45 protein-coding genes, 5 tRNA genes and 1 riboswitch (1 of these 51 cut by a window edge) are annotated in these 51,657 nt (G+C 43.4%); of the genes, 11 read left to right on the top strand and 39 right to left on the bottom strand.

The window, feature by feature from the left end; all coding sequences use genetic code 11:
* Positions 1–1,553, top strand: a 1,553-nt coding sequence (locus F946_RS02750; protein ID WP_004978680.1) for a hypothetical protein, incomplete at its 5' end; no start/stop codon positions are given.
* Between the two features lie 77 nt (positions 1,554–1,630).
* Positions 1,631–2,782: a hypothetical protein gene (locus F946_RS02745; RefSeq protein WP_004978678.1), complete on the top strand. Its 1,152-nt coding sequence runs from the start codon at positions 1,631–1,633 to the stop codon at positions 2,780–2,782.
* Between the two features lie 181 nt (positions 2,783–2,963).
* On the opposite strand, the gene htpG is transcribed toward F946_RS02745, so the two are convergent.
* The 5 genes from htpG to F946_RS02720 all read right to left on the bottom strand — a co-directional run bounded on the left by htpG (position 2,964) and on the right by F946_RS02720 (position 8,761).
* Entirely contained in the window at positions 2,964–4,883 is a 1,920-nt protein-coding gene (gene htpG / locus F946_RS02740; RefSeq protein WP_004978675.1) for a molecular chaperone HtpG, read from the bottom strand.
* A 98-nt stretch (positions 4,884–4,981) separates the two neighbouring features.
* Positions 4,982–5,326, bottom strand: a complete 345-nt coding sequence (locus tag F946_RS02735; protein WP_004978671.1) for a lysozyme inhibitor LprI family protein — start codon at positions 5,324–5,326, stop codon at positions 4,982–4,984.
* A 160-nt stretch (positions 5,327–5,486) separates the two neighbouring features.
* Positions 5,487–6,089: an OmpW/AlkL family protein gene (locus F946_RS02730; protein WP_004978667.1), complete on the bottom strand. Its 603-nt coding sequence runs from the start codon at positions 6,087–6,089 to the stop codon at positions 5,487–5,489.
* Between the two features lie 315 nt (positions 6,090–6,404).
* Complete coding sequence (locus F946_RS02725; protein ID WP_004978663.1) at positions 6,405–7,775, bottom strand: Na+/H+ antiporter family protein; 1,371 nt, start codon at positions 7,773–7,775, stop codon at positions 6,405–6,407.
* A gap of 101 nt (positions 7,776–7,876) precedes the next feature.
* Positions 7,877–8,761: an alpha/beta fold hydrolase gene (locus tag F946_RS02720; protein ID WP_004978661.1), complete on the bottom strand. Its 885-nt coding sequence runs from the start codon at positions 8,759–8,761 to the stop codon at positions 7,877–7,879.
* Positions 8,762–8,877: 116 nt separating this feature from the next.
* Here F946_RS02720 and F946_RS02715 point away from each other — a divergent pair, with 116 nt between their 5' ends.
* Positions 8,878–9,363, top strand: coding sequence for a DUF4442 domain-containing protein (locus F946_RS02715; protein ID WP_004978660.1), 486 nt, complete (start codon positions 8,878–8,880; stop codon positions 9,361–9,363).
* Between the two features lie 48 nt (positions 9,364–9,411).
* On the opposite strand, the gene F946_RS02710 is transcribed toward F946_RS02715, so the two are convergent.
* The 30 genes from F946_RS02710 to F946_RS02565 all read right to left on the bottom strand — a co-directional run bounded on the left by F946_RS02710 (position 9,412) and on the right by F946_RS02565 (position 38,925).
* Entirely contained in the window at positions 9,412–9,768 is a 357-nt protein-coding gene (locus tag F946_RS02710; RefSeq protein WP_004978656.1) for a hypothetical protein, read from the bottom strand.
* Positions 9,769–9,917: 149 nt separating this feature from the next.
* Entirely contained in the window at positions 9,918–10,457 is a 540-nt protein-coding gene (locus F946_RS02705; RefSeq protein ID WP_004978654.1) for a hypothetical protein, read from the bottom strand.
* A 168-nt stretch (positions 10,458–10,625) separates the two neighbouring features.
* A complete protein-coding gene (gene rpoC, locus F946_RS02700) occupies positions 10,626–14,825 on the bottom strand; it encodes a DNA-directed RNA polymerase subunit beta' (RefSeq protein WP_004978652.1) in 4,200 nt (1,399 codons plus the stop codon).
* A 154-nt stretch (positions 14,826–14,979) separates the two neighbouring features.
* A complete protein-coding gene (gene rpoB / locus F946_RS02695) occupies positions 14,980–19,068 on the bottom strand; it encodes a DNA-directed RNA polymerase subunit beta (protein WP_004978649.1) in 4,089 nt (1,362 codons plus the stop codon).
* A 301-nt stretch (positions 19,069–19,369) separates the two neighbouring features.
* Positions 19,370–19,735, bottom strand: coding sequence for a 50S ribosomal protein L7/L12 (rplL, locus tag F946_RS02690; protein ID WP_004692767.1), 366 nt, complete (start codon positions 19,733–19,735; stop codon positions 19,370–19,372).
* Between the two features lie 48 nt (positions 19,736–19,783).
* Positions 19,784–20,290 (bottom strand): 50S ribosomal protein L10, encoded by a 507-nt coding sequence (gene rplJ / locus F946_RS02685; RefSeq protein ID WP_004692769.1) that lies wholly within the window; start codon positions 20,288–20,290, stop codon positions 19,784–19,786.
* A 301-nt stretch (positions 20,291–20,591) separates the two neighbouring features.
* Positions 20,592–21,287, bottom strand: a complete 696-nt coding sequence (gene rplA / locus F946_RS02680) for a 50S ribosomal protein L1 (protein ID WP_004978645.1) — start codon at positions 21,285–21,287, stop codon at positions 20,592–20,594.
* Positions 21,288–21,290: 3 nt separating this feature from the next.
* Positions 21,291–21,719, bottom strand: a complete 429-nt coding sequence (gene rplK / locus F946_RS02675; protein WP_004668262.1) for a 50S ribosomal protein L11 — start codon at positions 21,717–21,719, stop codon at positions 21,291–21,293.
* A 118-nt stretch (positions 21,720–21,837) separates the two neighbouring features.
* Positions 21,838–22,371 carry a transcription termination/antitermination protein NusG gene (nusG, locus tag F946_RS02670; RefSeq protein ID WP_004692772.1) on the bottom strand — a complete coding sequence of 178 codons (534 nt, stop codon included), beginning with the start codon at positions 22,369–22,371 and terminating at the stop codon, positions 21,838–21,840.
* A gap of 7 nt (positions 22,372–22,378) precedes the next feature.
* Positions 22,379–22,819, bottom strand: coding sequence for a preprotein translocase subunit SecE (secE, locus tag F946_RS02665; protein WP_004692774.1), 441 nt, complete (start codon positions 22,817–22,819; stop codon positions 22,379–22,381).
* A gap of 76 nt (positions 22,820–22,895) precedes the next feature.
* Positions 22,896–22,971, bottom strand: a tRNA-Trp gene (locus F946_RS02660).
* A gap of 48 nt (positions 22,972–23,019) precedes the next feature.
* On the bottom strand, positions 23,020–24,210 hold the full coding sequence (gene tuf / locus F946_RS02655) for an elongation factor Tu (RefSeq protein ID WP_004692776.1): 1,191 nt from the start codon (positions 24,208–24,210) through the stop codon (positions 23,020–23,022).
* A gap of 146 nt (positions 24,211–24,356) precedes the next feature.
* Positions 24,357–24,431 (bottom strand) — tRNA-Thr (locus F946_RS02650).
* 17 nt (positions 24,432–24,448) lie between these two features.
* Positions 24,449–24,524 (bottom strand) — tRNA-Gly (locus F946_RS02645).
* 41 nt (positions 24,525–24,565) lie between these two features.
* Positions 24,566–24,649 (bottom strand) — tRNA-Tyr (locus F946_RS02640).
* Positions 24,650–24,702: 53 nt separating this feature from the next.
* Positions 24,703–24,778 (bottom strand) — tRNA-Thr (locus F946_RS02635).
* 98 nt (positions 24,779–24,876) lie between these two features.
* Positions 24,877–26,370 (bottom strand): anthranilate synthase component I, encoded by a 1,494-nt coding sequence (gene trpE / locus F946_RS02630; protein ID WP_004978642.1) that lies wholly within the window; start codon positions 26,368–26,370, stop codon positions 24,877–24,879.
* 112 nt (positions 26,371–26,482) lie between these two features.
* Entirely contained in the window at positions 26,483–27,151 is a 669-nt protein-coding gene (gene gph / locus F946_RS02625; RefSeq protein ID WP_004978637.1) for a phosphoglycolate phosphatase, read from the bottom strand.
* Between the two features lie 85 nt (positions 27,152–27,236).
* Positions 27,237–27,980 carry an FHA domain-containing protein gene (locus tag F946_RS02620; protein WP_004978636.1) on the bottom strand — a complete coding sequence of 248 codons (744 nt, stop codon included), beginning with the start codon at positions 27,978–27,980 and terminating at the stop codon, positions 27,237–27,239.
* 93 nt (positions 27,981–28,073) lie between these two features.
* Complete coding sequence (gene gspD / locus F946_RS02615; protein ID WP_004978633.1) at positions 28,074–30,428, bottom strand: type II secretion system secretin GspD; 2,355 nt, start codon at positions 30,426–30,428, stop codon at positions 28,074–28,076.
* 39 nt (positions 30,429–30,467) lie between these two features.
* A complete protein-coding gene (locus F946_RS02610) occupies positions 30,468–31,292 on the bottom strand; it encodes a type II secretion system protein N (protein WP_004978632.1) in 825 nt (274 codons plus the stop codon).
* Positions 31,292–32,002, bottom strand: coding sequence for a type II secretion system protein N (gene gspN / locus F946_RS02605; RefSeq protein WP_035326358.1), 711 nt, complete (start codon positions 32,000–32,002; stop codon positions 31,292–31,294). The genes F946_RS02610 and gspN overlap by 1 nt, the downstream gene beginning before the upstream one ends.
* A gap of 197 nt (positions 32,003–32,199) precedes the next feature.
* Complete coding sequence (locus tag F946_RS02600) at positions 32,200–32,523, bottom strand: H-NS histone family protein (RefSeq protein WP_004692786.1); 324 nt, start codon at positions 32,521–32,523, stop codon at positions 32,200–32,202.
* A gap of 151 nt (positions 32,524–32,674) precedes the next feature.
* A complete protein-coding gene (locus tag F946_RS02595; protein ID WP_004978627.1) occupies positions 32,675–33,103 on the bottom strand; it encodes an acyl-CoA thioesterase in 429 nt (142 codons plus the stop codon).
* Positions 33,104–33,110: 7 nt separating this feature from the next.
* The gene (locus F946_RS02590) at positions 33,111–34,304 is read right to left on the bottom strand and encodes a hypothetical protein (protein ID WP_004978625.1); all 1,194 of its coding nucleotides are present in this window, start codon (positions 34,302–34,304) and stop codon (positions 33,111–33,113) included.
* A 4-nt stretch (positions 34,305–34,308) separates the two neighbouring features.
* Positions 34,309–35,151, bottom strand: coding sequence for a hypothetical protein (locus F946_RS02585; RefSeq protein WP_004978622.1), 843 nt, complete (start codon positions 35,149–35,151; stop codon positions 34,309–34,311).
* The gene (locus tag F946_RS02580) at positions 35,148–35,927 is read right to left on the bottom strand and encodes a uroporphyrinogen-III synthase (RefSeq protein ID WP_004978619.1); all 780 of its coding nucleotides are present in this window, start codon (positions 35,925–35,927) and stop codon (positions 35,148–35,150) included. Before F946_RS02580 ends, F946_RS02585 begins: the two co-directional genes overlap by 4 nt.
* Before the next feature lie 12 nt (positions 35,928–35,939).
* Positions 35,940–36,860, bottom strand: coding sequence for a hydroxymethylbilane synthase (gene hemC / locus F946_RS02575; protein WP_004978617.1), 921 nt, complete (start codon positions 36,858–36,860; stop codon positions 35,940–35,942).
* A gap of 118 nt (positions 36,861–36,978) precedes the next feature.
* A complete protein-coding gene (locus tag F946_RS02570) occupies positions 36,979–37,719 on the bottom strand; it encodes a LytR/AlgR family response regulator transcription factor (RefSeq protein WP_004978616.1) in 741 nt (246 codons plus the stop codon).
* A 51-nt stretch (positions 37,720–37,770) separates the two neighbouring features.
* Positions 37,771–38,925 carry a sensor histidine kinase gene (locus F946_RS02565; RefSeq protein WP_035326354.1) on the bottom strand — a complete coding sequence of 385 codons (1,155 nt, stop codon included), beginning with the start codon at positions 38,923–38,925 and terminating at the stop codon, positions 37,771–37,773.
* Between F946_RS02565 and argH the strand changes: the two genes are divergently transcribed.
* Together argH and F946_RS02555 are read left to right on the top strand one after the other, a co-directional pair.
* Positions 38,916–40,349, top strand: a complete 1,434-nt coding sequence (argH, locus tag F946_RS02560; protein ID WP_004978613.1) for an argininosuccinate lyase — start codon at positions 38,916–38,918, stop codon at positions 40,347–40,349. The two genes, F946_RS02565 and argH, sit on opposite strands and share 10 nt — an antisense overlap.
* Positions 40,350–40,361: 12 nt before the next feature.
* Positions 40,362–40,634: an oxidative damage protection protein gene (locus F946_RS02555; RefSeq protein WP_004978611.1), complete on the top strand. Its 273-nt coding sequence runs from the start codon at positions 40,362–40,364 to the stop codon at positions 40,632–40,634.
* Positions 40,635–41,037: 403 nt separating this feature from the next.
* Here F946_RS02555 and phoU read toward each other — a convergent pair whose 3' ends face one another.
* Both phoU and abuO read right to left on the bottom strand, forming a co-directional pair.
* A complete protein-coding gene (gene phoU / locus F946_RS02550) occupies positions 41,038–41,754 on the bottom strand; it encodes a phosphate signaling complex protein PhoU (RefSeq protein WP_004692799.1) in 717 nt (238 codons plus the stop codon).
* Positions 41,755–41,843: 89 nt separating this feature from the next.
* Entirely contained in the window at positions 41,844–43,172 is a 1,329-nt protein-coding gene (abuO, locus tag F946_RS02545; protein WP_004978609.1) for a multidrug efflux outer membrane protein AbuO, read from the bottom strand.
* A 279-nt stretch (positions 43,173–43,451) separates the two neighbouring features.
* Here abuO and F946_RS02540 point away from each other — a divergent pair, with 279 nt between their 5' ends.
* The 6 genes from F946_RS02540 to gluQRS all read left to right on the top strand — a co-directional run bounded on the left by F946_RS02540 (position 43,452) and on the right by gluQRS (position 49,899).
* Positions 43,452–44,504, top strand: coding sequence for a hypothetical protein (locus tag F946_RS02540; protein ID WP_035326351.1), 1,053 nt, complete (start codon positions 43,452–43,454; stop codon positions 44,502–44,504).
* Positions 44,505–44,573: 69 nt separating this feature from the next.
* A riboswitch (TPP riboswitch) is annotated at positions 44,574–44,701 on the top strand.
* Between the two features lie 144 nt (positions 44,702–44,845).
* The gene (gene thiC, locus F946_RS02535; protein ID WP_004978606.1) at positions 44,846–46,738 is read left to right on the top strand and encodes a phosphomethylpyrimidine synthase ThiC; all 1,893 of its coding nucleotides are present in this window, start codon (positions 44,846–44,848) and stop codon (positions 46,736–46,738) included.
* Positions 46,739–46,813: 75 nt separating this feature from the next.
* Complete coding sequence (locus F946_RS02530) at positions 46,814–47,434, top strand: NUDIX domain-containing protein (protein WP_004978604.1); 621 nt, start codon at positions 46,814–46,816, stop codon at positions 47,432–47,434.
* Positions 47,435–47,444: 10 nt separating this feature from the next.
* Positions 47,445–48,242 carry a 3',5'-cyclic-AMP phosphodiesterase gene (gene cpdA / locus F946_RS02525; RefSeq protein WP_004978603.1) on the top strand — a complete coding sequence of 266 codons (798 nt, stop codon included), beginning with the start codon at positions 47,445–47,447 and terminating at the stop codon, positions 48,240–48,242.
* Between the two features lie 209 nt (positions 48,243–48,451).
* Positions 48,452–48,979: an RNA polymerase-binding protein DksA gene (gene dksA / locus F946_RS02520; protein ID WP_004692816.1), complete on the top strand. Its 528-nt coding sequence runs from the start codon at positions 48,452–48,454 to the stop codon at positions 48,977–48,979.
* 2 nt (positions 48,980–48,981) lie between these two features.
* Positions 48,982–49,899: a tRNA glutamyl-Q(34) synthetase GluQRS gene (gene gluQRS / locus F946_RS02515; protein WP_051064945.1), complete on the top strand. Its 918-nt coding sequence runs from the start codon at positions 48,982–48,984 to the stop codon at positions 49,897–49,899.
* A 216-nt stretch (positions 49,900–50,115) separates the two neighbouring features.
* On the opposite strand, the gene ftsW is transcribed toward gluQRS, so the two are convergent.
* Both ftsW and murD read right to left on the bottom strand, forming a co-directional pair.
* On the bottom strand, positions 50,116–51,312 hold the full coding sequence (gene ftsW, locus F946_RS02510; protein ID WP_004978601.1) for a putative lipid II flippase FtsW: 1,197 nt from the start codon (positions 51,310–51,312) through the stop codon (positions 50,116–50,118).
* Between the two features lie 19 nt (positions 51,313–51,331).
* A protein-coding gene (gene murD, locus F946_RS02505; RefSeq protein WP_004978600.1) for a UDP-N-acetylmuramoyl-L-alanine--D-glutamate ligase crosses the window boundary here: on the bottom strand, positions 51,332–51,657 show its end. It continues 1,021 nt past the right edge of the window; the window shows 326 of its 1,347 coding nt (coding positions 1,022–1,347); its start codon lies off the right edge, out of view; it ends in the stop codon at positions 51,332–51,334.

Raw genomic sequence — 51,657 nt, 5'->3', positions numbered from 1 at the left:
CAGAAGTTGCAGAAGTTGCAGAAGTTGCAGAAGTTGCAGAAGTTGCAGAAGTTGCAGAAGTTGCAGAAGTTGCAGAAGTTGCAGAAGTTGCACGAGACCAGTTTAACGTCCCTGTTGCAACAACGTTCAATAAGAAAAAGGATATAGCGCATGCGCAAAACAATGTAGTTACCGATGCTTTTGTTTTCACGGGTATTGAGCTTTTAAGCATTACTACAGACGATACATCGGCTGAGCAGCCCCAAGATTCTGAGTCATTGCTCCCCAAAGTCAGACCATATTCTAGTCTAGTTTTATCTAAGGCCGAAGCAGAGCTTCATTTCAATACCGAAATACAACCTACATTCGACAGCAACCCAAATGCAACTCAAATTGAAGAAGCTGAACTCAGCTCTTTTAAACAAAACACTGTAGAAGATGTCGTCTCCATCAATGCTATTGAGCTAAGTATCAAACAAGATAAGGAACCTGAAAATCAGTTCGATATCGTACAAACAGATTTAGAGCTTCAATCTGATGAAGTATTCGCAGAAAATCATTTGATTCTCAGCAATCAGCCTCTTTTAAGTGATGGGCTATGTCCGCCTCAGGAAGAATTTATCATTGAGGCCGCTGCACCCATTCGATTTGACCTCAAGCCAAGTGCGTCTATTTCAACGCTTGCCATTCAGGATTTTATCCAAAGGCGATCGATCTTGGCTGAACCACCAGATACAGACATTTCATCTGAATTTCAACAGCAAGATCCACTTGAAAGCGAGGTGACAGCACCATGCCCTGTTTTGCAGGATAGCCATACAGAAAATTCAGAAGCATCAGCTACTGCTGCGCAACCCCTACTGCCCACACAGATTCATTTGGGGCAATATCAAGCGAAATTGTGCACGCTGCATCAACCAAATTTAGATCCTAAGCTCTATGGCCTCGACATTTCAGGGCACACCGAGATCGGTCAAAATATCGATTTTCTGATCCACAGCGACCAACTCGATCACTGGTTGGACTATCCCATCTATTTGGCAGAACAGACCCAGCAGCACGGAGAGTTTATTAAGTATTTGGCTCTATTCGGTGCTGACAGTCCCACGGAAGCCATTCGCCTGAGCCAACAATTTGCCCAGAGTGGTCAGCATCAAGTCGCAGCCATCCGCGAAATTGTATGGGACCAGCTACAAAGTCATATGCATGATGCATTTTCGATTTTTCAGCTGTATACCCAACAGGCCAAACTGGTATGGCATATTGAAGACTATCATCCATTTATTCTGGCCGATCTACTCAATAGCCGTAAATTCATCCAGTTTGAAGAAAGCTCCGCGGACGCAAATACGCCCATTTTAGTGTTAAAAGAACGACAAAAAATTCGAGTAATTCATGGTCAGAAGCGGGTTGAACTCTCACGTACCGAGATCGCGTATCCGTGCTTGGTCTTAGACCGACAGCACGGCATCAGTTGGCAACTGATTCAAAATACGATTTCTACTTTGCCTGAACCTATCACTGTGTTTCAATTATTTGATTCTATTCAAAAACAACTTGGCAGCGAGTTGTAGAGTTTTGTATTTTCTACTTGTGTTCTTATGTGAAATTTACAACACTAAAACATCGAAGAACAATAAAGTACGAAAGCATGCTAAGAACTCAACATGTGGGATCCATCTCTTTATTTTTCTGCCTAAGTTTAGGTACATACGTCAACGTGGCTTGGGCGGAAAGCAATACCAACATCACACAACATTTTGTGCCACCTCACGACGTGGCTGAAATTGACAAAATCGCATCGCCCCCCAAAGGTAGTGGACTTTTATATCAAATTCCACAGTGGATTGACTCACTTCCAACCGTTCTACCTGAAGAGTCGGACGAGCTGATTGTGCCCACGACTGACCTCACTGAAGAACGCACATGGGTTGACCGCCAGCAAAAAGAAGTTCGAAACTGGGCAGACCGAACAGCCACTAAAATGGACAATTGGTTTGGTGAAACTGATCCTAAAAAACCGGCCACAGCCACCTTACGGGTCTTGGTCGATAACCGTTGGAATAAACATGATGAATATGATGTAAAACCGCGGATTAGGGGGCGGGTTAAACTTCCAACTTTAGAACATAAACTCAGTGTCGTATTTGGGGATGACTCATTAGATAATGAACTACAAAACAATGTTGCAATTACCAATGAAAATCCACCCAGTGCGAATAACGATAAAACATTTGACCGCAGCCAAACCCGTGATGCCAATAGCTCACTGGCTTTAAGATGGTCGCAATTATCAGATCGTCTGCCTTTTGAAACCGATTTCGACTTAGGGGTGCGTTCAGGGGATGATATCTATGCGCGGATCGAGTTATCGAAAGAATGGAAACTCGACAATGATTTTCGTGCGTATGCTGAACAGATTTACCGTTATGGTATCGACAGTGAAAATTACTTACGTACCAACCTAGAGCTGACGCATGCGCGACCCAATCAACCCTTTTTATCCAATCAGTTCAGTCTGACCTATGCAGACGAGCAAGATGATGATCTTCTCTGGGATAACTATAGCTTTAGACAACACCAATTCTTTCATGGCAATCGTTTTAACTACGGCATTTACACTGGCGGTTTCTACAACAACGACGACCTGCGTTTGAACCGTTGGGGGCCTTTTGTCTCGTGGCGTCAACCATTCTTAAGAGAGTGGTTTTATATCCAAGGCGATTTAAATTATTTTAACGATCACCGTGAAGACCGTAGTCATTACGCCAGTGCCTTGGTGCGTTTTGAAGCTTTATTTTAAGGCCGTGGTGAATCTTTAGGCTGAACTGTGGATAAGTTCTCACTTATCCACGGATATTCACATCAGGTTCTTTTCCACCGATCTAATCAATACGTTCAAAAGACATTAAGGTTCTTCATCCAATTGGATGACATAAAAAAAGCCTATCTTAGAGATAGGCTTTTTTTAAAAATATCATGGTTTATTGAAGCAATAAGCTGTTAATCCGTTTGATATATTCGGCAGGATCATCAGGTAAGCCACCTTCAGCAATCACCGCTTGGTCAAAAATCACATTGGCCAAGTCATCAAACTGTGCCGAATTTTCTAATTTTTTCACCAATGGATGCTCTGGGTTAATTTCCAAAATTGGCTTGCTTTCAGGTACAGCCTGACCCGCTTGTTGCAACATACGAATCAGTTGTGGTGAAAGCTCTCCCTCACCTGTCACCAAGCATGCAGGTGAATCCACCAAACGTGTAGTCACACGTACTTCTTTGGTCTTGGCTTTCAATGAGTCAGACAATTTTTCAACCACAGGTTTAAACTGCTCTGCGGCTGCCTCAAGTGCTTTCTTCTCTTCGGCATCTTGTAAATCACCTAAGTCGACTGCACCTTTCGCCACGTTCTGCATTGGTGTGCCATCAAACTCATGCACAAATTCCATTGCCCATTCATCGACACGGTCTGCCATGAGTAAGACTTCAATACCTTTTTTCTTAAATAACTCAAGTTGTGGCGAGTTCTTCGCAGCATTGAGACTGTCTGCAGTCACATAGTAAATCGCTTTTTGCCCCTCAGGCATACGCGCTTTATAGTCCTGCAAAGAAGTGCTCACCGCATCATTGTTTGAAGTTGAGAAGCGTAAAAGTTTTAAAATACGCTCACGGTTACCCAAGTCTTCGCCCAAACCTTCTTTCAATACTGAACCAAATTCACGGTAGAAGGTTTTGAACTTCTCTTGATCTTTTTCATCTTCCGATTTAGCTAAAGCATCCAACATGGTCAATACACGGCGTGCATTCCCTTCACGAATGGTTTTCACATCACGGCTTTCTTGTAACAACTCACGACTAACGTTCAGTGGTAAATCGGCACTATCAACCACCCCTTGAACAAAGCGTAAATAGTTTGGAATCAAGTTATCCGCATCATCCATAATGAAGACACGTTTCACATAGAGCTTAATCCCCGCTTTGGCTTCACGGGTAAAGATATTCGCCGCAGCTTTACTCGGTACATACAACAACTGCGTATATTCGGTACTGCCCTCGACGCGATTATGCGCCCATGCCAGTGGGGCTTCAAAGTCATGGCTGAGATTCTTATAGAACTCGACGTACTGCTCTTCAGTCACTTCATTTTTATTACGTGTCCACAGGGCGCTGGCTGAGTTAATCGCCTCCCACTCACCCGTTTTCACATACTGACCCGGTTTTGGTTCTTCACCTTCGACCGCTTCTTCTTGCTGCCAAACCTCTTTTTGCATCTCAATCGGCAGGCTAATGTGATCCGAGTATTTATTGATAATTTGCTTCACTTTATGCGACTGTAAATAGTCCAACGCATCTTCACGCAAATGTAAAATAATATCGGTACCGCGACTGTCTTTGTGGATCTGCTCGACTTCGAACTCACCCGTGCCCGCACTGACCCAACGTACCGCCTGATCAGCATGCACACCTGCATGGCGTGATTCTACGGTAATTTTGTCAGCTACAATAAAGCCCGAGTAGAAACCGACACCAAACTGACCAATCAGTTGTGCATCTGATTTTTGGTCACCTGTGAGCTTAGACATAAAGTCCTTGGTTCCAGACTTAGCAATCGTACCTAAGTGGTCAATCGCTTCTTGTTCAGTTAAACCAATCCCATTATCTGAAATGGTCAGTGTTTGATTAGCTTCATCAAAGCTGACGCGCACATGTAGGTCTGGGTCATTTTCATAATATTCAGGATGATTAATGCCTTCAAAACGCAATTTATCGCAGGCATCGGATGCATTTGAGATCAATTCACGTAGGAAAATGTCAGGATTTGAATACAGTGAATGCGTCACTAAATGTAATAGCTGAGCCACTTCAGCTTGGAAACTATGTTTATGTACGTTTTGCTCGCTCATCAATCGCTCCTTAATGTATTAAGTCTTATAGAGAATGCTTAATGAATTGGAGTGAGCGATACGTTTTTCAATAGCAATCGCAAGTTTTTTTGCTTTTTTTAAAATGGGCCCTGACGGTAAATACGATCTAGCTGTAGTTCTAACTGCTGCTGGCGCATTTTATACACGTCCATGAGGCAACGTTGTGAAGCACCACAACGGTCACGGAGACTCAACCACTTCACTTGCTCATCCTGAATCAAGCCACGTGTCCCCATCGGAACAAGACGTTTTAAGATGGTATAGGTGGTGGTCATTTTCACATCGGCGTCATTGATTTGGCGATACTCACAAATCGCATGTTCTGTCGTCGTTTTTGCTTTATCACAATTAAAACTTGCTGCTTGAGCATGCATGCTCCAAGCCAAAGCACAAACTAAACCAATTCCGAGCATAGATTTCATTTTTATCACTCTCTTATTTTGTTTCTATCCATTCTATAGACGATTTTCTTTTAATACTGAATCATCGTGATTTATTTCAGCTTTGACCACTATTCAACTTTAGTCTTTGCATAAAAAAACCCCATCATTGATGAGGTTCTTAAAAAGCTACTTTTGATTATTAAAATTTGTAGCTATAACCGAGTGTATAAATCACTGGATCGATATCTAATTTGAAGTTTTCAACCACAGTTTCAACTTTTGGGTTTAAGTCCGCATAACGAACATCAACAAACACACCCCAGTTTTTTGCATCAGCAGGTTGGTAATTAAAACCAAGTTGAGCAGCATAGCCGTAGTCATCTTTGACTTTAACTTTAGTTCCTGAGAGTACACCTGAAGTTTCTTCATCCCAAGCAATAAATGCTGTTGCACCGACACCAATATAAGGCGTGAAACCTGTTGAATTTTTAAAGTTATATTTTGCAGTCACTGTTGGCGGCAAATGCTTCAGTTTTACAGCATTGCTACCATTTACTGTCACGTCATGGCTAATTGGTGTCGCCAATAGCAGCTCTGCAGAAATATTGTCATTAAAGAAATATTCAACCGATGGCGTAAACGCGAGTTCGCTATCTGCTTCAACCGTTAATGTACCATTCGCAATTTTCGTGTCCTGCGTTGGCGCAATTGCAGATCCACCGACTTTGACTTGCCATTGACCTGCCATTGCAGCAGATGCAGAAAGACCCATTAATGTAATTAGAGCAATTTGCTTCAACATTTCAAACAACCTCTGTTTGTAAAATAATTAATATAAAAATTAACATTAACTCATCATAAACAAGAGTGTAATTAATATGCAATTATAATAATAATGTATTTTAAATGCTGTTTTTAAGTGATTGTTTTTAATTTACTTAAATATTAAATATACTGTTTTGGTTGGTTTTAAATTAATAATGAAAAATCAAAATAAATATATTTTAATTCCAACCTTTTTAATCCGAATTAACATTATAAACCCGATTATTTTAATCTGAATAAATAATAAAAAAGGCGATTTAAAATCGCCTTTTTATAATAATTGGAGGGTAAATTACAAAACCATGGCCGCAATCCAACCAAAAATCATGAGTGGAATATTAAAGTGAATAAAGGTCGGGATCACACTGTCTTTCATGTGATCATGCTGACCATCCATATTCAAACCCGAAGTCGGTCCCAAAGTGGAGTCAGAAGCTGGAGAACCCGCATCACCGAGTGCCGCAGCCGTACCAATAATCGCAATAGTTGCCGCTGGACTGAAACCAAACTGGATACACAAAGGCACATAAATAATTGCTAAAATTGGAATGGTAGAGAACGATGAACCAATTCCTAAAGTAATCAGTAAGCCAATCAATAGCATCCAAAATGCAGCGAGTCCTTGACTAGAACCAATCCATTGCACTGATGCTTCTACCAATGCTGGCACTTGATTGGTCGCAGAAATAACAGATGCAAAACCTTGTGCTGCAATCATAATGAAACCAACTAATGCCATCATTCGCATACCGCTAATAATCACATCATCTGCTTCTTTCCATTTAAAAATGCCCGCACAGCTCAAAATCGCAACACCAACCAGACCAGCTAAAATCATGGAATCTGATGCGATTTGTACCCAAAGCGTTGCAACAACAGCAATGAGAGCCATAGATAACGTAAACTTTGAAATTTCGGGCTTAGACTTCTCACCCGTGATATCAAGTTCAGAAGAAATACTTTGCTGCACTGGTTCCACATGTACTTCTTCGTATACACGTTTCTTACGGTAACTAAAGAATACAGCAACCAATAAACCAACAAACATGCCAAAAACAGGAATGGCCATTGCTGAAGGGATATCGGCATAATTGATTTTAAAGCCGTAGGGTTGCCCGAAAGTATTAATATTTTGACCTAAGATGTCATTCAGGAAAATCGCACCAAATCCAAATGGTACCAGCATATAAGTGGCAACCAAGCCAAAGGTTAGAACACAAGCAATTAGTCGACGATCTAACTGAAGATGGTTAAACACACTTAATAAAGGAGGAATCAGGACTGGAATAAACGCGATATGCACAGGAATGACGTTTTGTGAACAAATGGCTGCTAACGCGACGGTTATAAAAATCAGATATTTAACCCGATTTTGCGCCTTTTCATTGCTCGACCCTTTCAATGTTTTAATAAGCTTATAAGCCAACAAGTCAGGTAAACCTGAGCGTGCCAAAGCCAAAGCAAATGCACCTAAAACCCCGTAAGCCAACGCAATTTTTGCGCCGCCCCCAAGTCCATTGTTAAATGCTTCGAGGGTACCGTGTAGCCCTAAACCAGCCAATAAACCACCTGTGACAGCACCAATAATTAATGCAAATACTACAGGCACACGAGCTAATGAAAGTCCAAACATGACCCCAATAGCGGCAAGAATTGCGAACATAGTGAAAAGAGTGACTTGGAAGAAAGGCGCATTTTATCAGAAAATAACCAAAAAATTCTGCCCTTACAGGTCGCTAGCGCCTTTCTCTTTCACAGATCATTTCAGCTGGCTTCAACACAACGCCAGTTTTGAACAAACCTTTTGATTTCTTTAGCAATTACCTCAGGCTGGCTCAAGATTGCCCAGTGGTTGGCATTTACATTCACCCGTTGAAAATCCTCGACCCACTTCGGCATTTCATCGATTAACGCTGGACTCACAAACTGATCTTGCTCCAATACAATCGCTAGTACGGGACAAATTGCAAAGCGTTCCCGAGGTTTCGTCAGGCGTGGGATAAAGTTCGCGCGGTAGAGCGCAACCCCGTGCTTACCATCGGCAGCAATGTGATGATTCAGCGGTAAGTCTGAGCGTCCTTCTAAACGCGATAAAACTTTGCCCCAATGCTCGGGACTAAAAAACTGCCATACGGTTGGTGCTAAAAAAGGCAACTGAAAGGCCGCAATATACCAAGACTTCGTTAACTGCTTAAAAAATTGAGGCTTATGTTGTTTGAACTGTTCACGCATCCAAAATGCGGCATGGTCTAAACATGGGCCTGAAATGGTGGTAAATGACAGCATACGCTCTCTAAATTTTGGCTCAGTCGCGGACTCCCATGACTGAATCGCCCCCCAGTCATGCGCAACCAGATGAAAACTACGCTGCGGAATCACACTATTCACCACACTTTCCAAATCAAGCGATAGCTGAGGCAAGGCATAGGCCCGTGTACGACGCGGCACACTCGACATACCTGCACCGCGAACGTCATAGGTTACAATATAATAATCTTGCACCAAATGCCCAATGACAGGCTCCCAGACCTCTTGATTATCTGGATAGCCATGCACCAAGACCAGCACAGGATTGTTCGCATTGCCCCATGTTTTCACATAAAGTCTTTGCTGATCTGTAGTTTGTACCCAGTAACTTTGCTGCTCCATATTCAGCTCCTTATTGTTATTGACTGTTTTTTATACTTTACTGGCAAAACGATCAATGCCAATTGATTTGATCTTCTCTAGTATGGATAGAAGTTCATCAGATACCATTGACCGAAATGAGCATTTTAAAAAAACTTGTGACACAGCCAATTGTCGCGAAATACTTTCTCAATCATTTTGCTCCCTTTAAAGGTGCAGGGATTCAAATTGAAAAATTTGACCTTAAACACTACCACATTCGCGTCAAAATGCCCCTGACTCGACAAAACCGAAACATTGTCGGCGTACATTTTGGCGGGAGCTTATATGCAATGGTCGATCCTTTTTATATGACCCTGCTGATGCATCACTTAGGCAATAAGTATATTGTCTGGGACAAAGCAGCCTCTATCCAATTTCTCAGCCCAGGGCGCAGTACAGTCTATGCAGACTTTCATCTTGATGCCCAAGAAATCGCGACTGTGAAACAACTGGCCGACAACTATGCCCCCGTACATCGTATTTATACCTTAAATATTTACGATGAAGCTGGCATTCGAATTGCCGAAGTGGAAAAGACTTTATATATCCGTCGTAAAAAACCTAAACCAGCACAGCTATAAAAAAAGCACTTCCATGAAGTGCTTTTTTTGAAATTTGAACTTAAAACATTATTTACGTTCTTCAATTGCAGCGCCTGCACCACCGCCGATGGCACCACCAATGGCTGCGCCGGTATTACCACCAAACACGCTTTTACCCACTGCTGAACCAATCGCACCGCCAACACCACTGTAGGTTGCACTACGGTTTGAGCCACCTTGAGTTTTACTGCCCACAGCTGCACCAGCACCGCCACCAATGGCTGCACCTACACCGCCACCGAGGCTATTCCCCGCAGCACCACCTACTGCACCGCCTAAAGCCGCTGTCCCAATACGTTGCTCGGAAGCACTCATATTCTCACAACCTGCCAACAGCATCGTCGAAAAAGATGCCACTGCAATAATGCTCATATACTTTTTCATGAGATTTGTCCTTATTGGCTATTTCTTACAGCATAAAAGATCAGTATGAACTTAAAACCCGTGAAATGTTACGGTTACAGCTGCTATTGCTGAAAATTTGTAAGTAAGAAGCCCTCCTGAGAGGGCTTCTTACCGTATTCAACTCAAGCTTATTCAGGCTCTTTCACCACAACCACATCTTTGGTGGTCGTGCCATTTTCTTGGAGCACCGCACGCGTCACACTTTCTTTACTGTTCGGATCTTTCACTTGATCTAGTTTCAGCTCCTTACGTACAGGTTCCTGCCCTTTCTTAAACTCAACCCCTTGTGCATCGACTTGCTTACCTTCTGCAAGGACTACACCACCTTGACTCAAGGTCGATTTCACTTCAACTTTGGATGTCGGAACAATCACGCTACCCTTTTGCACAATCGGTGCCGACATTTTTTTATCTGAAAATTGGCTGGCATTTTCTTCGAGAACCACTTCACGCGCCACAATATCTTTACCGCCATTTTTCACTTCAAAAATAGTCGCTTCGGTCGTCCGCACAGGGTCTTGACCCGCGACACTGCGAATAATCTGTGTTTTGACAATCGGTACAACAGCCTTATCCTCCACGGTGATGGTATTCGGCATCGGCGCTGCCATCGTTTGGCTCACAAATGCGAAGATGCTTAAGCCCAATAGCTTTGATGTCAATTTCATGTGGAACCACCTCTATTTTTTAATCGTTAATGAAGTAAGGAGATTTGTGTACTTATATTTTTACTATAGGAAAAATGTGAAATTTATAAAAGCTTAAATCAGCTTCTGTAACAAAAGGACAAAAAAAAGCCACCCGAAGGTGGCTTTTTCATTCATTTAAAGGGCTAATTATAGACCGTTAAACTCATCGCTAAATGCTTGGCTTAATGCTTGATCAACATCAGAGAAGTCATTTACAAGCTCGTGCTCTGCAGCTTCAGCTTCTTGACGACGACGCTCTAAGTGATAAGCAAGACCAGTACCTGCAGGAATCAAACGACCTACAACTACGTTCTCTTTCAAGCCACGTAAATCATCTTCTTTACCTGTTACAGCCGCTTCAGTCAACACACGTGTGGTTTCCTGGAACGATGCAGCAGAGATGAACGAGTCAGTAGAAAGCGACGCTTTAGTAATACCCATCAATTGACGTTCAAACTTCGCAGGGAACTTGTTTTGCGCAAGAACAGCTTGGTTCTCTTGCATCACACGGATGTAATCCACTTGCTCGCCTTTAATGAAGCTTGTATCACCTCCATCAGTGATATCAACTTTACGCAACATTTGACGTACGATCACTTCAATGTGCTTGTCGTTGATTTTTACACCTTGCAGACGGTATACGTCTTGAACTTCGTTCACGATGTAGTTGGTCAGCGCAACTTCGCCTTTCAAGCGTAAGATGTCATGTGGGTTCTGTGGACCATCAGAAACAGTCTCACCACGGTTCACATGTTCGCCTTCGAACACGTTCATGGTACGCCATTTTGGAATCAGTTCTTCGTAAATCTCAGAACCATCATCAGGCGTAATCACTAAACGGTTCTTACCTTTAGTCTCTTTACCAAAGCTCACAACACCTGAAATTTCAGCAAGAATTGCATGCTCTTTCGGTTTACGCGCTTCGAACAAGTCAGCTACACGCGGTAGACCACCGGTAATGTCACGCGTACGTGAAGTTTCTTGTGGTACACGACCAATAACGTCACCCACACCAATTGTTTCGCCATCACGGACAGAAAGAATCGTGTTTTGTGGTAAGAAGTAGAACTGCTCACCGCCGTCCGTCGTATCAAGAACAACCGCAGGACGTAAATCTTTACCAGACGCAGGACGTGCAGTCACAGGCAAGATTTCAATCGTCGTCATACCTGTTGCATCATCAGTTTTAGAGGTAACAGTTACGCCATCAGCGATTTGGCTGAAACGTACTTTACCTGCAACTTCTGTTACAAGTGGGTGGGTGTGTGGATCCCAAGTCGCCACGATACCGCCAGCGTCTACAGCTTCGCCATCTTTCAGCAAGATAGACGCACCGTATGGCAGTTTATAACGCTCACGCTCACGACCTAAATCATCCGCAATACCGATTTCGCCTGAACGAGAAGTCGATACCAAGTGACCTTTGGCATGTTGTACTGTTTTCACATTGTGGAAACGTACAGTACCTTTGTTACGTACTTGTACGCTGTTTGCAGCAGACGTTCGGCTTGCAGCACCACCTACGTGGAAGGTACGCATTGTTAACTGTGTACCCGGCTCACCAATCGATTGTGCAGCCATAACACCCACAGACTCACCAGGGTTCACCTGATGACCACGTGCAAGGTCACGACCATAACATTTCGCACATACACCGAATGTTGATTCACACGCAACCACTGAACGTACTTTAACTTCATCGACACCTTGCTCTTCTAGGAAGTTTGCAAGTTTCTCATCAATCAAAGTGTTACGTGGCAGGATAACGTCGTCAGAACCTGCTTTCTTCACATCTTCAGCAACAACACGGCCCAGTACTCGAGTACCTAAGTTCTCGATCACGTCACCGCCTTGAATGAACGGAGTCATTACAAGACCGCCCAAAGTACCACAGTCAGGCTCAGTAATTACCAAGTCTTGCGCTACGTCTACAAGACGACGTGTCAAGTAACCAGAGTTTGCTGTTTTCAGTGCTGTATCGGCCAAACCTTTACGTGCACCGTGTGTTGAGATGAAGTACTGAAGTACGGTCAAACCTTCACGGAAGTTTGCTTTAATTGGAGTTTCAATGATCGAACCATCTGGTTTCGCCATCAAACCACGCATACCCGCTAACTGACGAATCTGAGCTGCCGAACCACGGGCACCTGAGTCAGACATCATATAGATCGAGTTGAATGATTTTTGCTTCTCATCTTCACCCTGTTTGTTTTTAACAGTGGTAAAAGACAAGTTGTCCATCATCGCTTTCGCTACTTGGTCGTTGGTACGAGCCCAAATATCGACAACTTTGTTATAACGTTCGCCCGCAGTTACGAAACCTTGTTCGAACTGTTGCTCAATTTCACGAACTTCAACTTCCGCTTTTTCAATAATTGAGTACTTCGCAGGTGGAATCACCATGTCTTCCATACCTACCGATACGCCTGAACGTGTCGCTTGACGGAAACCTAAGTACATCAATTGGTCAGCAAAGATTACTGTATCTTTAAGACCTAATTTACGGTAGCAAGAGTTAATCAATTTAGAGATGTTTTTCTTGGTCATCTCAACGTTGATTTGTTGGAAATCCATACCTTCTGGCACAACTTCCCAAAGTAAGCAGCGACCTGGTGTGGTATCCACAACAATAGTTTGCTGTTCACGGTTACCATTTTCGTCAATCACAGTCTGGTGTACACGTGCTTTTACGCGAGCATGTAAATTTACCTGACCTGTTGCAAGTGCACGGTTAACTTCGTGAGTATCTGCAAACACCATGCCTTCACCTTTGGCATTGATCGCATCACGAGTGATGTAATACAAGCCTAAGACAACGTCCTGAGACGGTACGATGATTGGTTCACCGTTCGCTGGAGACAAGATGTTGTTGGTCGACATCATTAACGCACGCGCTTCTAACTGCGCTTCAAGTGTTAATGGTACGTGTACCGCCATTTGGTCACCGTCGAAGTCGGCGTTAAACGCAGCACAAACGAGCGGGTGAAGACGAATCGCTTTACCTTCAATCAGAATCGGTTCAAATGCTTGAAGACCCAAACGGTGAAGTGTAGGCGCACGGTTCAACATCACAGGGTGTTGACGAATCACGTGGGCAAGAACGTCCCAAACTTCTGGCGTTTCGCGCTCAACCATTTTCTTCGCAGCTTTGATGGTTGTTGCTTGGCCAGATGCTTGTAGTTTTGCGAAAATGAATGGCTTGAATAATTCAAGTGCCATTTTCTTCGGAAGACCACATTGGTGCAGACGTAAAGTAGGACCTACAGTAATTACCGAACGACCTGAATAGTCAACACGCTTACCAAGTAAGTTTTGACGGAAACGACCTTGTTTACCTTTGATCATGTCTGCCAAAGATTTAAGAGGACGTTTGTTCGAACCCGTAATTGCACGACCACGACGACCGTTGTCTAACAATGCATCGACAGACTCTTGTAACATACGTTTTTCGTTACGTACGATAATGTCTGGCGCTGCAAGGTCAAGAAGACGCTTTAAACGGTTGTTACGGTTAATCACACGACGGTAAAGGTCGTTCAAATCAGAAGTCGCGAAACGACCACCTTCAAGTGGTACTAACGGACGAAGATCTGGTGGAAGTACTGGAAGTACATTCATCACCATCCATTCTGGCTTGTTGTTTGACTCTTTAAACGCTTCCATCAACTTCAAACGTTTCGACGCTTTTTTAAGCTTAGTCTCAGACGTTGTGTTTGGAATTTCTTCACGTAAACGTGAAATTTCGTTTTCAAGATCGATGTCTTTTAACAAGTCTTGAACAGCTTCTGCACCCATTTTCGCAGTGAATTCATCACCGTGTTCTTCTAAAGCGCTGAAGTATTCTTCATCGTTTAAAAGTTGGTATTTCTCAAATGGAGTCATACCTGGGTCAGTTACTACGTAAGATTCGAAATACAATACACGTTCGATATCACGTAAAGTCATGTCTAATAATAGACCGATACGGCTCGGAAGTGATTTTAAGAACCAAATATGTGCAACTGGAGACGCCAGCTCGATGTGACCCATACGCTCACGACGAACTTTCGCAGTTGTTACTTCAACGCCACATTTTTCACAAATGACGCCTTTGTATTTCATACGCTTGTATTTACCACACAAGCATTCATAATCTTTGACTGGACCAAAAATTTTGGCACAGAATAAACCATCACGTTCTGGTTTGAACGTACGATAGTTAATGGTTTCAGGCTTTTTAACTTCACCATGAGACCATGACTTAATCATTTCTGGTGACGCAAGACCAATACGGATGCGATCAAACTCAACTGGAGCATGACCGTCTGAATCCGTCTTTTTGCGCATGATATCGAGCAAGTCTTTCAATTTTTTTCTCCGTGTGTTGTGGAGACTTTCACTACACAACTGGGTCACAAATATTGTTTTTACTGAAATTTGGGAATATCTAATCCCCCTAAATCCCCCTTTGTAAAGGGGGATTTGCTCCCCTCTTTAATAAAGAGGGGCTGGGGGAGATTTCTTAGTCACCATTTTTCAGTTCAATGTTGATACCTAAAGAACGGATCTCTTTGGTCAATACGTTGAACGATTCAGGCATACCTGGGTCCATATAATGGTTACCATCTACAATGTTCTTATAGATACGGGTACGACCTTCAACGTCATCCGACTTAACAGTAAGCATTTCTTGAAGCGTGTAAGCTGCGCCATATGCTTCAAGTGCCCAGACCTCCATCTCACCGAAACGCTGACCACCGAATTGTGCTTTACCACCAAGCGGCTGTTGAGTTACTAATGAGTAAGAACCAGTAGAACGCGCGTGCATCTTGTCGTCTACCAAGTGGTTCAGTTTCAACATGTACATGTAACCTACAGTTACAGGACGGTCAAACTGTTCACCTGTACGACCATCATACAATACTGTTTGACCAGTACGTGAAATGTTCGCAAGCTCTAACAAGTCTTTAATTTGTGATTCTTCAGCACCATCGAATACTGGCGTTGCAAGTGGAACACCCGCACGTAAGTTACCCGAAAGCACCAAAATTTCATCATCAGTTAAGCTATCAAGATCTTCTTGCTCGCCACCAACTTTGTTATAAATCTTGTCTAAGAATCCACGAAGCTCAAGTACAGTACGTTGCGCTTTTAACATCTTGTCGATTTCTTCGCCAAGACCTTTCGCTGCCATACCTAAGTGAGTCTCTAGAATCTGACCCACGTTCATACGTGACGGTACACCCAGTGGGTTCAATACGATATCGACTGGCACACCATTCGCATCATGAGGCATGTCTTCAACAGGTAAGATGTTAGAAACAACACCCTTGTTACCGTGACGACCCGCCATCTTATCACCCGGTTGGATGCGACGTTTAACAGCCAAGTAAACCTTAACAACTTTCAATACACCTGTTGTTAATTCATCACCTGTAGAAAGTTTGCGTTTTTTCTCTGCAAACTTCTCATCAATTTCAAAGCTCTTCTCTTTCAAGAACACTTGAATTTGAGTTAAACGCTCTGCAATAGCTTCATCAGTCGGTTGGATTTCAAGTAAATCAACCAACTCTAAACCAGACAATACGTCTGCAGAAAGCTTATCGCCACGCTTGGTTGTACCACCACCGTTAGACTCTTGACCTGTCAACAAACGAACAATACGTTCACGTGCTGCTTCTTCGAAGATTTTGTATTCTTCTTTCAAGTCTTTACGGTATGAATCAAGCTGAGCTTTTTCAATTGCTTGAGCACGTTCGTCTTTTTCAAGACCGTCACGTGTAAACACTTGAACGTCAATCACTGTACCTTTGGTACCTGATGGAACACGTAAAGATGAGTCTTTTACGTCAGCTGCTTTTTCACCGAAGATTGCACGAAGCAATTTTTCTTCTGGTGTTAACTGCGTTTCACCTTTAGGCGTTACTTTACCTACAAGGATATCGCCAGCAGTCACTTCAGCACCGATATATACGATACCTGATTCATCAAGCTTAGACAGTGCAGCTTCACCCACATTCGGGATATCCGCTGTGATCTCTTCCGCACCCAATTTCGTATCACGTGCAACACATGACAATTCTTGAATGTGAATCGAGGTTAAACGGTCTTCTTGAAGTACGCGCTCTGAAAGTAAGATCGAGTCTTCGTAGTTGTAACCATTCCACGTCATGAACGCAACACGCATGTTTTGACCTAACGCAAGCTCACCGCCATCTGTTGATGGACCATCAGCCAATACATCGCCACGACCAACTTTATCACCAAGTTTCACAAGAACTTTTTGGTTAATACAAGTGTTTTGGTTCGAACGTGTATATTTGATCAGGTTATAGATATCTACACCTGCCTCGCCTGCAACCATTTCATCTTCGTTGACACGAATCACGACACGTGAAGCATCGACGAATTCGATACGACCACCACGACCCGCAATCACACACACACCAGAGTCATGCGCTACATTTGCTTCCATGCCTGTACCTACAAGCGGTTTGTCAGCAATCAATGTAGGCACAGCTTGACGCTGCATGTTTGAACCCATCAATGCACGGTTGGCGTCATCGTGTTCAAGGAATGGAATCAGTGATGCAGCAACAGAAACAACCTGCTGTGCAGAAACGTCCATATGCGTCACTTTTTCAGGCGGCATACGTACGAAATCACCTTGGTGACGTACAGAAACAAATTCTTCTGTTAAGTTACCGTCTTTATCTACGCCAGAATCGGCCTGTGCAATCACAGTACCTACTTCTTCAATTGCAGATAAATACTCAACTTCATCCGTTACACGACCATCAAGCACTTTACGGTATGGTGTTTCTAAGAAACCGAAATTGTTACATTTCGCATAAACAGAAAGTGAGTTGATCAAACCAATGTTTGGACCTTCCGGCGTTTCAATTGGACATACACGACCGTAGTGAGTTTGGTGTACGTCACGTACCTCAAAGCCCGCACGTTCACGTGTCAAACCACCGGGACCAAGCGCCGATACACGACGTTTGTGCGTAATCTCAGACAATGGGTTGTTTTGGTCCATGAACTGAGATAACTGGCTTGAACCAAAGAATTCTTTGATTGCAGCAGCCACTGGTTTTGCATTGATCAAATCTTGCGGAGACAAGTTATCTGTTTCAGCTTGGCTTAAACGTTCTTTAACAGCACGTTCTACACGAACTAGACCAACACGGAATTGGTTTTCAGTCATTTCACCTACTGAACGCACGCGACGGTTACCCAAGTGGTCGATATCGTCGACTTCACCTTTACCGTTACGGATTTCAACCAATGTTTTTAATACATCAGTGATATCTTCGTTCGACAAAATACCTTCAACTTCACGAGACTTCTGATCCGTACCCACTTCGTAAGGACGACCCAAACGACGGTTGAACTTCATACGACCGACTGGAGACAAGTCATAACGTTCTGAAGAGAAGAATAAGTTATTGAATAAGTTTTCAGCTGCTTCTTTCGTTGGTGGCTCGCCTGGACGCATTACTTTGTAGATTTCTACCAATGCTTCTTCACGACCTGTCGTGGTATCTGCACGTAAAGTATCTGCAACGAATGAACCACGGTCGATGTCATTGGTGAATAGAATGTTAAATTGTTTAACACCACCTTCAGCCAATTTCACCATCACTTCATGGCTTAACAAGGTATTTGCTGCAATCACATCACCATCTTTAAGTGGGATGTCTTCTGCAGTAATACGCTCGTACAAGTACTCATCTGGCACAGAAAGCTTTTCTAGGCCAGCAGCTTCCATTTGACGCACATGACGCGCGTTGATACGCTTGCCTTGCTCAACAATGGTTTTGCCATCATTGTCTACGATGTCAAATTGTGCCATTTCGCCACGCAAGCGTTCTGGAACAAGGTCAATCTGGTAGCTACCCATGTCTAGGTATACAGGCACTTTTTCATAGAACAAGTCTAAGATTTGCGCATTGTTATAACCCAAAGCACGAAGAACCACAGTCGCAAGTAATTTACGACGACGGTCAATACGCACAAATACAAGGTCTTTTGCGTCAAATTCGAAGTCTAACCATGAACCACGGTAAGGAATAATACGCGCAGAATAAAGCACTTTACCACTAGAGTGGGTTTTGCCTTTATCGTGGTCAAAGAATACGCCCGGTGAACGGTGTAATTGAGATACGATTACACGCTCAGTACCATTAATAACGAATGTACCGTTATCGGTCATGAGTGGCATTTCACCCATGTACACTTCTTGCTCGCGCACGTCTTTAATTGATTTAGTTTCGCGATCTTTTAAGATCAAACGAATTTTTACGCGCATTGGTGCTGCATAAGTTGAGCCACGAAGAATACATTCGCGTACATCAAACTCAGGCTTACCAAGACTATACTCAACAAATTCTAAAGCAGCATTGCCAGAATAACTTTCTATAGGAAAAACTGAACGAAACGCGGCTTGCAGACCGATATCTTCGCGGTTTTTTGGTGATTTGCCATCTTGTAAAAATGTTCTGTACGAGTCGACTTGAATCGCGAGCAAGTACGGAGCATCCATAACACTAGGCAATTTACCAAAATTCTTACGGATCCGTTTCTTTTCGGTATATGAGTATGCCATCTGGAGTCCTCGGAAAGTAAACCGAGCCCGCCTGCAGAACGGGCTCAGAAGGAATTACGCAGGCCGATATGGCCACCACTTTTTACAAATGCTGCAATTTTCAGTGGTATTGAAACGCTTACCAATATTTTTAAATTTGAAAAATATTGGTAAGCGTTTGATTCTTTTCTTTATTTTAATTTGATGGATTTTCCACCAAGCAAACAAAAATCGAGCCGATTATTGTAACGCAAAAAGGCTGATGACCCAAGAGCCATCAGCCAATTTTTGGGGTGAAATTAATATTCCCCCCCTGGTAACATTACTTAATAGTAATAGTAGCACCAGTTTCTTCAAGTTTTTTCTTAAGTTCTTCAGCTTCTTCTTTAGAAACTGCTTCTTTAAGAACTGAAGGAGCACCTTCAACCATGTCTTTAGCTTCTTTCAAGCCAAGACCAGTGATTTCACGAACTGCTTTAATCACAGCTACTTTGTTCGCGCCGAAAGAAGTCAACTCAACGTTGAATTCTGATTGCTCTTCAGCAGCAGCAGCAGCAGGACCTGCAGCTACAGCTACAGCAGCAGCAGATACGTTGAATTTTTCTTCGAAAGCAGAAATAAGTTCAACAAGTTCAAGAACAGTTTTTTCAGCAACTGCGTTTAAGATTTCTTCGTTTGTTAAAGCCATGAGAGTAACTCCAAATGGGTATTGAATGATGTGTGTTTAAGTTTGAGCTTATGCAGCTTCTGACTCGTTTTTCTCTTGAAGCGCTGTAAGTAAGCGACCCAATTTCGAAATAGGAGCTTGAAGAACGCTTGCAAGCATAGTAAGCGCTTTCTCTTGGTTTGGAAGATTCGCGATAACGCTAACTTCTTCGCCTTGATAAAGTTTGCCTTCAAATGCAGCAGCTTTAAGTTCAAATGCTTTGTTAGTTTTCGCAAATTCTTCGAATAAGCGTGCCGCAGCACCCATATCATCTGCAGAAGTTGAGAAAGCTAAAATTGTTGGGCCAACAAGGTTGTCGTTCAAGATATTGAATGGAGTATCTTGAAGAGCACGTTTAGCCAAAGTATTACGTACAACACGTGTAGCAACACCTAACTTACGAGCTTCAACACGAAGAGCAGTTAATTGCTCAACAGTTAAACCTTGGTAGTCAGCAACAACAGCAGCAAACGCAGTAGAAGCAACTTCAGTTACTTCAGCAACGATCTGTTTTTTGCCTTCGATAAGAAGAGCCATTGTAAAACCTCCTAACGGTGATTTATGTACTTACGCGAAGTACACTCCCAATTCGCAAGTTCATCACTGAACTTACACGCGGAGGATGAACAAATCACACCACCGCGTCTACTCAGGCTGGGAAATTAAGAAAGTAATCGAAATTACTCTCGCCTGAGGTCTTTGACGCTGATAAATCTACATTTACCAATTCAAAGTTTGCCTAAGTTTGCAAGTAGTCCGAAACCGGTTTCTCTTGCGTAATATTTAAAGCAGTGCTTCAAATATTACTCAGGGCTTTAAAATTCTGTCTAAGTTGAACTTAGTTAGAAACGTTGCTTACATCAACAACAAGACCAGGACCCATAGTTGAGCTCAAAGTGATCTTTTTGATGTATACACCTTTAGATGTCGCAGGCTTTAACTTTTTCAAGTCTGCAATCAAAGTTTCAACGTTTTGACGAACAGCTTCAGCAGAGAAATCTACTTGACCGATCGCAGCGTGGATAATACCCGCTTTGTCTACACGGTAACGTGCTTGACCAGCTTTTGCATTTTTAACTGCACCAGCCACGTCAGGAGTTACAGTACCCACTTTAGGGTTTGGCATTAAGCCACGTGGACCAAGAATCGTACCTAACTTACCAACAACGCGCATTGCATCAGGAGCAGCAATCACTACGTCAAAGTCAAGGTTACCCGCTTGAATGCTTTCAGCAAGGTCATCAAAACCAACTACGTCCGCGCCTTCAGCTTTAGCAGCTTCAGCAGCAGCGCCTTGAGCAAACACAGCTACACGTACAGTTTTACCAGTACCTGCAGGAAGTGTAGTCGCGCCACGAACAACTTGGTCAGATTTACGAGGGTCAACACCTAGGTTTACCGCAACATCCAAAGATTCTTTGAATTTCGCAGCAGGAAGACCAGCAAGAACAGCTACTGCTTCTTCTAAAGTGTAAACTTTGTTTGCTTCAATAGCAGCAGCAATGGCTTTTTGACGTTTAGTTAACTTTGCCATATCTTATAGCTCCACTTCCAAGCCCATAGAACGTGCAGAACCAGCGATGGTACGAACACGTGCGTCTAAATCAGCACCAGTTAAATCTGGTTCTTTAGTAGTCGCGATTTCTTCCAATTGAGCACGAGTCAACTTACCAACTTTAGTTTTGTTAGGTACAGCAGAACCCTTTTGGATACCAGCAGCTTTCTTAAGAAGAATAGATGCAGGAGGAGTTTTCATGATGAATGTGAACGACTTATCGTTGTACACAGTGATCACGACTGGAATTGGTAAACCAACTTCAAGTTTTTGTGTCGCAGCATTGAATTCTTTACAGAATGCCATGATGTTAACACCACGTTGACCCAATGCAGGACCAATCGGTGGAGATGGATTCGCTTTACCAGCTGGAACTTGCAGCTTGATATAGCCGTCAATCTTCTTAGCCATTTCAAATTACCTCTGGGTACAAACGCCGATGAAGGCTCCCCAATTTCTAAGTAACGATACCGTTACAACAACAATGCCTGACTTATAAATAAGCCAGGCGTTTTTCAACCACTTCGAATTAAACTGATTTTTCGACTTGGCGAAATTCCAGCTCAACCTGAGTTGGTCGATTAAATACATTAATGGTCAACGTTAAACGTGACTTTTCGTATAAAACTTCTTCCACCACACCTTTAAAGTCTGTGAATGGACCGTCAATTACGAGTAATTCTTCACCTGGTTCAAACATCGTCTTCGGACGTGGTGCTTCACCAGTATTGCGTACACGAGCAAGAATCGCATCTGCTTCACGTTGGGTAATTGGCGCCGGTTTCTCAGCCGTACCACCAATAAAACCTAAAACTTTTGGACATTCTTTAACAATGTGCCAAGTTTCATCATTCATTTCCATTTCGACCAATACATAGCCTGGAAAGAACTTACGTTCAGATTTACGTTTCTTACCATCCTTCATTTCTACCACTTCTTCGGTAGGAACAAGGACTTCACCAAAGCTATCGGCTACAGCGCTACGCTGGATTCGATCATTAAGTGAACGCATCACTTGTTTTTCATAACCTGAATAGGCATGAATAATGTACCAACGTTTCATAGCTCTCTTACCCGATAATAAACTTCATTAACCAGCCCAAAATGTAGTCAAAACACCATAATAAAATGGATGCAACAACTACAACCGCAAGCACCTGCCAAGATGTGGTCATGGTCTCTTGCTTCGTTGGCCAAGTCACTCGACGCAGCTCAATTCGTGAGTCTTTCAACAAACGAGCAAAGCCTTTGCCTTGATGGGTGGCGTATAATAAACCGAATGCCACGATGATACAAGCCAAAATTACCCCAACGCGCACCCAGATATCGTTGGCTGGTGCCCAATACGCTGGTAGGTGTTGATTCACCATGGTCGCACCAATTAATAAAATCAATGCGATAATCCATAAGACGACGTCTAGGGGAGAACCAGATTTAACTACTTCAGCAGAATTATTTCTTTGAGGGATTGCCGCGTCGCTTTGTGCGTCGCGTAATTTTTCATTCGACATTTTTGTACTCGTCGTAGGTTTCGCGACTTATTATATGACCAGTTTTGCCGACATCAAGCGTCTTTTATAAAAAAGTTGGCAGGCCAGGAGGGACTCGAACCCCCAACATTCGGTTTTGGAGACCGACGCTCTACCAATTGAACTACTGACCTGCAAAACAAATTGGAGCCGAAACCCCAATTTGTAATTTTATTTTATAATTATGCAGTTACTTTAGCAACTACACCAGCACCAACTGTACGACCACCTTCACGGATCGCAAAACGTAGACCTGGGTCCATTGCGATTGGGTGGATTAATTCTACTGACATTTCTACGTTGTCACCAGGCATAACCATTTCAACGCCATCTTGTAATTTGATCGCGCCAGTTACGTCAGTTGTACGGAAGTAGAACTGTGGACGGTAACCGTTAAGGAATGGAGTGTGACGACCACCTTCTTCTTTAGAAAGTACGTATACTTCTGCATCGAATTTAGTATGCGGCTTGATTGCACCTGGTTTAGCAAGTACTTGACCACGTTGTACGTCTTCACGCTTAGTACCACGTAGAAGAACACCACAGTTCTCGCCCGCACGGCCTTCGTCTAGAAGTTTACGGAACATTTCTACGCCAGTAACTGTAGTTACTTGAGTATCACGGATACCAACGATTTCAACTGATTCGCCTACTTTCACAATACCAGTTTCTACACGGCCAGTTACTACTGTACCACGACCAGAAATAGAGAATACGTCTTCGATTGGCATTAAGAATGCTTGGTCGATTGCACGTACTGGCTCTGGAATGTAAGTGTCAAGTGCGTCAACAAGCGCAACAACTGCTTCTTCGCCATACTGACCAGCGTCACCGTTAAGTGCAAGAAGAGCTGAACCACGGATAACTGGAGTGTCATCACCTGGGAAGTCATAAGTAGAAAGAAGTTCACGAACTTCCATTTCTACTAATTCAAGAAGTTCTTCATCATCAACAAGGTCACACTTGTTAAGGAATACAAGAATGTAAGGTACACCAACCTGACGAGAAAGAAGGATGTGTTCACGAGTCTGCGGCATTGGACCATCAGTCGCAGCACATACAAGGATCGCGCCGTCCATCTGAGCAGCACCAGTAATCATGTTTTTAACATAATCGGCGTGGCCCGGGCAGTCTACGTGTGCGTAGTGACGAGTTGGAGAATCGTATTCTACGTGTGAAGTATTAATTGTAATACCACGTGCTTTTTCTTCTGGTGCAGAGTCAATTGCAGCGTAGTCTTTCGCTTCGCCACCGAATTTCTTCGCACATACAGTTGCAATTGCAGCTGTTAAAGTTGTTTTACCATGGTCAACGTGACCGATTGTGCCCACGTTAACGTGTGGCTTATTACGTTCAAACTTAGCCTTAGCCATGTTCATCTTCCTCGTTTACGTCGAACACAGGTATAAACAACTCAGTATCGACACATCGCCTAAAAAATCAAACACCAAATACTTGAAAAGCAGACTAATAAGCCTGCTTCTTTAAAAATTTGTAGAAATTCTACTAAACTGTAATCTGGAGCTCTTATCGAGATTTGAACTCGAGACCTCTCCCTTACCAAGGGAGTGCTCTACCACTGAGCTATAAGAGCAAATATAAAACTTCAAATGGAGCGGGAGACGAGGGTCGAACTCGCGACATGTAGCTTGGAAGGCTACCGCTCTACCAACTGAGCTACTCCCGCACGATGTTGGTACAAAGACCACTTTCTTGAAGTCTTAAAATTGGTGGTGAGGGAAGGATTCGAACCTTCGAAACTTTCGTAGCGGAGTTACAGTCCGCCCCCTTTGACCGCTCGGGAACCTCACCATTTACACTTACTTCAGTGTCGTTCTTTACTTAACTTACTCAACTCTCTAAGATGGTGCCGGCACACGGATTCGAACTGTGGACCTACTGATTACAAGTCAGTTGCTCTACCAACTGAGCTATGCCGGCGTTTCTTAGTGTTTCGTACGTTTCGTATCGGAACGGTGTGCAGTTTAGCAAAACTCAAAATCCTTGCAAGTGTTTTTTTCAAAAAAAACGTCAAAAACTCACAAAATCAATCCGTTTGATGATAATTCAACCGCTTTGATCACTGCGCGAGCTTTTATTTGGGTTTCATTCCACTCAGATTCAGGATTTGAGTCGTAAACAAGCCCCGCTCCTGCCTGAACATAGACCTTATTTTCACGAATAACGCAGGTACGAATCGCAATCGACATGTCCATTTCGCCATGCCAGCCTAAATAACCAACAGCACCACCAAAAATCCCACGTTTTACGGGCTCAACTTGGTCAATAATTTCCATCGCACGAATTTTTGGTGCACCTGAAAGTGTGCCTGCGGGAAAAGTTGCTTTAAAAACATCCAAGGCATCTACATCATCACGAACTTCGCCTTGCACATTGGAAACAATATGCATGACATGCGAATAACGTTCGATCACCATTTGATCAGTCACTTGCACTTTGCCAATTTTCGAGACGCGACCGACATCATTTCGACCCAAGTCAATCAGCATTAAATGTTCAGCAATCTCTTTTTCATCCGACAGCAAGTCTTGTTCAAGCGCCAAATCTTCTTCTTTGGTTTTACCACGCGGTCGCGTACCTGCCAGCGGACGCACGGTTGCAATCCCATTTTCAAGGCGAGATAAAATTTCAGGGGAAGAACCGACAATATGAAAAGGCTGATTATTTTCCAAAGTTTGCCCCTGTACCAAGAACAAATAAGGCGATGGGTTCAAATGACGTAGCGCACGATAGACTTGTAAAGGTTCACCATCGAAGTCAGAGACCATACGGTGCCCTGGCACCACCTGCATCACATCGCCCGCACGGATGTATTCTTTTACCGTTGCAATCGATTCTAAGAATTTGGCTTTGCCCGTGAGTGACTCAAAATGTGGCGCGGTATGCGGCGTGGCTTTTAGACTAATGGGCGTTGCGAGTAAATCTTCCAATGCATCCAGTTGCTGCTGAGCTTGGCTATACGCGTCCACATCAACCACATCGGCATGCACAATCAAGAATAAAGTATCTTTTAAGTTATCAAACACAATCACTGTTTTAGACAGCATCATCCAAATATCAGGCAAACCCACTGGGTCTGCTTCTGGCGCGTTATTTAAACGCGGCTCAATATAACGTACGGCATCATAACCAAAGTAGCCCACCAAGCCACCCGTAAAGCTTGGCAGAGCAGGTAAATCAGCTTGAGTAGGTACTTTATACTGCGACTGAAAATCCCGGATGAATTGAAACGGATCTGTACAGGGTTGCTTTTCTATAGTGCCGTCGGCTTGTTGAATGGTCAGCTCACCCGCGTTGCATGAGAACACGGTAGATTCACCTAAACCAATAATAGAATAGCGTGCCCAGTTCTCCCCACCTTCCACAGATTCAAACAAATAGGCCTGTTTATGCTCTTTTAGGCGCGCAAAGACCGACAATGGTGTCTCAGTATCGGCTAAGCGCTGACGATAGACTGGAATCAGGTTATAACCCGCTGTTTTGAGTTGATCGAATTGTGTTTGCGTTATCATGAGTGTTCTCTATTTTTTCAATATGGCGTGATCAGTTTTTTAAAATTAGTGCTTGGAGTTTCGCCATCGAAAAGTCATATGTTTACTCATGTTCATTCCTTCGTTTGCAAAGTTACCCGATCAGTTCACACAGATTATCCACCACTTGCTGTGGCTGACAGTCTAAAATATTTTCACCATGATTATAGCCATAGCTGACCACAACACAATCAATACCCGCACGGCGTGCAGCCTCAACATCATTGGATGAGTCCCCAATCATTAAGGCCTGATCTTTGCTTTGTGCATATTGCTCAACACAGTGTAACAATTGACGCGGATGCGGTTTGCGCTCTTCGAAACGATCGCCGCCGATGACATCAGCAAAATAATGGGTCATGCCTAAATGATCGACAATAGCACGTGCAGGCGCTTCAGGTTTATTAGTCACGCAAATCATGGTTTTCTTTTGTGCCAAGCCCCATTCTAAAAACTCAAGAATGCCGTCGAAAGGCTGAGTTTCCACACATGGGTCGGCATTATAAATTTTTAAAAACGTATCCAACAATTGTTGTTGCTGGGCAGGATCAACTTTACCTGTTAAATGTTGCAAGGTACTTTGACAAAACAGCGCTGTTCCCTTCCCAACCCAGACCCGCACCTGCGCTTCAGTAACGGTAGGCAGCTGCAAAGCATTCAGGCTCATATTCATCGCACGATGCAAATCTGTTGCTGAATCCACCAAAGTTCCATCTAAATCGAAAAGTAAAACCTCTCGCTGTGCCACATTTGCAATATTCATTCACCCTCACTCATTTTTATCATGTACTGCCCAAAAACAATCAAGGCATGCTTGTGCATGCCTTGATTGTAGTGTGATCTGCATTTTATTTGAACATCAGCCAAGCAATAATCGCTAAAATAATCAAGACAATAATCGAGATTAACCCCAGCGAGGCATTTTTCTGAGTTTCAGCCTCTTGTTCAACCTGTACTTTTGGAGCCTCGTTGTTCTCAACCTGAGGCACGCTAGGCGCAGTCAAATCCACCCCTGCAGGAATAGGCGCGGGTTTCGGAATACCGACATTTTGCGGCATACCGTCACGCGTTAAACTCACATTACCATCGCGTTCTTTTAGCTCAGGCATACCCTGATCGCTCATATGCTGTGCTGCCGTTTTCGGCTGTTCTGGCTCAACAATAGGCGCATCAACACTCACTTCCGCTTGAGCCGTTTCTGAAGCAGCTACCGCTTCTGATGGCTGGCTAATCGGCGCTTCAACCACAGCTGCACCCAAAGTTGCCGCCTCTACCGATTCCACCACGTCTTCTAACGCTTTCGCAGGCTCAAAGACCGAAAACTTTAAGCTTGCAAACTGGACGATATCACCCTGCTTCAACAACGTTTCTGCCGCAATTTGCACATCATTCACATATGTGCCATTTGAAGAACCCAAGTCTTGTAGCCACAAAGCCTGGTCTTTCAGTAAAAAGGCCGCATGTTTACGCGAAATTTCAGATTGTTGTAATAAAATATCCGCTGCTTGATGACGACCGACCAACATATCACGATCAATGCTAATTTCCTGACCCGTTAATTCGCCAGTAATTGCTTGTATTTTCCAAGTCATGACTTATCTCTCTATGTGCTGATTTATGATAACACAGAGAATATTCTTTACCATTCCACCTTCCCTCGCAGATGAATGGCAGGACAGCTAGGCTTAACCTATCGAGATATTCTCAGTATATCGCCCAGGGATGGAATAGCTTGTCGATACCACCTGTGCCATGTGTGCCACACGAGCACCTTGAACATTTTGCATCATCAAGTTCAAGCCAATCTGAGAATGAATCCTTGGGTATAACTGACGCGAGGTGGTATTTTTAGGAACACTAGCAATCGGCTGTTTACGAATCGCAGGCTCAATGGCCACAGGCGTTGTTTCAACCATCGGTTGCGTTGTGGTTGGACTGCTTGGCACTTGTTGATACGATTGTGGCAAGGCCGGTTTGGTTGATGTCACAGGCAAACGCTGTTGGAAGATATCATCGACATTTTCAGGCAACTTGGCAAAGCTACCATCTTTATCCATGGCCAACTGCAAACTATAAAGCTGACTGTAGCGCTGCTGAGAAAGGCGACGTGCAGACTCCCCATCTCCCACAATCGTCGGATGAATGAAAACCAACAAATTGCGTTTCTGATCTGACTTGCCATCTGAACGGAACAAACGCCCTAACCCTGGTATTGCACCAAGACCTGGGATCGATTGGCGTGAATAAGATGTGTTATCTGAAATCAAGCCACCTAAAACGATGGTATTGCCATGTTCCGCCAAGACTGAGGTTTTAATCGCACGCTTACTGGTGACCAAATCCTGCGCTTCACCTTTATTGGTTTTGACATCCGAGACTTCTTGTTCAATCTCTAAGCGGATGGTGCCACCTTCACCAATATGCGGCACCACCTTAAGCGTCACCCCTACATCTTTACGTTCAATGGTGGTGTAGGGGTTAGCCGTACCTGAAGAGGTGGTAGAAACTGAGCCTGTTACAAAGGGCACATTTTCACCCACGACGATATAGGCTTCTTCATTGTCCATAGTGACAATCGATGGTGTAGACAGCAGATTCGACTTGGTATTACTTTTTAACGCTTGGATCATCGCGCCATATAACTGACGCGAGCCATCACTGCCTTCTTTATAATCCCCAAGGATTAACGAACCACCCGCGCCAATTGCACTTGCAGCCCCCGCACCGCCACCCGTTAAATAATTCGCAGCAATACTTTTGAGACTCGAACCAATATTGTCAAAATTGATAATCCCAACACCACTACTTAAATCACCCATCGCCCATTGCACGCCCAATTGGTCGGCATCGTTACCTTCCACCTCGAGAATAGTCGCCTCAATTAGGACTTGCTGACGACGAGTATCCAACTGTTGAATAGCCGACTCGATTTCACGCATCAACTGAGGGTCTGCTTTAACCACCAACGCATTTTGCGAACTATCGGCAATAATACTGACCCCATTACTGTTAAAGCTGGTGATGTTGTTCTGATTGCGATTGGACTGGCTGTTTAAGTTAATACTTGGGGTGGAAATCTGTGAAGATGAACCTTCACTCGAACTATTATTTTGGTTATAGCTGGAATTACTATTGTTATTGCTGTCGTTAGACTCGCTAGAATTAACAGCCTGCCCTGAGACCAAACCTTGTAAAATTTCGGATAAGCTTTTAGCGCTGGCATATTTTAAGCGAAACACCTTCAATCCGCCCAGACGCTCTGCAGCAGGCACATCCAGCATCTCGATCATTTGGCGAATACGTTTACGCGTCGCGGTGTCCCCTTTTAAAATAATCCGATTGGTTCGATTATCTGCAATAATTCGTATTCTGGAACCTTTTAAATCTTTGATCGAGCCCGTTCCGCTCATACTTTCTAGTAACCCAATCATTTCTTCAGCCTGACTCGATTGCAACGACACCGCTTCGATGTCATTTTGTCCCGTCCCATCCAAGTTACGGATGATGGTCTCAAGCTGATAAATATTACTGGCGCGATCAGACACAATCAGTGCATTGGTGCCATTCACTGCAGATAAATGCGCAAACTGCGGCATCAATGGACGCAGTGCAGGAATCAGGTCATTGGCATTGGTGTTTTCCAGCCAAATCACCCGCGTCACAACCTGATCGCCTGTGGCGCGATGACGAACATCATAGGGAATGCCAGAACTTTTGACATTACTGTCAGGCACAATTTTAATGGTCCGACCAGAAGGAATCGCGACCACACCATTGACATTCAAGACCCCTAAGAACAAGTCATAGACTTCTTGCTTATTCAACGCTTTGTTTGAAATCACCGTGACATTGCCGCGTACCCGTGGATCAACTGCAAAGTTTTTCCCAGTGATATCCGCAACTTCATTAATAAATGCAGTTAAGTCTGCATCGCGCAGATTAATTTTCCATGTTTGTGCATAGCTGGCTGTACTCACCATGGCAAGCAAAGGCGCTGCGATTGTCAGTGCCCAAACAGGGCGGTGATTCAATAAAGCCATAAATCCAAGTCATTCCTAACTAATATTGGTGATGTTCGATCACTGAAAATTCTGTTGTACCGTAATGATACGATCACCACGTTTCACTTCTATTTTTACTTGTCCTTCACGGCGCGCACGTTCTAACAACTGCGCGTCGTTTTGCCCCTGTCCGATCGTTTGACCATTTAAAGACATAATCTGATCCCCAGCCTGCAAGCCTAAACGGCTTCGCAGTGCAGCTGGTGTTTGCTCAGTGACTTGATAACCCTGCCCTGTGTTATTGGTATTTACACCCAAATCTTTTAAATATTGCTCACGATCTTGTTGTAAGTTCTGTACTGCTTGGCCTAATGCTTGCTGCTCTTGACTCACAGCAGGCGCTGCAACGGGTGTTGCTGCTGGGGGCACAATTTGCTGATCTAAATTATCAATCCCCTGAAAAAACAATTCTCGGGTTTGCCCACTGTTATTTTTGAGAATCGCACGATCCCAATACACCTCTGACAAATAATAAGCGCTGCCTTCGATGTTTTCCCCCACCCGATAGCGCTCTGCCACATTATTTGCCTTAATCACGGCAGATGAGAACTGACTTGGTTGCCCAACCACCACACCTTGTAGCTGTAAATTGAGCTGATCATCTGCGGGATTCTTACTTTGCTCTGCAAATAACGCAAAATTGGTAATATTCGGAACTTGAGGTTGCTGCGAACCCAATTCAACGCGTGGCATTTGCATAACTTGTGGTGGCGCCACCCAAAGCCAAAATAAGCCAGCCAACTTCCAGCATAGCGCCAATATCAAAAGCATTAAGCACAATGGTGCTATACGTTCAAACTGTTTGAGATTCAGCTCTGGTAATTTTTGCAGATCAAAACCCATCAAAAGCCCCCACTAAGTAAAGGCTGACGTGAACTCACCACATAACTATCTAGGCCTGCTTTGCCTTGATATGATGGGACATTCAACATGAGACGCTGGGTTAATTGCACATCTAACATCAGACTTGGGTCGATGGTCAGGTTCATCAGTTTTTGTTGTCGTTGATCGCGTAAATCGACTATCAGCTTATTTTGCTCCTGCGACAAACGACCCGCCAATGATGGAATCTGCATTTGTTGTGGGCGCTGCGCAAAGATATACATGAGTTCGCCGCCTGCCCATTGTATTCCCCCATTCACTTGGTCAAATCCCTGCTCTTTTTTATAATTAAAATCAATTTTTTGTAACTGAATCGCATTACTCGGCCATTGCCAATTGGCCAACGACTTTAACGTTTCGGGTGCAATTTGTCCGTTTAAATCACGCACCATTATTTTTTTCCCAAACCCATAGGCTAAAACGCCTTCAAGCTTGGTATTGGCACTATAAATTTCGAGATTGGCTCCTGCACGAAGGAGCAGTAAATCTAAAGGTCGGGTGGTCCAAAGCACAGTTCCACGCAATTTTCCAGTTTGCCAATCGGCCTGTCCATGCCAAATATTACCGCTGACGTTATGTAAAACTTGGTTGTTTTTATAAAATTTTGCAATGAGCCATGCCGCAGGAATTTGCAGCAAAACAAAAATCAAAAAGGCAACGACTGCAAACATCCACCACGTGATGTATTTAGGTTTTGTGATTCTCCCACCACGAACTTTCAATTATTCTTCCTTGCTTCATTTCTTGTCTTTCTTTGATAGACATTATGCATAATTTTACAACAACACCAAACTTTAACTATAAAAAAAACCAAGCAGATGATGCTTGGTTTTTTGAGCTTATGTCACATCTGTGACAAGGTGATGACTTAGATTAGAAAATCTTCAAGCTTCGCACCTTTTTCCAACTGAGCCACTAACCAACGTGGTTGCTTACCACGGCCAGTCCATGTCTCAGCAGCATTGCCTTTGTTACGGTAACGCGGTTCAACCGACTTACGTGTGCCTTTTTTACGCTTAGTCGCGCCAAACTCTAAAATTTGTTCAATGCTTAAGCCTACATTTTCCGCAATCGCGTTAATTTGGGTATAAGCATCTTCAATTGCTTGATCTTTTTTAGATGCAATTAAAGCTTCCGCTTCGATTTGTAGACGCTTTAACTCTTCTACGGATAAATTACTAATATCTGGCATTACATTAACTCCATTAACCAACATTTTATTTACTGAGTCTATTTAATAATATTTTGATTAGACCAAAGACTCAACTCATCCATGACTTAAACAACAATACTTAGACAGTATTTATATAGTCTAGCGACTTTTAAAATAAATAAAAAGATATTTATATTTGGTGACCGACCGTTAACTCAAATTCTTTGAGTTTTTGACGCACCAGTTCAGGAATTAATGTTTTCTGCATATTGGTTTTATCGACGCAAACAATGACCGCTTCTGCTTCCGCAACGAATGCTTGTTGCTGTTCACTCCATAATAAATAGTGCATACGAAATGCACTATTTCTGAGTTCTTCAATACGTGCACTAATTTTTAATTGGTCTGGATAAAATACTGGTTTTAAATATTTGCACTGATTTGATGCAACAACAGTTAGCACATCAGCAGATAAAATACCCGTATGTTCAATATAAGCCAAACGAGCACTTTCAACATAACGATAATACATTACATTATTAACATGACCAAAGGCATCCATATCTCCCCAAGCCACGTGTTGAGTATAAACCAATGGGTAATCTAAAACGCTCTGCATTATGCACCTATATTTTCATTTCTACAAAATTTGCATTATTTTCAAAAATTAAATTTAACTGTTTAATTAAATCTTCATCACCATTTAAAGTCGATTTGATTCTTAAATAGTTCATTAATACATTATCTGGATATAAACTTAATAACGCATCTGCCTGCTCTTGCATGCCTAAAGCAGTATAAATATGCCACTTGGCAAAACTCAAAACCGGCACACTCGTATACTTCGCTTCCCATGCTTCAATGTGTTGCTGCAAGTCCACATAATCGGGTTGCTGTTTCAAAAGTTGCTGCTGGAACCACAAATAAAATACTTCCGAATTAAACTGCTGATTGAGCAAATAAATCGACAAGTGTTCGTGCTGTTCACTCATGTCTGGCATACGTGCTAATAACTTAAGCCACAGCAGTTGAACATCATAACTGCGGCTGAAAATCTGATCAGACAAATCCAAATAACGTTGTTTTAAATCCTCTAAATTTTCATAATTGGCTTGATCAAATTTTATCAATAAACGCTTCAGCCATGCTTTTTTCACATCTTGATCTAAATGACCATATTGGGTTGAGCGTAAATACAGCCACGGAAACTGAATCGCAAAACGCCCCCATAGCTCTTTTAAACACGCTTCATAAGCGGTTTGCACATCTTTAAGCCAAGGTGAAAGTTCATGTTGATTGAGAAACTCTAGATGGGTTAAAGCCTGTTCTGCATCTTCTTGTGCTAAAAACAGTTCAATACGCTGCAGTTCAGCCAACTCAAAAGCCATGGCATTGCTTTGGCTCAAGGCGCTTAAGGCTTCAGGGAACTGCTCCTGCATCAAATATAAACGTGCATCGATTATACTTTTGAGCAAGCCCGACTGCGCGAAGGCATTTTGAATAAAGGCTTGTTGATCTCGACCTGCATCCAACAGCCAAATCACAGCCAGTTGTTCATAAGGATGCAAACTTTTAAAATCAAAAACAGTTTCCGCTTTGCGTTTTTCTCGACTGAGATACCGTTTTAGCCCCAACCAAACCAAATGCAAGCTAAAACTAAGCAGTGCTAGCGCAATAAATACAATCCAGAGATTGGTTTGTAACTGCCAGTCATGCCAAAACACGTAGACATAACCCGCACCATGCCCATAACTCAAGACACTCAACACAGCAATTGCAATTAAACTCACCAAACCATAAGCAATCAGTATTTGTTTCATTCCATTACCCCAACAACGCACGCGTACTTAAAATAGGCGTTGGGACAACCACCAATGTTTTCAGCTTATTCAGCTGTTTCAACAGCTCTTTGGCTTTAGGGTCTGGAAGTTGCTGGATCAACAGCATCACTTCGGTTAAGTCTTTTTGGTATTCGGTATATTGCCCTGCAGCTAAGGCTTGGCGTGCCAACAATAAACGTAACTGAGCTTCTTTAAGCACGATTTGTCGTTGCATTAATGCTGTTGCAGGTGCTTGCGCAGGTTCGAGCCTCAACCATTGCTTCCAAAAGGGTTCGGACGGATCGCGTGTGGTGTTTAACTGAGGTTGTTGTATTTCCCGACTTAAGACCTGATCAATTTGTTGCAACTGACGGTTAATCAGCGCTTGCTGCTCATTGCGCTCAGCCACAAACTTCTGAATGGTTTGCATATCTCGCGCTATGACCTGATGCAAACTTTGCTTCAACGCCACAGCCAAGTTATATTTTTCCAGCTGCATATCTAAAAAAGCCAACTTATCGGTGGCCACCACATACTGCTGTTGCTTTAAGGCAAACTCAACCAAGTCCAACTGTTGCTTAATAAACAAAATTGGATCAATACCCTCAACCACCAATTCGGCAGGTTGGCTACTCATCGTATTCACTGTTGCAGGGTTTTGTTTCAAAGTTTCTTTTTGACGCTGCATAGCCACGACTTGATCGTTCAAATTGGCGCTGCGCTGTTCGATTTGGTGCATTTCATTGAGCAAAGTAGCTTGCTGTGTACTCAGCCCCCACACGTCATAACTTAGCTTCGCAATCCACGCCAATGCAGCCATCAATACAATGATAAGAATCTTCTTCATGCGTTCCCTTGCTCACTTTGTAACAACTGTACAATCGTGGCTGTCTTTAAATCTTTCAGTACACTCATTTTAAACGGCACATGCATTTGCTGTTGATACTGCTTCAAGATCTGTGCCAAACGCTCACCCAACACCAAAAAGTGTCCTTGTTGCAGAAGCTTAATATTTGAGTCCAGCAGAGCTAACCAATTTTGCCAACTGGCCTCACTGCTGATCAGTGTGACATAGTGATTATGTTCTGATAAACATTGAATTAGTTCAGCCTGTTGCTGCATCGTTTCATTTGGACAGCGACGCTCATACAAAATAAAGTTCAGTATAAGACGCCCGTGTTGCATTAAGGTGTCCATCATAAACTGACGCCCACCCTCTCCCCGCCAAAACGCAATGCTCGCATCGCTGGCCAAGTTCTGCAAAACAGGCAGTTGTAACATCCCTTCAGAGGTTTCCACCTCAGGCACCACACTATCCAAACCATATTCAGCCAAAGCCTGCGCTGTTTTTTGTCCGACTGCAATCCATTGAATATGCTGTAAATCAGACACCGTTAAACCGCTTTGCAGCAAATGTGCCATACCAAACTGCACAGCACTAGGGCTGACCACCACAATCACTTGGGTGTACACTAGCTGCTGATACAAGCGCTCTAGGTCATGACTCCATGCTCTAGGCAACAACTCCAGTAACGGCAATGGATAGACCTCAACAGCCTGTTGCTCTAGTGCCATCGTGAGGCTTGCCGCGCGATCAACAGGGCGCGTATTAATAAACAGCATCGTTAAGAAATATTAGTGATAAAAGGCTTTGAGTAAATCACCTGCACCTTGAGCCAATAACTCTTGTGCAAGGACAACCCCCAAATGTTCAGCTTCAGCGGCATCACCCGCCACTTGTGCTTTGAGGAGCGTTTGCCCATCGACACTCCCCACACGCCCTTCGAGCTGGATGCGGTTGTCTGCTAACGTGGCATAGCCTGCAATGGGCACCTGACATCCACCTTCAAGATAAGCATTGAAAGCACGTTCAGCGCGAACACAGGTATCGGTTTCTATATGTAATAACGGATGGATTAAATCCAATATCGCTTGATCATTTGCACGGCACTCTAACCCTAAAGCACCTTGACCCACGGCAGGTAAACTCAACTCTGGGCGAATGGTATGACGAATACGTTCTGCCAGCCCCAAGCGTTTTAATCCCGCACTGGCCAAAATAATGGCATCGTACTGACCCGCATCCAATTTAGATAAACGTGTTCCCACATTCCCACGTAAATCGATAATCTCTAGGTCGGGTCGTTGCTTTAAAATTTGGCATTTACGGCGCAAACTCGAAGTACCGACCTTTGCTCCTTGTGGCAAGGCATCAAAACTAACATAACTATTCGACACAAAAGCATCTAAAGGATCTTCACGCTCACAAATGACGGCCAGCGACAAACCTTCAGGCAAAGCCATCGGAACATCTTTCATCGAATGCACCGCCAAATCAGCACGACCATCCAACAAAGCCGCTTCAAGCTCTTTGACAAATAAACCTTTGCCACCAATTTTTGCCAATGGCGTATCTAAAATTTTGTCCCCTTGGGTAACAAAAGTCACCAACTCTACTGTGAGCCCCGCATGCAGTGCTTCTAAACGAGCACGAATATGTTCAGCTTGCCAAAGAGCAAGCGGGCTTTGTCGAGTAGCGATCTTTAGGGTTTTCATAAATTTTAGTATGTGCCAATAAGAATGAAACTATCTTAAACTGAATTTACCCCATTGGAAATGTATTCAGCCCAAAGCACCCCCGTCTCATCAGCAGCAGAGCCATTTAATTGGCGTGCTAAAGCTTATGTAAGCGCTCTCGCAAGCCCGGTAAATGCCGTCGACTCACTGCTAGGCGCTCATCTAACTCACGGCAACGCACTTGATACTGCCCAGAGTTGACCACTTCAAGCCCTTCTAAAAAGTGAACTGAAACCAAGGCATTACGGTGAATACGAATAAAGGCCTCCCCAAACTCATGCTCTAAGTCTTTTAAGGTTTCATCAATTAAGACACTGCCGTTTTTGTGGCGTACCGTGACATATTTTTGATCCGCCAAAAAATAATAAATATTTTCAATGGGAACCAATTCCACACCACGATAGGTTTTCGCTGCGATTTGATGTCGCTTTACGTTAAATTCGTCCATATTTTCTTTTTGTTTTATCTCGCTCATTTGAGCTTGGGTTAATTTAGTGAGATGACCAAGCACCTGTTGCAATTCCTGTTGCATCACTGGTTTTAATAAATAACCTTCAGCATGTGACTTAAATGCATCGAGCGCATGCTCATCATAAGCTGTACAAAATACCAAAGCAGGCATCGGCTCAAGCTGACGCAAATAATGCGCACAGGTCAAACCATCCATTTCTGGCATCTGAATATCTAAAAGTACCACATCAGGTTCATATTGTTGAGTTAATTCAATTGCTTGTTGACCATGTGAGGCTGTTGCCACCACTTGATGTCCGAGCTGACTCACCAATCTAGACAAACGTTCGATTGCTAAAGGCTCATCATCACAAATTAGGATGTCCATTTATCTCCTCCCCAACAGTCACCTTGTTTATTTTTATAGGTTCACTGCGGCTTATTTATATTGATACTGCACAACAGTGGTATACATTCCCTCCCCTGCATAGGTTTGAAAGCTCACAGTTCGCCCAAAATATGCCTCTAGACGCTGCTTCACATTTTCAATGGCAATACCATGTCCTTGTCGTTTATGAATTGTTTCCTTTGTAAATGGGTTAGTTATGACGATATTAACTTGATTTTGCAATATTTCAATCAGTACACTTATCGTACTCTTAGTTAAAAATTTTTCAACACCATGAAAAATACTATTTTCAAGTAAAGGTTGTAAAGTTAAGAGTGGAATTTGTACCTGCTTACACAATTCGGCATGCTCGATTTTCCATTCAACCTGTAAACGATCCCCCAAACGAATTTGCTCAATCGCCAAATAACGTTGACACAACTCAATTTCATCACTGAGCTTGACCAGTTTTAACTCTTGGAAACTGGCTCTAAACAGACGCGATAGATTGAGCAACATCTGTTCGGCTTTATCTGGGTCAATCGCAATTAGGCAAATCACATTGTTTAAACTATTAAACAAAAAATGCGGGTGAATACGGGCTTGCATGGCCTGCACCCGTGCATTCAGCTCACTATTTTGCTGCCTAAACCACTGTTCTCTTAGGTACAAATAACGAAAACAAAAGCTGCCTAACAGCAAGCCATAGCCCAAATGCAAAGCAACATCATTCCATAAGATGGCTGAAGTCAAACCATTGAAACTAAAATTAGCTCCAAAGAAGATCAGTATATTAAGGCTGAGCGTGGTCACCAAAACAATGATCTGTAATAGAAAAAAGCCTGACAATAAAGTCATACCCAGACCCAAATTCTGCAACTTTTTTTGCCCATATTGCATTAGCGCAGCAAAAGACAGTAAAACCCAATTGATGTAAAGCATATAACCGAGTACATGCTCAAACACCAAGTTTGACCAAGACTGCACCTCGGCCAAAGCCAACAGCATGGCCAACAAATTTCCACCAACAAATAATTCCAACAAATGCGGCCATTGCACGATTTTGCTAAATAAATAAGAGATATTTGGCTTAGCCATGCTGGAAGTTAAACTTTGCGCATCTTGAACTTCGGCAAGTTGTCTTGAATTTGTTATACTCATGCGAGTTCTACCGCTTTTTATCTTATTGAGCCGACATGACCACATCTTCTAATTCCTCAAATCCGTCACAACCCCAAACTTCGGGTATGTGGGGCGGTCGTTTCTCTGAAGCTACTGATGCCTTTGTTGCTGAATTTACAGCATCTGTACAATTTGACCAACGCTTTTATAAACAAGATATTGCAGGTTCTATTGCTCATGCGACCATGCTTGCAAAAGTTGGCGTTCTGACTGAACAAGAACGCGATGACATCATCAATGGCTTAAACACCATTCAAGCTGAAATCGAAGCGGGTCAGTTCGAATGGCGTATTGACCTAGAAGATGTGCACATGAACATTGAGTCGCGTTTGACTCAACGGATTGGCATCACAGGTAAAAAGCTCCACACCGGTCGTAGCCGTAATGACCAAGTGGCAACCGATATTCGCCTCTATGTCCGCGATGAAATCGATGCCATTTTAGAATTACTGAAAAAATTACAAAAAGGTATTTTGAGTATTGCTGCTCAAAACACGCATACCATTATGCCGGGCTTCACCCACTTACAAACGGCTCAGCCTGTGACTTTTGGTCACCACCTGTTGGCATGGTTTGAAATGTTAGTGCGTGACTCTGAGCGTCTCATTGACTGTCGTAAACGTACTAACCGTATGCCTTTAGGTTCAGCAGCACTTGCGGGTACCACTTACCCAATCGACCGTGCATTTACAGCAGAGTTACTGGGTTTTGAAGCTGTTTCTGAAAACTCACTCGATGCAGTATCTGATCGCGACTTCGGTATTGAATTCAATGCTGCGGCGTCTCTGATCATGATGCACTTATCACGCATGTCAGAAGAACTGATTCTTTGGACGTCTGCACAGTTTAAGTTTGTAAACATTCCAGACCGTTTCTGTACTGGCTCTTCAATCATGCCACAAAAGAAAAACCCAGATGTTCCAGAGTTAGTGCGCGGTAAAACAGGTCGTGTCTATGGCGACTTGATGAGCTTGTTAACACTGATGAAAGGTCAACCGTTGGCGTATAACAAAGACAACCAAGAAGACAAAGAACCTTTGTTTGATGCGATTGATACCGTGCGTGGCTCGCTCATGGCTTTTGCAGACATGATTCCTGCTTTGGTTCCAAACATCGACATCATGCGTGAAGCAGCGCTTCGTGGTTTCTCAACCGCAACTGACTTGGCTGATTACCTTGTGAAAAATGGCGTGGCTTTCCGTGATGCACATGAAATTGTAGGTAAAGCCGTTGCTTTAGGTGTACAAGAGTCAAAAGATCTTTCTGAATTAACTTTAGAACAACTTCAACAGTTCTCTGACTTAATTCAAGCGGATGTGTTTGAAAAGGCGCTGACCCTTGAAGCGTCAGTCAATGCACGTAACCATATTGGTGGAACTGCACCTGCGCAAGTCGAAGCTGCAATTGAACGTGCCCATGCGCGTTTAGAAAAACTTTATGCTCAATAAGGACGTCTAGATATGACTCGACAAGTTTTTTGCCGTAAATATCAAACAGAAATGGAAGGTTTAGACTTTGCACCTTTCCCTGGCGCAAAAGGCCAAGAACTTTTTGAAAGCATCTCCAAGCAAGCTTGGGGAGAATGGTTAAAGCACCAAACCACTTTAATCAATGAAAAACGCCTAAATGTGTTTGAACCTGATGCGAAAAAGTTTCTTGAAGAACAACGTGAGAAGTTCTTTAACAATGATGAAAGCTTAGAAAAAGCAGAAGGCTTAAAGCCTGAGGCGTGATAAAGCGTTGCACATTTGAAAAGCCCCAACATCGGGGCTTTTCTTTTTATTCATACAATGTTCTATCTAAGCACAGGGATGACCAACCCCCAAATAGATGACATATTGATGACCCAATTACGCTATAAAGCCGTTATTTGTATCTAAATAATTAAGTGTAAACATAGCGCTACATAACCATTGCAAAACTCAACATTACACTACAAGAACCTACATGACGCAGAAAAACATCTTTCCTATAATGGCATTCAAGGATAGAGGGAAACCTCTTATCGATAACGATAAATATCCCCGATTTTAGTCTCAGATTTCCCCCAAAGTCTGAGATTTTTTTTATCCGAAAATTAAGCAACCATTAAAAAGCACAACCGAAGTTGTGCTCGAAAAATAAGTTTCGCTTTTTTTATTTTTGGATATGTTTTTCAACTTCTTCAAAACTGGTATGACGTACATCCAAACCTTTCACCATGTAAATCACTTGCTCAGAGATATTCCGCGCATGATCGCCAATACGCTCTAATGAACGTAATACCCACATCACATTAATCACACGCGCAATATGACGCGGGTCTTCAATCATATAAGTCATCAAAGTACGCGTTGCAGATTGATATTCACGGTCAATATCAGCATCGGCCATCATCACACGTAGCGCTTGTTCTGCATCTAAACGTGCAAAAGCATCCAGGGCATCATGAATCATGACACGGACTTGGTTACCAATATGACGCGTTTCCATATAACCGCGAGGGGATTCGCCATCTTCACATAAGCTTTGCGCAATACGGGCAATTTTCGCAGCTTCATCACCAATACGCTCTAGGTCGGTATTGGCTTTCGACATCGCAATTACCATACGCAAATCAATCGCAGCAGGATGACGACGCGCCAAAATCAAGGTCAAGGCTTCATCAATTTCACGTTCGAGCTGATTCACCGCATTGTCTTTAAACTGAACATCGACCGCTAAGTTGGCATCGGTGTCGAGTAGCGCATGAATTGCATTTGCCACTTGTTGCTCTACCAAACCACCCATGGTCATAAATTTGGTGTTCACATCCTGCAAATCTTCATTGAACTGCGAAGAAATGTGATGGTTTAAAACAGGACTATTTGGCAAAGGACGTACTCCACAGCAACATCATGAGGGACTAAAGATTGAGCGATATTAAAGCATAGCAATTGTGAAGATTTGATGACAAGACCCTTTTATAAGCGTGCTTTGTCCACCAACCATGCATTCATTTCTTGAATATCTTGTTCAGTCAACTTACCCACAGATGCCTTTAAATGCAAGACATTGATTAGGTAGTCATACTTGGCATTGACATAGTCTTGCTTGGCCGAAAAGGCATTGCGCTGTGCCAGTAAAACATCGACCATGGCTTTTAAGCCTTCTTGATACTGCTCTTGTGAGGCACGAGAGACGAGGCTGGATGATTCCATGGCAGCTTTACGTGCTTGCAACTTGGCTTGGTCTGTTTCCACTTGCAAATAAGACTTTTTCACCTCGGTATTGGCTTTACGGATAGCGGCATCCAGTTCAGCTTCAGACTTTTTGACGTTGACGGCGGCTTTTTGAATCGACTTCTTGGTTCGCCCCCCCGTATAGACATTCCAATTCATCTCAATACCAATCTGATCAAAGTTACCTTTGGCCGACATAATATTCTCAGGAGTCTGCTCACTATAACCATAGCTTCCTACGGCTTCAATTTGCGGATACAACGCAGCTTGTTCAACCCGTTTTTGATCTTCAGCATAGCGCTGTTGCAAGCGTGCCTGCTGAATGCCTAGGTTCTGTGCGAGAGCTAAATTAGTCCATGCTGAAAGTTCTGCAGGATAAGGCTTTTGAAACTGAAAGTCTTCACGTAGCACTGCCAAGTTTTCTTGATAAGGCCCAATAATTTGCGCCAGTTGTTCCTGCGCCAAGACCAGTTGTACATGCGTCGCAATGCGGTTAGCCTGTGCGCTTTGGTATTGAGCATTAGCTTCACTCACATCACTTTTTGCCACCAAACCTTCTCTGAGTTTGGCATTCATCATATTCAGTTGTTCAAGTAAGGCTTGTTCTTCTTGTAAATTGGCTGCGGTTAAACTTTGTTGGCGCAGTACATTAAAATAGGCTTCCGTCACGTCTAAAATGTGTTGCTGCCGCTGTAGCTGTAAATTGACTTCACTTAAACTGAGGGAGGTCTTGACTTGTTTCAATCCTTCCCACGCATCCCAACGAAAAAGGGGTTGGCGCGCCGTAATCGCCACTTGTTTGGTGGTGGTCGTATCGGGCATGGAAAGAACCGAACTCACCTGTCCAATGGGTTGATTTTTTCGAGTCACATTACCAGACAGACTAATGGTAGGTAGTAAGTTACCTTGAGCAATGCCTAAATTGAGTTGATCTGCTTCATATTGGAGTAAATTGGCTTGCCAGTTAGGATCATTGACTTTGGCGCGTTGTAACGCGTCGACCAAATCCAAGGCATGACTCCAAGGCGCGAAAAACAACACACAGCTGGCCAGGACACATTTAATCTTCATTGTTTTTGGTCCACCTTTTCGCCTCACTGGCCTCGTTCTGAGCAACGCTATACTAAAACGAGTTGTCATTATTTTCGTATATTTTTTATTGCACTGGTTACAATAGCGCGCACTAATCTGTTCATTATGAAGTAAATATTGAATAGTGTCATAGCCCGTTCAACAAACTCATTCACAATACTACACATTAAAAATTCCATTCCCCCTATAAAATGAGGCACGGAGAAAAGGAGTTTCTCTACTGTGTTGTCGCTGAACTGAGTTTTTTGATGAGTCGCTGTGAATCATTCTTCTTTATTTTCGCTTAAACCTTACGCACTGATTTTTATGTGTGCGCTGTTGGCTGCCTGTCAGAAACCTGAACCTGTTAGCTTTCAAGAGCCCGCACAAATAGAAGCGTCTTCGACTCAAACCTTGGACTTAACCGACTTGTGCCAAAAAATTGACAAAAACATGTCGGAAATAGATGCACAACGTACGACTTTTGCTCTAGAGCAAATCAATCAAGATCTTAAGCTGTGTTTACCTTTACTCGGCTTTCAACAACAAAAGCATTTATTGGGTTTATCCAATAAAATGTACCATGACTTCTTATCGGTCGAACGTACGCCGCAACAGCAGCGCGCTTTTGAAAGCTATGCTCTAGAAATGGCGCAACATCCGACCATTCAACAAAGTCTTTTTGAGCAACTGACCATTCGCGACCAATACCTCATCAAACACCAAGGGCAGTCTTATGTCGAGCTGTTTGATGCAGGCGAAGGACAAGTGCATTACCGCCGTAGCCCTGAATATTTAGCCAAAATTTTTGCGCCTTATCTCCCTGTCGCAGAGCAAGAGTTTATTGAACATCTGGCGACACAAAATCAATACCCAGCCGTGATTGGGAGTCAGGTCAAAATTGATGCCAAAGAAATTGCAGATCGTGCGCTGTATTGGGAAAGCTACTTACAGCAATATCCAAAAAGTAGCTATCACCAAGATGCACGTCATCTATTGAATCTATACAGCACCCTCTTGTTTATCGGACTGGATACTCAACGCGTTTACGACGGCTATACCGTGCAAAGCAACTATTTGGAAGAAATAGAGCGCCTAGCCGCTTTAAAAAATTCAATTGTGACGGATCAAGCGCGCTTATTTTTAAAGTTCGTGGAGCTCAGCCCTGAACAAAGAGTGGCTCAAATCATCTTGCCTGCTTCCGCTCATGTGCAGCGCCTCGGTGCAGATCAACTCTTACAAAGACAATTGGCGCATTTTATCCAATTGCGTATGGTCCAACCCGATCAAGGCAAAGACTGCTTAAGCGATGCCATTTGCTTAGAACGTTGAACACATTTCCCTTTCACACTTTGAATAAAAAGGTCGCTGTTTTTAACAACAGTGCATGTTAAGATGATGCATCGCTTGACGGAGCGCGAGTAATTGCTCGCTGAGATCAGCTAAGACTTTTCAATAAAGTTTTGAAGCTGAGTACCGTTGAACCTGATCAGGTTAAGACCTGCGTAGGAATCAAGCCATCTAAAAACTGAACGCCTTTCATTGAACTATTTCCAGTAGAAATACATCCGTTGCATTTGCACCCGCAAATCAACAACACACAGAAATAGCTTCAATTGCCATCGTTTTTGGTCGTGCTTGATTCGTTGATGTCATTCATAAGGATCATTGCAATGAACCATTTAACGAATCTTTCCGCTGAAATTTCAGCACAACATGAACAAGATGCCAAAGATCTCACCCGTATCTTGCCTGCCTCTAAAAAAGTTTATATCCAAGGTTCGCGCCCAGACATTCAAGTCCCCATGCGTGAGATTGAACTGACCGAAACCCCAACAGGCTTAGGCGGTGAGTACAATCCACCAGTGATGGTGTATGACACCTCGGGCGTGTATACCGATACCAATGTCAGTATTGATCTGAACAAAGGTCTACCAAATGTCCGTGAAAGCTGGATTGAAGAGCGCAACGATACCGAAATGTTAGATAGCCTCAGTTCAAGCTTTGGCCAAGAGCGTTTACGGGATATTCGTACCGCTAATATCCGCTTTGCGCATATTCAAAAACCACGTCGTGCCAAAGCAGGCCATAATGTCACGCAGATGTATTATGCCAAACAAGGCATTATTACTCCTGAAATGGAATACATCGCTATTCGTGAAAATCAGCGTCAACGTGAAGGGGTCGATGCACGTCAACACGCGGGGCAAAACTTTGGTGCGCATAACCTGATGGAAATCACGCCTGAATTTGTGCGCAAAGAAGTGGCTGAAGGGCGTGCGATTATCCCTGCCAATATTAACCACCCTGAAATTGAACCCATGATCATTGGCCGAAACTTCTTGGTAAAAATCAATGCCAATATTGGTAACTCGGCTCTCGGCTCTTCAATCGATGAAGAAGTCGCAAAAATGACGTGGGCAACCCGTTGGGGTGCAGACACCATCATGGACCTCTCCACAGGGAAGAACATCCATGAAACCCGAGAATGGATTATCCGTAACTCACCTGTTCCGATTGGTACTGTACCGATCTATCAGGCTTTAGAAAAAGTTGATGGGGTAGCGGAAGACCTGACGTGGGAAATCTTCAAAGACACGCTGATCGAGCAAGCTGAGCAAGGCGTAGATTACTTCACCATCCATGCAGGCGTCTTATTACGTTATGTTCCAATGACGGCGAATCGCCTCACTGGTATCGTGTCTCGTGGCGGTTCGATCATGGCACAGTGGTGTTTGGCCCATCATCAAGAAAACTTCCTCTATACGCATTTTGATGAAATCTGTGAAATCATGAAAGCCTATGATGTGTCATTCAGCTTAGGTGATGGCCTGCGTCCGGGGTGTATCCAAGATGCCAATGACGAAGCACAGTTCTCTGAATTACGCACTTTAGGCGAGCTGACCCATCGCGCATGGAAACATGATGTACAAGTGATGATTGAAGGTCCGGGGCATGTGCCTATGCATATGATCAAAGAAAATATGGATCTACAACTTGAAGTCTGCCAAGAAGCGCCCTTCTACACTTTAGGGCCATTGACCACCGATATTGCCCCAGGTTATGACCATATTACTTCCGCGATTGGTGCGGCGATGATTGGTTGGTATGGGACTGCCATGCTCTGTTATGTCACGCCTAAAGAGCATTTGGGTCTGCCGAACAAGAAAGACGTCAAAGATGGCATCATCACCTATAAAATTGCAGCACATGCAGCAGATTTAGCCAAAGGTCATCCGGGTGCGCAAGTCCGTGACAATGCCCTGTCTAAGGCACGTTTTGAATTCCGCTGGGAAGATCAGTTTAATCTCAGCCTTGACCCAGACACGGCGCGTAGCATGCATGATGAAACCATGCCAAAGGAGGCGCACAAATCTGCGCACTTCTGTTCGATGTGCGGTCCCAAGTTTTGCTCGATGAAAATCACCCAAAACGTGCGTGATTATGCACAAAACCAGCAAAACGCTACGCTGAATAAAATTCAGCAAGAAGAGGTCAAAACTGGTCTCGATAGCATGAAAAAACAATTCCATGCAACCGGACAAAACTTGTACCAAAAAGTGTAAGTTGATAAAAAACCTTTTGTAATCATGCGATTCTCAGTTAGGATGAAATGATAAATTTCATCCTGATTGCGCTTTATGAACATAATTAAGCAAGCTACATATCACCGTGAAGATGTCCAAATTGTAGACAGAACCTTTGTTTTTCAGGGTTTTATTCAAGTAGAAAAAGTAAATTTACGTCATCGCCTGTTTAATCAAACTGAGTATACCTCTGTGATTTCACGTGAGCTCATTCAGCGCCCTGAAGCTGCTGGTGTCTTGATTTATGATGATGCACAACAAAAATTTGCCTTGATTGAACAATTTCGTATTGGTGCTATGGATGACCAAGATTCAGCTTGGCAATTAGAGATTATTGCAGGAGTACTCGATGGTGATGAATCACCAGAAAGCTGTATTCGCCGTGAAGCATTAGAAGAATCGGGCTGTCAGATTGAACACTTACAGCATCTGTTTAGCTTTTATCCTTCAGCAGGTGCCTGTGCGGAACTGTTTCATCTGTATAGTGCTGCGGCCGATTTACCCGAACAAGGTGGTGTATTTGGTATGCCCGATGAAGGTGAAAATATTTTATTACACCTGATTGATTATGCGCAGATCGATACATTACTTTCCAATGGTCGGCTCAGAAATGCGCCTGTCATAATGGCCTTGCAATGGCTACAACAACAGATTAAAACGACAAGGAATGTCTAAGGGGTCAGGCATGACTTTAAATAATGAGAAAAATTGGACCATTATCCAAATTTCAGATACGCACTTGATGGATCAAGATCATCTGGAATTTGTCCGTATGAATCCAGAGCAAAGCTTTCATCATGTGATGCAACATATTGTTGAGCGTCACCCACAGCTGAATGCCATCGTCCATACGGGTGACTTGGCACAAGTACCTGTGCCTCGAACCTATCAACGCTATTTAGACTTTATGCAGAGTTTAAAGACACCGTTTTATCAGGTTCCGGGCAATCATGACAATGTCGAACACTTCCCTTTTCATCAACAGCAAAACAAAGTTCATGTGATTCACTTCGGTCCTTGGAGCGTGGTTTTACTCAATAGTGCGGTCAAAGGTAAAATCGATGGCTGGGTCGATGAAGCACAATTGAAGCAACTGGAACAAATCCTACAAGAATTTGCCCAGCAACACATTATGATTGCCTGTCATCATCATCCTTTTGAAATGCAGTCAAAATGGATTGATCAACATAAACTCAAGAACACCCAAGACCTCACTGCGGTTCTTGCGAAATACCACAATGTCAAAATTGTGCTGTCGGGACATGTCCATCAAGAATCATGGCGTGAATGGCATGGTATTCAGTTTTACTCGACGCCGTCTACCAGTGTCCAATTTAAGCCTTTAAGCGATCATTTCGCCTTAGATGAGCAGGCACCAGGTTATCGTATTTTACAATTAAACGCAGACGGTAGCCATGAAACCCACGTAGAACGTGTCTTACACGCACAGCAAAAAATAAATGTTGAAATTTCAGGTTATTAACTTTTCATTTTTATCGTTTTCAATTACCTTAGTTGCTCTTACGAAAAAGTGATCAATTTAATCCAAACATCAAAGACTATCAAAATACTTAAAAAGTCTATATGATGACGACCCCCGAGGGTTAATCTCCTCGAGGGTGGATAAAAACACTTGCATATCACCATATTTTTTGCGTATTAAAGATACGTATATGATGAGGATTGCCCTAAATGGCGAATGACAACCAAAATACTGTCTTAGACGAACAAACTGATGTTGTAGATGAAAAATCTACAAAACGTGTGCGCAAAACTAAGCCTAAAGCGACTGACGGTGGTTCTACTGCAAGCTTATTTGGTATTGAACCTTATCAGCCGAAAAAAAATGAAGAATACATGTCTGAAGGTCAGCTTGAGCACTTCCGCCAAATTTTGTTGGCATGGAAAGCAGAGTTGATGTCAGAAGTTGACCGCACACTCAACACCATGCAAGACGAAAACACCGCTTTGCCTGATGTGAATGACCGCGCGACACAAGAAGAAGAGTTTGCAATTGAACTACGTACACGTGACCGTGAACGTAAACTCATCCGCAAAATCGAACAATCAATTGAAGCGATTAAAAACGATGACTATGGTTTCTGTGAAACCTGTGGTATCGAAATTGGTCTGCGCCGTTTAGAGGCTCGTCCAACTGCAACTTTATGTATTGACTGCAAAACACTGGCAGAAATCAAAGAGAAGCAAAATAACGGTTAATCATGTTATTCAATAATCCTCCCCCAACCCCTCCTCATAAGGAGGGGGATAACAGGATGGCTTATGTGGGTCGGTTTGCGCCATCGCCAACCGGCCCTTTGCATTTTGGTTCACTCATCACAGCCGTTGCCAGTTATTGCGAAGCACAAGCACATCAAGGCACATGGTTGGTTCGTATCGAAGATACCGATATCCCGCGTATTTACCCTGGCAGTGAAAGCCATATCTTGCGTTGTATCGAAGCTTTCGGCTTTCAGCCCGATGCAGAGATCATTTTCCAAAAAGATCGTCTCGATATATACGAAGACGTGATTCAACAACTGCATCAACTCAAACTGGTCTATGCCTGTCAGTGCACCCGCAAAATCCTTGGTTCTAACCATATTTATGCAGGTACCTGCCGTGACCTTGCTCTGCCTTTTGAGCAACAAGCCATTCGCGTCAAAGTGGAAGATGTCGAGATTTGTTTTAATGATGCTCTGCAAGGCAAACACTGCTCACAACTGGCACATGAGCTCGGTGACTTTGTGCTGAAACGCCGCGATGGCATTATCAACTATCAATTAGCGGTCGTGGTAGATGACTACCTACAAGGCATCACCCATGTGGTTCGTGGTGCAGATCTCTTAGATAATACCGAGCGTCAAATTTATTTAGGTCAGCTGCTAGATTATCCGCGCCTGAGCTATATGCATCTGCCTTTGGCCATGAATGATCAAGGGCAAAAGCTATCTAAACAAAATATGGCACAGGCGCTGGATCTTAACCAAGCACCAGCTCTACTCGCTCAAGCGATACACGCTTTAAATCAGCCAGCTGTCGAACTAGACACCCCTGAACGAATGTTGCAACAAGCCATCGCACAATGGGATGTTTCGCTGATTCCACACGGTACTACCCTGCACGGTACCTATTTATAGCAAAACAATTGCGGCAGAAACTCAATACTACGCATAGCGCTCAACGTTTCAATTGAAGCAAATTCAAAAAATTTAGACCATTACAGTCACATTCATCATGAAAGAAGATGGATAGATGTGCTGATGAGAAACACAATTTAGGAAGGGCTCAAACGCTATCCGCATAACGAAAAGTGAGTTTAGTTATGCGAATAGTACGATGAAAGAGCAGCCCGCTTAGAAGCTGGATTCTTCTTTGGTTGGATTGGCACTTTGTGTGGTTGCATCAATTTTCAAAATCAAACTGATCATCACTGCGCACATAATCAGTGATGAACCGCCATAACTAATGAAAGGTAGTGTCAAACCTTTGGTTGGCAGCATCCCCATATTCATACCTGCGTTTACCAAAATTTGCAGTAAGAAAATAATCGACACCCCATAAGCCAAATAACCCGCACGCAAGTACTGATTTTTCAGGGCACGATGACCCACTTTGATACAGCACAGCAACATGGTAAAGGACAGAATTAAGACCGTAGTGATCCCGAAAAAGCCAAACTCTTCGCCTAAAATGGCCAACATGAAGTCGGTATGCGCTTCAGGCAAGTAAGCCATTTTCTGTACACTGTGGCCAAGTCCTACACCAAACCATTCACCACGCCCAAAGGCCATCAAGGCATTGGAAAGCTGGTAACCAGTGCCTAGCGGATCTTCCCAAGGGTTTGAGAAAGACATTAGACGTTCAAAACGGTAAGGCTCAAATACAATCAGAAAGACAAAGGCCGCAAAAATCGCACCAAAAGCCATGCCAAACTGAATCAACGGCGCGCCAGCAAGGAAGAATATACCGAGCATCATCAAACTAATCACCACGGTTGCACCCAAGTCGGGCTCCGCAATAATCAAACCCACCGTCAATAGCATAATGATGCCGAGACGAATCAAGCCTTTGATATTATTTCTTACTTCTTCGGCACGGCGTACCACATAGTCGGCTGTGAAAATCGCCATCATCACTTTGGCAACCTCAGAAGCCTGCAAGGTGAAGCCCGCAACACGAATCCAGCGGGTCGAACCATTGACCTCCGTACCGACGACCAACACAGCGGCCAGCAGTAAAATGGTCAAAATCCACAGCGGAAAGGTGTTATTGAACCAAACATTGAGCGGAACTCGGTATACCGCATAGGCCAAAACGCCAGCCACCGCAATTGAAATCCCGTGACGAAGGACATAGTGAAATGAATTCTCATGAAGGCGTTCAGCATAAGGCATCGACGCAGATGCAACCATGATCGAACCTAAACACAACAACGCAACGACGCAGAAGATCAACACATTACGTGGTGTCACTTCGCTGGGTACACGCGGCGCCCAATGGCTATAAAACTGGTTAATTTTATTGATCGTTGTCTGAGCAAACTCAGCCATCTCAATTTCCTTATTATTTTTAGTGGAGTTCTTGCACACAAGCGACAAACTGATGTCCACGCTGTGGGTAACCACTGAACATATCAAAACTTGCACATGCAGGTGACAATAACACGACATCATGGGCTTGGGTATGGGCTTGGCAAAGTGCAACCGCCTGCTCTAAAGTCTCAGCATGCAGTAAGGTGGTTGTTCCTGCCACAGCTTGTTCAATCAACGCCGCATCTTCACCAATCAATACCGCCACTTTCACGTATTTGCTCAAAGCCTCACGTAAAGCGCTAAAATCTTGTCCTTTGCCTTGACCACCTAAAATGATTGCGACTTTGCCACCTTTGGCTTCAA

The sequence above is a fragment of the Acinetobacter johnsonii ANC 3681 genome (assembly GCF_000368805.1).
Taxonomy (GTDB): domain Bacteria; phylum Pseudomonadota; class Gammaproteobacteria; order Pseudomonadales; family Moraxellaceae; genus Acinetobacter; species Acinetobacter johnsonii.
The sequence above is the reverse complement of the archived record's forward strand: the minus strand, read 5'-3'. Positions and strand labels throughout refer to the sequence as shown.

Bases quoted from the DNA above. Each gene is read 5' to 3' on its own strand.
- F946_RS02720 (WP_004978661.1), bottom strand. From the start codon at position 8,761: ATGGAGCAGCAAAGTTACTGGGTACAAACTACAGATCAGCAAAGACTT.
- gspD (WP_004978633.1), bottom strand. From the start codon at position 30,428: ATGGCTTTATTGAATCACCGCCCTGTTTGGGCACTGACAATCGCAGCG.
- dksA (WP_004692816.1), top strand. From the start codon at position 48,452: ATGGCGAATGACAACCAAAATACTGTCTTAGACGAACAAACTGATGTT.
- F946_RS02555 (WP_004978611.1), top strand. From the start codon at position 40,362: ATGACTCGACAAGTTTTTTGCCGTAAATATCAAACAGAAATGGAAGGT.
- cpdA (WP_004978603.1), top strand. From the start codon at position 47,445: ATGACTTTAAATAATGAGAAAAATTGGACCATTATCCAAATTTCAGAT.
- F946_RS02610 (WP_004978632.1), bottom strand. From the start codon at position 31,292: ATGGGTTTTGATCTGCAAAAATTACCAGAGCTGAATCTCAAACAGTTT.
- rplL (WP_004692767.1), bottom strand. From the start codon at position 19,735: ATGGCTTTAACAAACGAAGAAATCTTAAACGCAGTTGCTGAAAAAACT.
- F946_RS02595 (WP_004978627.1), bottom strand. From the start codon at position 33,103: ATGCAGAGCGTTTTAGATTACCCATTGGTTTATACTCAACACGTGGCT.
- ftsW (WP_004978601.1), bottom strand. From the start codon at position 51,312: ATGGCTGAGTTTGCTCAGACAACGATCAATAAAATTAACCAGTTTTAT.
- nusG (WP_004692772.1), bottom strand. From the start codon at position 22,371: ATGAAACGTTGGTACATTATTCATGCCTATTCAGGTTATGAAAAACAA.
- rplK (WP_004668262.1), bottom strand. From the start codon at position 21,719: ATGGCTAAGAAGATTGACGGCTATATCAAGCTGCAAGTTCCAGCTGGT.
- F946_RS02725 (WP_004978663.1), bottom strand. From the start codon at position 7,775: ATGTTCGCAATTCTTGCCGCTATTGGGGTCATGTTTGGACTTTCATTA.
- secE (WP_004692774.1), bottom strand. From the start codon at position 22,819: ATGTCGAATGAAAAATTACGCGACGCACAAAGCGACGCGGCAATCCCT.
- F946_RS02570 (WP_004978616.1), bottom strand. From the start codon at position 37,719: ATGGACATCCTAATTTGTGATGATGAGCCTTTAGCAATCGAACGTTTG.
- gph (WP_004978637.1), bottom strand. From the start codon at position 27,151: ATGAATATTGCAAATGTGGCACAGCGAGAGGTTTTACTTTTCGATTTA.
- gluQRS (WP_051064945.1), top strand. From the start codon at position 48,982: ATGTTATTCAATAATCCTCCCCCAACCCCTCCTCATAAGGAGGGGGAT.
- tuf (WP_004692776.1), bottom strand. From the start codon at position 24,210: ATGGCTAAGGCTAAGTTTGAACGTAATAAGCCACACGTTAACGTGGGC.
- thiC (WP_004978606.1), top strand. From the start codon at position 44,846: ATGAACCATTTAACGAATCTTTCCGCTGAAATTTCAGCACAACATGAA.
- F946_RS02580 (WP_004978619.1), bottom strand. From the start codon at position 35,927: ATGCTGTTTATTAATACGCGCCCTGTTGATCGCGCGGCAAGCCTCACG.
- F946_RS02590 (WP_004978625.1), bottom strand. From the start codon at position 34,304: ATGAAACAAATACTGATTGCTTATGGTTTGGTGAGTTTAATTGCAATT.
- F946_RS02600 (WP_004692786.1), bottom strand. From the start codon at position 32,523: ATGCCAGATATTAGTAATTTATCCGTAGAAGAGTTAAAGCGTCTACAA.
- rplJ (WP_004692769.1), bottom strand. From the start codon at position 20,290: ATGGCTCTTCTTATCGAAGGCAAAAAACAGATCGTTGCTGAAGTAACT.
- F946_RS02735 (WP_004978671.1), bottom strand. From the start codon at position 5,326: ATGAAATCTATGCTCGGAATTGGTTTAGTTTGTGCTTTGGCTTGGAGC.
- abuO (WP_004978609.1), bottom strand. From the start codon at position 43,172: ATGAAGATTAAATGTGTCCTGGCCAGCTGTGTGTTGTTTTTCGCGCCT.
- gspN (WP_035326358.1), bottom strand. From the start codon at position 32,002: ATGTTTGCAGTCGTTGCCTTTTTGATTTTTGTTTTGCTGCAAATTCCT.
- F946_RS02530 (WP_004978604.1), top strand. From the start codon at position 46,814: ATGAACATAATTAAGCAAGCTACATATCACCGTGAAGATGTCCAAATT.
- F946_RS02620 (WP_004978636.1), bottom strand. From the start codon at position 27,980: ATGACTTGGAAAATACAAGCAATTACTGGCGAATTAACGGGTCAGGAA.
- trpE (WP_004978642.1), bottom strand. From the start codon at position 26,370: ATGATAACGCAAACACAATTCGATCAACTCAAAACAGCGGGTTATAAC.
- argH (WP_004978613.1), top strand. From the start codon at position 38,916: ATGACCACATCTTCTAATTCCTCAAATCCGTCACAACCCCAAACTTCG.
- htpG (WP_004978675.1), bottom strand. From the start codon at position 4,883: ATGAGCGAGCAAAACGTACATAAACATAGTTTCCAAGCTGAAGTGGCT.
- F946_RS02715 (WP_004978660.1), top strand. From the start codon at position 8,878: ATGAGCATTTTAAAAAAACTTGTGACACAGCCAATTGTCGCGAAATAC.
- rpoB (WP_004978649.1), bottom strand. From the start codon at position 19,068: ATGGCATACTCATATACCGAAAAGAAACGGATCCGTAAGAATTTTGGT.
- F946_RS02745 (WP_004978678.1), top strand. From the start codon at position 1,631: ATGCTAAGAACTCAACATGTGGGATCCATCTCTTTATTTTTCTGCCTA.
- F946_RS02730 (WP_004978667.1), bottom strand. From the start codon at position 6,089: ATGTTGAAGCAAATTGCTCTAATTACATTAATGGGTCTTTCTGCATCT.
- F946_RS02565 (WP_035326354.1), bottom strand. From the start codon at position 38,925: ATGTGGTCATGTCGGCTCAATAAGATAAAAAGCGGTAGAACTCGCATG.
- hemC (WP_004978617.1), bottom strand. From the start codon at position 36,860: ATGAAAACCCTAAAGATCGCTACTCGACAAAGCCCGCTTGCTCTTTGG.
- rplA (WP_004978645.1), bottom strand. From the start codon at position 21,287: ATGGCAAAGTTAACTAAACGTCAAAAAGCCATTGCTGCTGCTATTGAA.
- F946_RS02705 (WP_004978654.1), bottom strand. From the start codon at position 10,457: ATGAAATTGACATCAAAGCTATTGGGCTTAAGCATCTTCGCATTTGTG.
- F946_RS02585 (WP_004978622.1), bottom strand. From the start codon at position 35,151: ATGAAGAAGATTCTTATCATTGTATTGATGGCTGCATTGGCGTGGATT.
- F946_RS02710 (WP_004978656.1), bottom strand. From the start codon at position 9,768: ATGAAAAAGTATATGAGCATTATTGCAGTGGCATCTTTTTCGACGATG.